The organism is Streptomyces sp. XH2 (assembly GCF_049725035.1).
GTDB lineage: Bacteria > Actinomycetota > Actinomycetes > Streptomycetales > Streptomycetaceae > Streptomyces > Streptomyces roseoverticillatus.
The window spans coordinates 237,628-295,298 of the sequence record NZ_JBMMMZ010000005.1 but is presented as its reverse complement, the minus strand read 5'-3'; the positions used below and the strand labels follow the sequence as shown (position 1 = coordinate 295,298).

Annotated in this window: 45 protein-coding genes and 2 pseudogenes (2 of these 47 only partly in view); 22 read left to right on the top strand and 25 right to left on the bottom strand. The window is 71.1% G+C overall.

The genetic code is table 11. The features are described 5' to 3' along the window. On the top strand, nucleotides 1-84 hold the 3' portion of the coding sequence (locus ACOTKD_RS12490; protein ID WP_424888971.1) for an ATP-grasp domain-containing protein. 1,122 nt of this gene lie to the left of the window's left edge; the window shows 84 of its 1,206 coding nt (coding positions 1,123-1,206); its start codon lies beyond the left edge, outside the window; it ends in the stop codon at nucleotides 82-84. Next, nucleotides 81-1,781, top strand: a complete 1,701-nt coding sequence (locus tag ACOTKD_RS12485; protein ID WP_424888970.1) for an IucA/IucC family protein — start codon at nucleotides 81-83, stop codon at nucleotides 1,779-1,781. Before ACOTKD_RS12490 ends, ACOTKD_RS12485 begins: the two co-directional genes overlap by 4 nt. A gap of 405 nt (nucleotides 1,782-2,186) precedes the next feature. Here the strand turns inward: ACOTKD_RS12485 and ACOTKD_RS12480 are convergent, their stop codons facing one another. Continuing rightward, entirely contained in the window at nucleotides 2,187-2,909 is a 723-nt protein-coding gene (locus ACOTKD_RS12480) for a TetR-like C-terminal domain-containing protein (protein WP_424888969.1), read from the bottom strand. Nucleotides 2,910-3,006: 97 nt separating this feature from the next. On the opposite strand from ACOTKD_RS12480, the gene ACOTKD_RS12475 reads away from it, so the two are divergent. Further along, nucleotides 3,007-3,957 carry an NAD-dependent epimerase/dehydratase family protein gene (locus ACOTKD_RS12475; protein WP_424888968.1) on the top strand — a complete coding sequence of 317 codons (951 nt, stop codon included), beginning with the start codon at nucleotides 3,007-3,009 and terminating at the stop codon, nucleotides 3,955-3,957. Nucleotides 3,958-4,024: 67 nt separating this feature from the next. Here ACOTKD_RS12475 and ACOTKD_RS12470 read toward each other — a convergent pair whose 3' ends face one another. After that, the gene (locus tag ACOTKD_RS12470) at nucleotides 4,025-4,315 is read right to left on the bottom strand and encodes a hypothetical protein (RefSeq protein WP_424888967.1); all 291 of its coding nucleotides are present in this window, start codon (nucleotides 4,313-4,315) and stop codon (nucleotides 4,025-4,027) included. Between the two features lie 634 nt (nucleotides 4,316-4,949). On the opposite strand from ACOTKD_RS12470, the gene ACOTKD_RS12465 reads away from it, so the two are divergent. Beyond that, nucleotides 4,950-5,804 carry an arabinan endo-1,5-alpha-L-arabinosidase gene (locus ACOTKD_RS12465; protein ID WP_424888966.1) on the top strand — a complete coding sequence of 285 codons (855 nt, stop codon included), beginning with the start codon at nucleotides 4,950-4,952 and terminating at the stop codon, nucleotides 5,802-5,804. A gap of 161 nt (nucleotides 5,805-5,965) precedes the next feature. Here ACOTKD_RS12465 and ACOTKD_RS12460 read toward each other — a convergent pair whose 3' ends face one another. Further along, the gene (locus ACOTKD_RS12460) at nucleotides 5,966-7,588 is read right to left on the bottom strand and encodes an ATP-binding cassette domain-containing protein (RefSeq protein WP_424888965.1); all 1,623 of its coding nucleotides are present in this window, start codon (nucleotides 7,586-7,588) and stop codon (nucleotides 5,966-5,968) included. A gap of 1,144 nt (nucleotides 7,589-8,732) precedes the next feature. On the opposite strand from ACOTKD_RS12460, the gene ACOTKD_RS12455 reads away from it, so the two are divergent. The 9 genes from ACOTKD_RS12455 to ACOTKD_RS12415 all read left to right on the top strand — a co-directional run bounded on the left by ACOTKD_RS12455 (nucleotide 8,733) and on the right by ACOTKD_RS12415 (nucleotide 25,820). Then, nucleotides 8,733-15,368 carry an amino acid adenylation domain-containing protein gene (locus ACOTKD_RS12455; protein ID WP_424888964.1) on the top strand — a complete coding sequence of 2,212 codons (6,636 nt, stop codon included), beginning with the start codon at nucleotides 8,733-8,735 and terminating at the stop codon, nucleotides 15,366-15,368. A 44-nt stretch (nucleotides 15,369-15,412) separates the two neighbouring features. Further along, nucleotides 15,413-16,645, top strand: coding sequence for a phosphopantetheine-binding protein (locus ACOTKD_RS12450; RefSeq protein ID WP_424888963.1), 1,233 nt, complete (start codon nucleotides 15,413-15,415; stop codon nucleotides 16,643-16,645). 35 nt (nucleotides 16,646-16,680) lie between these two features. After that, on the top strand, nucleotides 16,681-17,814 hold the full coding sequence (locus ACOTKD_RS12445) for an acyl-CoA dehydrogenase family protein (protein WP_424888962.1): 1,134 nt from the start codon (nucleotides 16,681-16,683) through the stop codon (nucleotides 17,812-17,814). Beyond that, nucleotides 17,807-18,724, top strand: coding sequence for a hypothetical protein (locus ACOTKD_RS12440; RefSeq protein ID WP_424888961.1), 918 nt, complete (start codon nucleotides 17,807-17,809; stop codon nucleotides 18,722-18,724). The genes ACOTKD_RS12445 and ACOTKD_RS12440 overlap by 8 nt, the downstream gene beginning before the upstream one ends. Next, nucleotides 18,721-22,050: an amino acid adenylation domain-containing protein gene (locus tag ACOTKD_RS12435; RefSeq protein ID WP_424888960.1), complete on the top strand. Its 3,330-nt coding sequence runs from the start codon at nucleotides 18,721-18,723 to the stop codon at nucleotides 22,048-22,050. Before ACOTKD_RS12440 ends, ACOTKD_RS12435 begins: the two co-directional genes overlap by 4 nt. Before the next feature lie 144 nt (nucleotides 22,051-22,194). Continuing rightward, nucleotides 22,195-23,469, top strand: coding sequence for an MFS transporter (locus ACOTKD_RS12430; protein ID WP_424888959.1), 1,275 nt, complete (start codon nucleotides 22,195-22,197; stop codon nucleotides 23,467-23,469). Nucleotides 23,470-23,531: 62 nt separating this feature from the next. Next, complete coding sequence (locus tag ACOTKD_RS12425; RefSeq protein ID WP_424888958.1) at nucleotides 23,532-24,815, top strand: ATP-grasp domain-containing protein; 1,284 nt, start codon at nucleotides 23,532-23,534, stop codon at nucleotides 24,813-24,815. 348 nt (nucleotides 24,816-25,163) lie between these two features. Beyond that, a complete protein-coding gene (locus ACOTKD_RS12420; protein ID WP_424888957.1) occupies nucleotides 25,164-25,430 on the top strand; it encodes a GlsB/YeaQ/YmgE family stress response membrane protein in 267 nt (88 codons plus the stop codon). 120 nt (nucleotides 25,431-25,550) lie between these two features. Next, entirely contained in the window at nucleotides 25,551-25,820 is a 270-nt protein-coding gene (locus ACOTKD_RS12415) for a hypothetical protein (protein ID WP_424888956.1), read from the top strand. 429 nt (nucleotides 25,821-26,249) lie between these two features. Here ACOTKD_RS12415 and ACOTKD_RS12410 read toward each other — a convergent pair whose 3' ends face one another. From ACOTKD_RS12410 to ACOTKD_RS12395, 4 genes are all read right to left on the bottom strand, one after another. Further along, complete coding sequence (locus ACOTKD_RS12410) at nucleotides 26,250-26,483, bottom strand: helix-turn-helix domain-containing protein (protein WP_424888955.1); 234 nt, start codon at nucleotides 26,481-26,483, stop codon at nucleotides 26,250-26,252. Further along, nucleotides 26,483-26,974, bottom strand: coding sequence for a DUF2975 domain-containing protein (locus ACOTKD_RS12405; RefSeq protein WP_424888954.1), 492 nt, complete (start codon nucleotides 26,972-26,974; stop codon nucleotides 26,483-26,485). Before ACOTKD_RS12405 ends, ACOTKD_RS12410 begins: the two co-directional genes overlap by 1 nt. Nucleotides 26,975-27,174: 200 nt before the next feature. Continuing rightward, the gene (locus ACOTKD_RS12400) at nucleotides 27,175-28,458 is read right to left on the bottom strand and encodes an MFS transporter (protein ID WP_424888953.1); all 1,284 of its coding nucleotides are present in this window, start codon (nucleotides 28,456-28,458) and stop codon (nucleotides 27,175-27,177) included. Next, entirely contained in the window at nucleotides 28,455-29,873 is a 1,419-nt protein-coding gene (locus ACOTKD_RS12395; protein WP_424888952.1) for an MBL fold metallo-hydrolase, read from the bottom strand. Before ACOTKD_RS12395 ends, ACOTKD_RS12400 begins: the two co-directional genes overlap by 4 nt. Nucleotides 29,874-29,921: 48 nt before the next feature. Between ACOTKD_RS12395 and ACOTKD_RS12390 the strand changes: the two genes are divergently transcribed. The 3 genes and pseudogenes from ACOTKD_RS12390 (at nucleotide 29,922) to ACOTKD_RS12380 (ending at nucleotide 31,431) form a co-directional block, all read left to right on the top strand. Then, entirely contained in the window at nucleotides 29,922-30,599 is a 678-nt protein-coding gene (locus tag ACOTKD_RS12390; RefSeq protein WP_424888951.1) for an ArsR/SmtB family transcription factor, read from the top strand. Further along, a pseudogene (locus ACOTKD_RS12385) lies at nucleotides 30,554-30,886 on the top strand (aminotransferase class V-fold PLP-dependent enzyme); the annotation flags it as partial. The gene ACOTKD_RS12390 and the pseudogene ACOTKD_RS12385, both read left to right, overlap by 46 nt. Nucleotides 30,887-31,020: 134 nt before the next feature. Then, nucleotides 31,021-31,431 (top strand): hypothetical protein, encoded by a 411-nt coding sequence (locus tag ACOTKD_RS12380; RefSeq protein WP_424889123.1) that lies wholly within the window; start codon nucleotides 31,021-31,023, stop codon nucleotides 31,429-31,431. 19 nt (nucleotides 31,432-31,450) lie between these two features. Here ACOTKD_RS12380 and ACOTKD_RS12375 read toward each other — a convergent pair whose 3' ends face one another. From ACOTKD_RS12375 to ACOTKD_RS12340, 8 genes are all read right to left on the bottom strand, one after another. Next, complete coding sequence (locus tag ACOTKD_RS12375) at nucleotides 31,451-32,302, bottom strand: sulfotransferase domain-containing protein (protein WP_424888950.1); 852 nt, start codon at nucleotides 32,300-32,302, stop codon at nucleotides 31,451-31,453. Nucleotides 32,303-32,321: 19 nt separating this feature from the next. Beyond that, complete coding sequence (locus ACOTKD_RS12370; protein ID WP_424888949.1) at nucleotides 32,322-33,251, bottom strand: NAD-dependent epimerase/dehydratase family protein; 930 nt, start codon at nucleotides 33,249-33,251, stop codon at nucleotides 32,322-32,324. Beyond that, a complete protein-coding gene (locus ACOTKD_RS12365) occupies nucleotides 33,251-34,120 on the bottom strand; it encodes an aldo/keto reductase (protein WP_424888948.1) in 870 nt (289 codons plus the stop codon). The genes ACOTKD_RS12370 and ACOTKD_RS12365 overlap by 1 nt, the downstream gene beginning before the upstream one ends. A gap of 34 nt (nucleotides 34,121-34,154) precedes the next feature. Further along, on the bottom strand, nucleotides 34,155-35,351 hold the full coding sequence (locus ACOTKD_RS12360) for a cytochrome P450 (protein ID WP_424888947.1): 1,197 nt from the start codon (nucleotides 35,349-35,351) through the stop codon (nucleotides 34,155-34,157). Between the two features lie 47 nt (nucleotides 35,352-35,398). Then, nucleotides 35,399-36,241: a class I SAM-dependent DNA methyltransferase gene (locus tag ACOTKD_RS12355; protein WP_424888946.1), complete on the bottom strand. Its 843-nt coding sequence runs from the start codon at nucleotides 36,239-36,241 to the stop codon at nucleotides 35,399-35,401. An 89-nt stretch (nucleotides 36,242-36,330) separates the two neighbouring features. Beyond that, the gene (locus ACOTKD_RS12350) at nucleotides 36,331-37,509 is read right to left on the bottom strand and encodes a YcaO-like family protein (RefSeq protein WP_424888945.1); all 1,179 of its coding nucleotides are present in this window, start codon (nucleotides 37,507-37,509) and stop codon (nucleotides 36,331-36,333) included. Next, nucleotides 37,506-38,477, bottom strand: a complete 972-nt coding sequence (locus ACOTKD_RS12345; RefSeq protein ID WP_424888944.1) for an aKG-HExxH-type peptide beta-hydroxylase — start codon at nucleotides 38,475-38,477, stop codon at nucleotides 37,506-37,508. The genes ACOTKD_RS12350 and ACOTKD_RS12345 overlap by 4 nt, the downstream gene beginning before the upstream one ends. Before the next feature lie 87 nt (nucleotides 38,478-38,564). Further along, the gene (locus ACOTKD_RS12340; protein WP_424888943.1) at nucleotides 38,565-38,699 is read right to left on the bottom strand and encodes a hypothetical protein; all 135 of its coding nucleotides are present in this window, start codon (nucleotides 38,697-38,699) and stop codon (nucleotides 38,565-38,567) included. A gap of 109 nt (nucleotides 38,700-38,808) precedes the next feature. Here ACOTKD_RS12340 and ACOTKD_RS12335 point away from each other — a divergent pair, with 109 nt between their 5' ends. Next, the gene (locus ACOTKD_RS12335; RefSeq protein WP_424888942.1) at nucleotides 38,809-39,921 is read left to right on the top strand and encodes a glycosyltransferase family 4 protein; all 1,113 of its coding nucleotides are present in this window, start codon (nucleotides 38,809-38,811) and stop codon (nucleotides 39,919-39,921) included. A gap of 82 nt (nucleotides 39,922-40,003) precedes the next feature. Here ACOTKD_RS12335 and ACOTKD_RS12330 read toward each other — a convergent pair whose 3' ends face one another. After that, nucleotides 40,004-40,609, bottom strand: coding sequence for a sulfotransferase family protein (locus ACOTKD_RS12330; RefSeq protein WP_424888941.1), 606 nt, complete (start codon nucleotides 40,607-40,609; stop codon nucleotides 40,004-40,006). 469 nt (nucleotides 40,610-41,078) lie between these two features. Here ACOTKD_RS12330 and ACOTKD_RS12325 point away from each other — a divergent pair, with 469 nt between their 5' ends. Then, nucleotides 41,079-41,885 (top strand): hypothetical protein, encoded by an 807-nt coding sequence (locus ACOTKD_RS12325; protein ID WP_424888940.1) that lies wholly within the window; start codon nucleotides 41,079-41,081, stop codon nucleotides 41,883-41,885. Nucleotides 41,886-42,116: 231 nt separating this feature from the next. On the opposite strand, the gene ACOTKD_RS12320 is transcribed toward ACOTKD_RS12325, so the two are convergent. From ACOTKD_RS12320 to ACOTKD_RS12300, 5 genes and pseudogenes are all read right to left on the bottom strand, one after another. Further along, complete coding sequence (locus ACOTKD_RS12320) at nucleotides 42,117-42,554, bottom strand: hypothetical protein (protein WP_424888939.1); 438 nt, start codon at nucleotides 42,552-42,554, stop codon at nucleotides 42,117-42,119. 15 nt (nucleotides 42,555-42,569) lie between these two features. Continuing rightward, nucleotides 42,570-42,812 carry a hypothetical protein gene (locus ACOTKD_RS12315; RefSeq protein WP_424888938.1) on the bottom strand — a complete coding sequence of 81 codons (243 nt, stop codon included), beginning with the start codon at nucleotides 42,810-42,812 and terminating at the stop codon, nucleotides 42,570-42,572. A 117-nt stretch (nucleotides 42,813-42,929) separates the two neighbouring features. Next, nucleotides 42,930-43,739: a GNAT family N-acetyltransferase gene (locus tag ACOTKD_RS12310; RefSeq protein WP_424888937.1), complete on the bottom strand. Its 810-nt coding sequence runs from the start codon at nucleotides 43,737-43,739 to the stop codon at nucleotides 42,930-42,932. Between the two features lie 345 nt (nucleotides 43,740-44,084). Next, nucleotides 44,085-44,528: a hypothetical protein gene (locus ACOTKD_RS12305; RefSeq protein ID WP_424888936.1), complete on the bottom strand. Its 444-nt coding sequence runs from the start codon at nucleotides 44,526-44,528 to the stop codon at nucleotides 44,085-44,087. Between the two features lie 311 nt (nucleotides 44,529-44,839). Further along, nucleotides 44,840-45,121 (bottom strand): annotated as a pseudogene (locus ACOTKD_RS12300) (maleylpyruvate isomerase family mycothiol-dependent enzyme); the annotation flags it as partial. A gap of 231 nt (nucleotides 45,122-45,352) precedes the next feature. Between ACOTKD_RS12300 and ACOTKD_RS12295 the strand changes: the two are divergent. Both ACOTKD_RS12295 and ACOTKD_RS12290 read left to right on the top strand, forming a co-directional pair. Further along, nucleotides 45,353-46,543 (top strand): NAD(P)/FAD-dependent oxidoreductase, encoded by a 1,191-nt coding sequence (locus tag ACOTKD_RS12295; protein ID WP_424888935.1) that lies wholly within the window; start codon nucleotides 45,353-45,355, stop codon nucleotides 46,541-46,543. Nucleotides 46,544-46,553: 10 nt separating this feature from the next. Further along, on the top strand, nucleotides 46,554-47,492 hold the full coding sequence (locus ACOTKD_RS12290; RefSeq protein WP_424888934.1) for a sigma-70 family RNA polymerase sigma factor: 939 nt from the start codon (nucleotides 46,554-46,556) through the stop codon (nucleotides 47,490-47,492). A gap of 287 nt (nucleotides 47,493-47,779) precedes the next feature. Here the strand turns inward: ACOTKD_RS12290 and ACOTKD_RS12285 are convergent, their stop codons facing one another. The 3 genes from ACOTKD_RS12285 to ACOTKD_RS12275 all read right to left on the bottom strand — a co-directional run bounded on the left by ACOTKD_RS12285 (nucleotide 47,780) and on the right by ACOTKD_RS12275 (nucleotide 51,442). Beyond that, nucleotides 47,780-49,036, bottom strand: a complete 1,257-nt coding sequence (locus ACOTKD_RS12285; RefSeq protein ID WP_424889122.1) for a protein-glutamine gamma-glutamyltransferase — start codon at nucleotides 49,034-49,036, stop codon at nucleotides 47,780-47,782. 309 nt (nucleotides 49,037-49,345) lie between these two features. Continuing rightward, entirely contained in the window at nucleotides 49,346-49,837 is a 492-nt protein-coding gene (locus ACOTKD_RS12280; RefSeq protein ID WP_424888933.1) for a hypothetical protein, read from the bottom strand. A gap of 1,014 nt (nucleotides 49,838-50,851) precedes the next feature. After that, complete coding sequence (locus tag ACOTKD_RS12275; RefSeq protein WP_424888932.1) at nucleotides 50,852-51,442, bottom strand: TetR/AcrR family transcriptional regulator; 591 nt, start codon at nucleotides 51,440-51,442, stop codon at nucleotides 50,852-50,854. Between the two features lie 70 nt (nucleotides 51,443-51,512). Here ACOTKD_RS12275 and ACOTKD_RS12270 point away from each other — a divergent pair, with 70 nt between their 5' ends. Beyond that, on the top strand, nucleotides 51,513-52,406 hold the full coding sequence (locus ACOTKD_RS12270) for an NADP-dependent oxidoreductase (RefSeq protein ID WP_424888931.1): 894 nt from the start codon (nucleotides 51,513-51,515) through the stop codon (nucleotides 52,404-52,406). 298 nt (nucleotides 52,407-52,704) lie between these two features. On the opposite strand, the gene ACOTKD_RS12265 is transcribed toward ACOTKD_RS12270, so the two are convergent. Then, on the bottom strand, nucleotides 52,705-54,915 hold the full coding sequence (locus ACOTKD_RS12265; protein WP_424888930.1) for a SpoIIE family protein phosphatase: 2,211 nt from the start codon (nucleotides 54,913-54,915) through the stop codon (nucleotides 52,705-52,707). Nucleotides 54,916-55,068: 153 nt separating this feature from the next. Here ACOTKD_RS12265 and ACOTKD_RS12260 point away from each other — a divergent pair, with 153 nt between their 5' ends. Beyond that, nucleotides 55,069-57,671, top strand: partial view of a SpoIIE family protein phosphatase gene (locus ACOTKD_RS12260; protein WP_424888929.1) — the 5' portion only. 79 nt of this gene lie beyond the right edge of the window; 2,603 of the gene's 2,682 nt are visible here — the first part of the coding sequence; its start codon is at nucleotides 55,069-55,071; its stop codon lies beyond the right edge, outside the window.

The following is a 57,671-nucleotide window of genomic DNA, read 5'->3' as shown; positions in this document are numbered from 1 at the left end:
ATACGGGCCACCGGACCCGACCAGGACCGGATCGGACGTGTCGTGGCAGCGTTCCTCGCCGCCCACCGCTGGGAGATCGTGTGACGGCGGAGGAGGACGAGATCCTCGCCCGGGCCCTCGGCGCCCTGCTGCGGGAAGACCCGTATGGCCTGCGCCCCGGGGCGGTCGTCGAGCGACGGCCCGACGGCGACTGGCTCGTCCTTCCCGAGGCGGACGTCCCCGTACGCCCCGACGGCTTCCAGTGCGAGATCCGGGTTCGCCCGGTCCCCGGCCTCGGCGCCGTACTCGACCGGCTGCGCGAGGCCGTGGCCGAGCGGGATCTGCCGGGTTTCGACGCCTTCCGCGCCGAATGCGACCAGGCCGTGGCCACGGCCCGGTTGCAGTGGCGGGAGCGGTCGCGCGTGGTCGCGAGACTGGCCGAGGAGCACGGGCCCGCGGAAGAGTGGACGGGGGTACGGGGTTCCCTCGCATTCGAGGCGCTGGCCGCCTTCCGGGACCATCCGGTCTACCCCACCGGTCGGGTACGCAACGGTCTCGGCGAACGTCAACTCCTCGCATACGCACCGGAATTCCGGCCAGTATTCGGCCTGCGCTGGCTCGTTCTGCCGCGTGACGCGCTGGCTCTCGGACGGCGGGCCCGGCTTCCGCGCTGGTGGCCGACCCCCGCCTCCCTCGACCCGGCCCGGTCCGGCGACGGGTACCTGGCGCTGCCCGTCCACCCGCTCACCGCCGAGGGCCCCCTCGCCGAGGCCGTCACCGCCGCCGGCCTCGGCGGCCGCGCGCGGCTCGCCGAGACGACGTGGCCGGCCGTGGTCCCCACGCTGTCCATGCGGACCGTCGCCGTTGCCGACGACCCCGGCGTCCACATCAAACTTCCCCTGGCCACGTCCACCTTGGGACGACTCAACCGGCGCACCATCAAACCCGGTGTCCTGCCCAACGGCGAGTGCGGGCAGCGACTGGTGGCGGAGATCGCGGCCCGCGAGCCCCGCTTCGCCGACGCCGTGCTGCTCACCGACGAACGCACCCACCTCGGCGCGGGCCACGAACTGCTCGCAGCGCTCGTCCGCCGCTACCCGTCCGGGCTCGGCGACGCCCATGTGGTGCCGGTCGCCGCCCTGCTGGCCACCTGCCCCGACGGCCGTCCCGTCGTCGACGTGCTCGCCGAATGCCACTACGGGGGCTCGGTGGCCGCGCTGCTCGACGCCTATTTCCGGCTGCTGCTGGACTGGCACACCACCCTCTTCTCCTATGGCATCGCGCTGGAATCGCACCAGCAGAACACCTCGATCGTCCTCGACGGCCACGGCGGCCTCCCCCGGATGCGGCTGCTGCTCAAAGACAACGACGGGCCACGCGTGCACCCTGCGCGCCTTGCCGCACGGATCGGCGAGGCGGCAGCCGCCGGCCTGCTGGGCTTCACCGACCCCCGAGTCCTCGTCACCGACGACGGCCCGCCGGCCGACCTGTTCACGACCGTGACCGTTCACCTGTGCGCGGCTGCCCTTGCCTTCGAACTGGCCGAACGCGGCCGGGGCCCGTTGGACACCTGGCTGGGGCTCCTCCGGGACCGGCTCACCGAAGCCGTCGACCGGCTTCCCGCGGGACCGGCCGCGGTGCTGCGCGCCCGGGTGCTCGAGGCACCCCGGCTGCCGATCAAGGCGATGGTCACCGCCGGAACGCTGTTCAGCAAGGACCGCTCGGGCGCTGTGGACATCAACAAGTACTACGTCGACGGGCCCAACTACCTGCTCCCCATCGATTCAGGGCGGCCGGCATGACCACCGCCCCCGGCCCGCCGGTGCACGCCGGCGACATCGTCAGCCACACCCTGCTCAACTGCCTGCTCCACGAGGTCTCCGGGCCCGTGCGCCCGTGCGGGGAGTGAGCCCGTCATGGGGACAGACTCTCTGGTGGAGCTCACCATGGATGCGGGCGAGGACGCCGCGCTCGCGCCAGTGTTGACAGAACCGGATTCGGGGGAGGGGGGCGGTGCTGGTCATCGGCCAGCCGCCGGCCGACAGCCCCCAGCCGTCCTCGTCGGTCGGGGTGCGCCAGGAGGGGGGGTGACGACCGTCATGGCGTCGCCCCACAGATCGCTGATACGTCCCCGCCTGTGGACATGAGTCACGGAACGTGGCCTTCGCCGGCCCGCTGCATGCGACCGGTGTCGGGGCGGAGATGGATCAGGAGAGGCGAAAGGCGCCGGCCAGCGTGTTCATCTGGGCCCTCAGGAGTGTTCGGGCGTGGTGGCCCATGCCCGTGTACTGGCCGGACACTTCCAGGTGCACGATGCCGTGCAGATGGGACCAGGCGAGCACTGGGCCGGCAAGGGCGCAGCCCGCGTTCGGGTCGCCGGGGGTGAGGCCGGCGTATTCGCGCAGCCAGTCGGCGGCCGTTTCGTCCTGGCGTAGCCAGACGGTCATTTCGTCGACGACCGACTGGACGGCATCGGTGGGCCGGCCGGTGGCGAACACCTTCACGAAGGGGCCCATGCCGGCACGGGCGCGGCGCACCGTGTCGGGTGGGGCGGCGTAGCCGGGGACCGGGTTGCCCTGGATCAGCAGGTAACGGTGGGGTTCGGCAGTGGCCCAGTCCAGGCAGGCATCGGCCAGGCGGTGCAGAGCGGCGGTGGGACTGTCGGGCAGGTCGGCGGCCGCGTGCCGGATCGCGCCGGTGATGTCGTCAGGGCCGGGCCGGACAGCCCGATCTCCTTGGCGATGCGTGTGAGGGCCACGGCGGAGCCTCCGCCCTCGGCCAGCTGTGCCAGGGCGATCTCCTTGATCTGGGCGCGGGTCTGCTCCCGGTGGCGATCCCGGGGGCCGGATGCTGCGGCGGCCACGACGTTCCTCCTGCGCTGTTCGGCGTCCCGGGTCCGGAGCACTCCGTAGGCCTTGCCCGGACCGCACCCGAGAGAGTTATAGTCTCTAACAGACGTGATTCATCGTAACGAACGGGCCGTCTCGCGCGGATGACAGCCCGTCCGACGAACTGGAGGACATCCTCATGAACGCCGCAGATTTCCACGTCGTCCTGGGCGCGGGCCCCGCGGGCACCGCCGTGGCCACCGAACTCGCCCGCCGTGGCCACCGAGTCCGTCTCGTCGACCGCTCGGGCACCGGGGAGCCCATCGACGGAGTCGAGCGTCGCAGGGGCGATGTGAGCACCATCGAGGGAGCACTGACGGCGATCGAGGGCGCCGGTGTCGTCTACCACTGTGTGAATGTCGCCTATCACCTGCAGGTCGAGGTGATGCCCGGCATCCAGGACGCGATCCTCGGCGCCGTGGAGGCCACCGGGGCACGCCTCGTCGTCCTTGACACCCTCTACCCCTACGGCGAAACACACGGTCAGGTCATGACCGAGGACACCCCGTGGAACGCGACCGGTGCCAAGGGCAGGATGCGGGCCGCCCTCGACGAGAAGTACCTGGCCGCACACCGTGACGGCCGGGCCCGTGTCGTGCTCGGCCGCTCGGCGGACTTCGTCGGCCCCGGCGTGCTCAACTCCACCCTGGGCGGCGCCGTCTTCCCCGGCGCCCTGACCGGAACCGAGGTGCTGGGCCTGGGCGACATCGACCTGCCCCACAGCTACACCGACATCCGCAACGTCGCCGCCGGCCTGGCCACCCTGGGGGAACGTCCCGACGGCGACGGCCGCGTCTGGCACCTGCCCACCGCCCCCACCCGGACCACCCGCGAGATCTTCCAGCAGATCGAGCGGAAGGCCGGGCGGCCCCTGAAGATCACCATCATGAGCGAGCCGCGCCCCTACGGGCCGTTCGACGAGGTGTTCATGGACTCCTACGCCGAGCTGTTCTACCAGCACACCGAACCGCAGGTGATGGACTCCACGGCGATCCAGGAAACCTTCGGCACCAAGCCGATCGCCTTCGACACGACCCTGGACGACACCCTCGCCTGGTACCGCGCCTTCCTTGCCCGGACCCAGCACTGACCGAGACACCGGCCGCATCCAGGAGTTCGGGCAGATCCAGGGGCCCGGCATTCCGCTCGTCGATCCACTATCCGGCGCGCGTGACGGTGCGGGCCTTCATTCCCGGCTCGGCCCAGTGCGACTCGTTCCGAGAACCTTCGGAGACCAGCGCGGTGCAGGCGCTCACCAGCTGATGGCGCGAGCACTCGCCCCAGGCCGGGGCCTTGATGGGGCCGTCCAGCGGCGGCATCTGGAACCGCTGGGCCCACACGGCGGCAGCCTGCTGCTCCTCGACGCCTTTGGCGGCGAGCCGGCGGGCGAAGGCGGCGCGCTTGTCCGCCGGGCGGTTCGGCAGATCGTGATCCCACGCTGTGTCCACAGCGGTGGGCAATATTCCAGGACTTACGGACCGGCATGGACGAGTCTCCTTGGTGAGGGAGGGACAGGGACAGGGGTGAGTGGCGTGGGCGGGAACGCACCGGTGCCGGCCGCGGCGGCGGACCGCGCCGGGCAGGGCAATCCGGCGCCGGGCACCGGCGAGCACGGCGAGGCAGGCGACGGCCGGCCACGGCTGGGAGCAACGACGCGATACGGACCCCGCCCCGGCCGGGACCGGTCCAGCAGGACGGCACGATCATCGCGGAGGCACCCGGCTCTGCGCCCCGTGACATCCTCTGTGACCTGATCCGGTGAATTCCTGGCGCGAGCCCTGTCGGGGGTTGACGGTATGCGGTGTCCTACCGCGTGAGCAACAAGTTCCGGCCCGTCAGGGATTGGCCGTGTGGTTCTCGACGAACCGGGTGGTCATCCGGAGGACTGTGCTACGAAGCAGAGGAGCGGTGATCACCGTGTTCGGTACCGGGAGAGGTCGTCGCGTACGAGTGCTGGTCGCCGTCGCGGCGCTGGTCATGTCCTTGCTGGCCGCCGCGCGCCCGAGACCGGTCGCAGCCGCGGCGCCGGCCTGGCCCTTGCCAGGAGCGGTCAGCGGGGACACGACTGTGCACGACCCCTCCATGGTGAAGCTCGGAAGTCAGTACCTGGTCGCCTCCACGCACAACCAGGTCGAGCTCCGGGTATCCGACGACCGCGTCAACTTCAGGCGGCTCGGGCCTGCCTTCGGCACCGTCCCGGCCTGGTGGAGCCGGTTCAGCTCCTCCAATGACGTGTGGGCCCCGGACGTGTCGTTCCACAACGGCAAGTACTGGATGTACTACTCGGTGTCCAGTTTCGGTTCCAACAACTCCGGAATCGGACTCGCCACGAGCGCCACGGGTCAACCCGGCACCTGGGTGGACTCCGGAGGGCCCATCCTCACCTCCCCCTACCCGAACTACGACTTCAACGCCATCGACCCCAACCTGCTGGTCGACAAGAACGGCAAGTGGTGGCTTTCGTTCGGGTCGTTCAGACTCGGCATCTACATGATCGCCCTTGACCCCCGGACCGGAAAGCCGTCGACCACGGACACCCGGGTCCGTCACCTGGCACAACGGCTTCACGTCTGGCCCGACCCGGTCGAAGCGCCGTTCGTCTACTACAAGGACGGCTACTACTACCTGTTCGTGTCCTTCGACTACTGCTGTAAGGGCGTCAACAGCAACTACAGCATCCATGTCGGCCGCGCCACCGCACCCGACGGCCCCTACGTCGACCAGGCCGGGCTCAACATGATCGGGGACGGTGGGAGCCTTCTGCTCGGCACACACGACAGCTGGGTGATCGGCCCGGGTGGGCAGTCCGTCGTCCACGACGACGCGGACAATCACGACCTGCTGATCTACCACTACTACGACGGCCGCGACAACGGCACGCCCAAGCTGGGGATCAATTACCTCGGGTGGAACAACGGGTGGCCCTACGTGTACTAGCGGTGGCCTGACAAACCCCTCGAGAGACCTCGGAGGCACTCGGCAGCCGTAGCCGGCCGCAGCCGGCCCACCTCATCGGAAAGGCCGGACTGCTCTGGAGACCGGAGGGTGCGATGGACGCCGACACGTTCGCCGCGCTCGACCGGCGTCCCGGGACTTGGTCAGCGGGCCCGCTCGACCCTGCGCTCGTCCCAGACCGGCTCCGCCGTCTCTCGTACGACCCCGTCCGAGCCGAAGACCAGGTACCGGTCGAAGGACCGGGCGAACCACCGGTCGTGTGTGACGGCGAGGACCGTTCCCTCGTACGCCTCCAATCCCACCTGGAGGGCTTCCGCCGACTCCAGGTCGAGGTTGTCCGTCGGTTCGTCGAGCAGCAGCATCGTGGTGCCGGCGAGCTCCAGGAGCAGGATCTGGAAGCGGGCCTGCTGGCCGCCGGACAGCTTGTCGAAAGGCTGGTCGCCCTGCCGCTCCAGCTCGTACCGCCGCAGCACCGACATCGCTCCGCCCCGGTCCTTGGCGTGCTCCGTCCAGAGGATGTCGACGAGTGGCCGCCCGGCCAGCTCCGGGTGCGCGTGGGTCTGCGCGAAGTGCCCCGGCACGACTCGGGCGCCGAGCTTCCATGCCCCCGTGTGCGCGACGGACTCGTCGCCGGCGAGCAGCCGCAGGAAGTGCGACTTGCCGGAGCCGTTCGAGCCGAGGACGGCGACCCGCTCTCCGTAGAAGACCTCGAGAGAGAACGGCTTCATCAGGCCGGTCAGCTCAAGGTTCTCGCAGGTCACGGCCCGCACGCCGGTGCGTCCGCCGCGCAGCCGCATCCGGATGTCCTGCTCGCGCGGCGGCTCCGGCGGCGGGCCCGCCTCCTCGAACTTCCTCAGCCGGGTCTGCGCCGCGTGGTAACGCGAGGCCATGACATCGCTGCGGGCGGCGTACTGCTGCATGTCCAGGACGAGCCTCTTCAGCTGGGCGTGCTTCTCGTCCCAGCGCCGCTTCAGCTCCTCGAAGCGCGCGAAGCGCTCTCGCCGCGCCTCATGGAAGGTGTCGAAGCCCCCACCATGCACCCACACCTCGGAACCGGCAGGGCTGGGCTCGACCGCGACGATCTTCTGGGCGGCCCGGGAGAGCAGCTCGCGGTCGTGAGAGATGAACAGCACGGTCTTCCGGGTCTCGGCCAGCTGCTCTTCCAGCCAGCGCTTGCCGGGCACGTCCAGGTAGTTGTCGGGCTCATCGAGCAACAACACCTCGTCGGGGCCGCGCAGCAGGGCCTCCAGTACCAGACGCTTCTGTTCACCGCCGCTGAGCGTTCGCACCTCACGCCACTGTGCCTTCTCGTAGGGCGTGCCGAGCGCGGCGGTGGTGCACATGTCCCAGAGGGTCTCGGCCTCGTATCCTCGTACCTCGGCCCAGTCGCTGAGGGCTTGCGCGTACTTGAGCTGCGCGGCCTCGTCGTCGACCGTCATGATCAGGTGCTCGGCCTCGTCGACCGCTTTCGCCGCCTCCCGGATCCGCGGCTGGGCCACGGACGCCAGCAAGTCCCGTACGGTCCTCTCGTCCCGCACCGAACCGACGAACTGCGGCATCACACCCACACCACCGCCGGTCGTCACGGTGCCCGCGTGTGCCTTGAGCTCCCCTGAGATCAGGCGCAACAACGTCGTCTTACCTGCACCGTTCGCACCGACGAGCGCCACAACAGCGCCTTCGCCCACCCGGAACGACGCGTCCCCGAGCAGGACCCGCCCGTCCGGCAGGTAGTACTCCAGGTGCGCAGCCTCCACATGTCCCATGCGGCAGGATTCTCCTTCCTACGATCATGATCGGCAACGTATTTCACGACACTGGGGTTTTCTCGGCGGCGATCACTTCCGAACCCGCCTGCGGAGGAGGATCCGGGGGGAGGGTGGCGGTCGACGCTCGCGTCATGACGATCACCTGTGAGTGACGGGGCGGCTTCGACGACGCCGCGGTCAATGCGCTGCGCACCGAGGGCTTCAACCATCCGACGCCGGACGTCGATCGGCTGACCCGGTGCAACGCCACCGTGGCCGGTCCGGCCTGTACTCCAGTCGCACCTCTTGATCTGACGGGTCGCCGGAACGCTGGTTCCGGCCGAGGCCGGTGAGGCTCGTTCGGCCGTGGCGGCACCCTGTTCCATCGCCTTCTATGATTTGGGTGTTTTTGATCTGTTTGACGCCCCGGACGCTCCAGGAGCTTGATCAAGCTCCAACCGTGCAGATGCCATGATCGCCCGATAAAAACGTTGACAGGAGATCATCTCGGAACTTAACGTCAGTGACGCGCTGCACAGCCGAGGGGGGGCGAGGGGCGGGGGTTTCCAAATCTTCGCTCCGTTCAACGGGGTATTGAGACTGAGAATTCAGGTCTTCTGTCAGAAGTAATCACTGCGCGAAAATAAAGATCCGCGCTCGTCGGCAAGGGCAGTTGTGCGGCCTTGCGTCTTCCGATGGGTCCGGTTCGGCGGGGGAGCAGCAGCGCGGCGACCGGCGAGGCGGGGAAGTGCTGTCAGCGACCCGGCCACGAGTGGCGCGCGTGCACCGCGTCGAGGCCCGCTTTCCCGATTCCCTCCAAGCTGTCCGGATTCCCGGGCCTGGCGCATAGTGGTGCCAGGCACAGGCACAGGCACAGGCATAGACATAGGCACGGGTACGCGCGGCGATCGCTGAACTGGCCCCGAGTCAATGTCGGCCGGCAAACCCACCGCGATGAGGCCAAAATGGTGCGGCCCGATCCGGCGGCCTCTGCGACCAGGGTAACGCGTCGCGGTTTTCGGTACCTACATCCACATCGCTGAATGAATGATGCGCCATCAGAGTCGAGCCTGAAATCGGACGGAAGGTCCCGGGAATGAATTCCTCTGCGCGGAAATCGGCATTCGCGTCGAGCGGCAGCGAATTGGCGACGCAACGCCAAGTGAACGACACGGATACCGCTTTCGATGAACAGCTCACCCTGCCGGGAGCGTTCACTCGCCGAGCCAAGGCCGACCCGGACGCGGTCGCGGTGGTCGGCGACGGTTTTTCGCTGAGCTACGCGGAACTGGACCGGCAGTCCGGTCTGCTCGCCGCCACGCTGCACGCGAACGGCGTCGGGCGTGACGACGTGGTCGGCATTCTGCTGGAGCGGTCTCCGGAAATGCTGGTGGCGATTCTGGCGGTGCTGAAGGCGGGCGGCGCCTACTTGCCGGTCGACCCGGCTTATCCGCAGGCGCGCAAGGAGTTCTTGCTCTCCGACAGCGGAGCACGGCTCGTGCTCACCGGCAAGCAGCACCTCGGGTCTGTGGCCGGGCAGTTCCGCCTGCTCGACGTCGGCGAGCCGGACTCGTTCGGCGCCGAGGAGTTCACCGCGGCCGGGGATTCCCGTGCCCTCGCCTATGTCATCTACACCTCGGGATCGACCGGTACACCGAAGGGCGTCCTGGTCGAGCACCGGTCGGTGGTCAACCGGCTCGCCTGGATGCAACGGGCCTATCCGATCGCCCCGGGCGACGTCATCCTGCAGAAGACGCCGATCTCGTTCGACGTTTCGGTGTGGGAGCTCTTCTGGTGGATGATCGAGGGGGCGACGGTCTGCCTCCTGGCGCCCGGCGCGGAGAAGGACCCGGAATCCCTCGTGGCGGCAGTCGAGCGACACGGCGTGTCCGTCCTGCACTTCGTCCCGTCCATGCTCGGGGCATTCGTCGACTTCGCGGAATCGGCCGGACAGGCCGGGCGGCTGGGCAGCCTGCGCCGGGTGTTCGCGAGCGGCGAGGCGCTGGGAGCGCACCAGGTGCACGCATTCCGCCGGGTGTTCGGCAGCCGTCCGGGCGGCCCGGTTTCGCTGGTCAACCTCTACGGTCCGACCGAGGCGACCGTCGACGTCTCCCACTACGACTGCACGGACATGGGCGACGTGGACCGCGTGCCGATCGGCGTGCCGATCGACAACACGCGGTTCTACGTCGTGGACGAGAACCTGAATGTTCAGCCGCCGGGAACCACCGGCGAACTGTGCGTCGCCGGCGTCCAGCTCGCCCGCGGATACCTGCACCGTCCGGCGCTGACCGCGGAGAAGTTCGTCGACCGGCCTTTCGATGGGGAAGAGCGGATCTACCGCACGGGCGATCTCGCCCGGCAGCTCCCCGGCGGGGAGTTCGAGTACCTGGGGCGGATCGACCACCAGGTGAAGATCCGTGGTTTCCGGATCGAACTGGGAGAGATCGAGCACTGTCTCCGCACGGCCGAGGCGGTGCGGGATGCCGTTGTCGTGGCTCGCGAGGAACCCCGGGGCGGTGCTTCGCTGTGCGGCTACGTGCGGCTCGCCCAGCCGTGCACCGAGGAGGAACTCCTTGAGCACGTCGCCCGGACCCTCCCGGCACACCTGGTCCCCGACCGGGTCGTGGAGGTGGCCGAGTTCCCGCTGCAGCCGAACGGCAAGCTCGACCGCGGAGCACTGCCGGTGCCGCCGGCGCGTGCGAACAGCGAGCACACCGCGCCGCGGAACCCGCGAGAAGCCACGCTGCAGGAGATCTGGAAGTTCGTGCTGGACGCTCCGGAAGCCGGCGTCCACGACAACTTCTTCGCTCTCGGCGGCAATTCCATCCACTTCATCACTGTGCTCGCCAAAGCCAACGCGGCCGGTATCCCGCTGACCTTCCAGCAGCTCTTCCAGCATCCGACGATCGCCGAACTCGCCGAGGTGGTCGGCGAGAGCGACGCCGGAAGTCCCGGGCCCGAGCCGGAACACCAGCCGTTCGCCCTGATCTCGGAAGAGGACCGGGCGGCACTGCCGGCCGACGCCGAGGATGCGTACCCGCTCGCGATGCTGCAAGCCGGGTTGATCTTCCAGAGCAAACTCGCCCGCGGATCGGCGCAGTACCACGACATCTTCAGCTACGACATCCAGGCGTCGTTCGACGCGGAGACCTTCGAACGGGCCGTGCGCGAACTGGTGCGGGACAACCCGATCTTCCGCACCAGCTACCAGCTGTCCGGCTTCAGCGAGGACATCCAGATCGTCCACCGGGAGGGGCCGCTGCCGCTCACCGTCGTCGATCTGCGCGAGTACGACGAGGCCGCACAGCGAGCGTGGCACGAGGAGTGGCTCGGCCGGGAACGCGCCCACAGCTTCGACTGGACCCGGCCCGGGCTGGTCCGCCTGCACGTCCACATCCTGGCCGACGACCGGTACCGGTACAGCATCAGCCTGCACGACTCCGCGGTGGACGGCTGGAGCATCACGCTCGTCCACACCAAGCTCTTCGAGACCTACTACCGGCTGCTGGCCGGCGAGGAAGCCGGTCCCGCGGACGCGGAGAACCACCTGCGGCACCACGTCGCGCTGGAGCGGGAGGCGCTCGCCTCACCGGTCAGCAAACAGTTCTGGCAGGACGTGCTCGCCCAGGGCGCCGCGGAGCCGCTCCCGCGATGGGATGCTCCCGCCGCGCAGGGCGAAGGCGTGCTCATGCATCCGGTGCCGCTGCCCGACGGGCTCTCCGACCAGGTGCGCGAACTGGCCTCGGCCTTGGCCGTGCCGGTCAAGAACGTCCTCATGGCCGTGCACGTCAAGGTGATCGCCGCGCTCACCGGCCAGGACGAGGTGCTGACCGGGTACGAACACAGCGGCCGGCCCGAACGGGAGGGCGCGGACCAGGCGATCGGGATGTTCCTCAACACCCTGCCGTTCCGCACCCGGGTCGCGGGCGGCACCTGGGCCGACCTGGTGCACCGGGTCCGGGACGCCGAGACCGGACTGCTGCCGCACCGGCGCTATCCGATGGCGCAGATGAAGTTCGACGCGAAGGCACCCAGCGGGCCGATGTTCGAGTCGATCTTCAATTTCACCCACTTCTACCCGATGAAGAAACTGAACGACCTGCCGGAATTCGCGCTGCTGGACATCCGCATCGAAACCGAGACGGAGTTTCCGCTGCGAGCGGAGTTCGCACAGGACTACGCCACTGACGACGTCGTGCTCGAACTGCACTACCACGCTGCGGAGTTCTCGACCGGATACATCGACCGGATCAGCGGCTACTACGTCCGCGCGATGCAGCTGATGGTCCAGGACCCGGCGGCGGAGCACCAGGTTTCGCTTCTGTCGGAGGCCGAACGGGACTTCCAGCTGCGGGAGCTGGCCGGTCCGGAACGCGACACGCCGGAGCAGTGCTTCCACCAGTTGTTCGAGGAGCAGGTCCGGGCGACGCCGGAGAGCGTGGCCCTCGTGCACCGCGGCGAGGAACTGAGCTATGCGGCGCTCAACCGGCGGGCGAACCGGGTCGCGCACGCGTTGCTGGAGAACGGATTGACGCCCGAGGAGGTCGTAGCGGTCGCCACGCCGCGGGACCTGGACTGGGCAGTGGCGGTCATCGGCGTGCTCAAGGCGGGCGGCGTCTACCTGCCGGTCGATCCGGGATATCCCGCCGAGCGCATCGCGACCATGGTGCGGCAGAGCGGGTGCCGGCAGGTGCTGACCACCGCGGACGCGGGGCGGTCCGTGCAGGAAGCGGTGGAGGAAACCGGAGCGTCGACCCTTCTCGTGGAGGCGGTTCCGGCCGGCGCCGAGCACGACCCGGAGACGGAGGTGAAGGGCGGGCACGCGGCCTACGTCTACTTCACTTCCGGTTCGACCGGGCTGCCGAAGGGCGCCGTGTGCGAGCACGCCGGCATGGTGAATCACCTCTTCGCCAAGATCGACGACATGGAAATCGACGAGCACAGTGTCGTTTTGCAGAGCGCTTCGCAATGTTTCGACATCTCGCTGTGGCAGCTCGTCGCCGCGCTGGTGGTCGGCGGCCGGACCGTGATCGCCGAGCAGGAGGCGGTGACCGACGTCGCCCTCTTCACCGAGCTCCTGCACCAGCAGCAGGTGTCCGTGCTCCAAGCGGTGCCCTCGTACCTCGATGTCCTGCTGGCGCACCTCGCCGCGCACCCCCGGCCGCTGGAGCGGCTGCGCCGGATCTCGGTGACCGGCGAGGCGGTGAAGAAGAGCCTGCTGGAGCGGTGGTTCGCCCGGTTCCCGGCAGTGCCCGTCGTCAATGCGTACGGCCTCACCGAGACCTCGGACGACTTCACCCACGAGGTGCTGCACGCCCCGCCGGTCACCGACCACGTGCCGGTGGGACGGCCGGTGCGCAACATGTCCGTCTACGTCCTCGGGGCGGACGGGCTTCCCGTCCCGCTCGGCAGCCGCGGCGAGATCGTGTGCTCCGGGGTCGGCACGGGACGCGGCTACATCAACGATCCCGGCCGCACCGAGCTGTCCTTCGCCGCCGACCCGCTGGCGCCGGGGAGACGGATCTACCGCACCGGGGACTTCGGCCGCTGGACGCCCAGCGGCACACTGGAATTCCTGGGCCGCAAGGACGCCCAGGTGAAGGTCCGCGGCATGCGCGTCGAGATCGGCGAGATCGAGGCGGCGCTGCTCGCCTTCCCGGGGCTTCGTGACGCAGCCGTGGTGGTCAGCCAGGGCGGCGATCAGGCGGGCAAACTGGTGGGCTTCCTCGTCGCGGACGAACCGCTGGACCCGGCCGGAGTGGCGGCGTTCCTCGGCCGGTCGCTGCCGGCGTACATGATCCCCACTCAGCTGGAGCAGCTCGCCGCGCTCCCCGTCACCGCGAACGGGAAGGTGGACACCGCGGCGCTCCGGCTGACCGCCGGCCGGCTCGGCTCCGACGCCCGCCCGGCATTCGCCGCTCCGGCTTCGGCCACCGAGAAGGCCCTCGCCGAGACATGGGAGGGCGTGCTCGGCCTGGAACCCGGCACGGTCGGCCGCGACGACCACTTCTTCGAGCTCGGCGGCCATTCCCTGACGGCGATGCGGGTGATGGTCCGGGTCTTCGAGCGGTTCCGGACCGACATCCCGCTGCGGACGCTGTTCGAATCGCCGACGGTGGCCGGTCTCGCGGAGGCGATCGAGCAGGCGATCGCCACCGAGGGGCCGGCCGCGGAAGGTGCCATCGCGCGGGCCGAGCGACCGGAGCGGATACCGCTGTCCTTCGCCCAGCAGCGCATGTGGTTCATGAACCAGCTGGTCCCCGGCAGTCCGTTCTTCAACATCGGCGAGAGCGTTCGCCTCACCGGTCGTCTCGACGTACCCACGTTGCAGACCGCGCTGGACGAAGTCGTTCAGCGGCACGAAGTGCTGCGCACCCGCTATCCGAGCGTGGACGGCGAACCGCATCAGGAAGTCGCCGAGACGGTTTCCGTTCCGCTGGAAACCATGCCCTGCCAGGACGAGCAGGGGGCCCGCGCCTTCATCGCCGAGCAGGTCGGCCGCCCGTTCGAGCTCGCCACGGGGCCGGTGCTGCGAGCCGGCCTCGTCCGGCTGGCCGATGACGACCACATCCTGTGGATCTGCGTCCATCACATCGCGTTCGACGGCTGGTCCATCCCGGTTCTGTTCCGGGAGATCTCCGCGATCTACACACAGCTCGCGAACGGACAGCGGGCGGGTCTCGACCCGTTGCCGGTGCAGTACGCGGATTTCGCCATCTGGCACCGGGACTGGTTCGACGGCGCGGTCCGCGACCGTCAGCTGGACTACTGGCGCAAGCAGCTGACCGGCGCCCCGCAGGCGCTGAGCCTGCCCGCTGACCTGCCGCGGCCGAAGCGGCTGAGCCAGTCCGGCGCGGCGCTGGAGCTGGAGCTCGGCCCGGAGGTCTCCGACGGCCTGCGGGAGCTGGCCCGCAGCGAGGGCTGCACGCCATACATGGTGCTGCTCTCGCTCTTCGGAATCCTGCTGAGCCGCAACGGATCCGGCGAGGACATCCCGGTGGCGACCCCGATCGCGGGCCGCACCCGGTACGAGACCGAGAAGATGATCGGCCTCTTCTTCAACACGCTGGTCCTGCGGCTCGACCTGTCCGGCGCGCCGACCTTCCGGGAAGTGCTGCGCCGGACCCGGAAGACCGCACTGGACGCCTACGAGCACCAGGACCTGCCGTTCGACCAGCTGGTGGAGGCCCTGCGCCCGGCACGGGACCTGAGCCGGAACCCATTGGCCCAGGTGATGTTCCAGCTGCTGAACACCGGGCGGGAGGACGACGACCTCGCGCTGCCGGGGGTGTCCGTCGCCGAGTTCGACGGTGTTCCCACGACCACGCACGTCGACCTGGAGTGGTACTTGCGAGAAGAACCCGACACCTTCGCCGGCACGATCGTCTACTCCACCGATCTCTTCGAACGGGAGACGATCGCCCGTCTGCTCGCCGAATACCGGCTGCTGGCGGCGGAGGCGGTGCGGGCACCGGACAGCGATCTCCACACCGTCGAGCCGGCTGACCCGGGTGCCGCGGCACAGCCGGGCGGAGCGCCGCCGCACGACGAAACGGCCGAGGGGATCAGGCGGATCTGGGCCGCTGTGCTGGAACGCGACGACATCTCGTTCGACGACGACTTCTTCGAACTGGGCGGCAAGTCATTGCTGGCCACCCGGCTCGTCGCGCGCATCAGCGCCGCCTTCGGGGTCGACCTGCCGCTGGACGAGCTGTTCGAACGGTCGACCATCGCCGGGCTCGCGGAGGCCGTGGCCGAGCTGCAGAAGGCCGGCGGAAAGGCCGCTCCGCAGTGAAGCCCGCCGCCCTGACACCCGACGACTCACGACAAGGAGGAGACATGCGCGACCGCGAGGGCACAGCCGACGAAGGACTCCTCGCTCGTCTCCGCGCCGGACTGTCCTACACGGGCACCACCGAGTACGGGAGCTGCATCCAGCAGGCGACCACCAACGTTCTGGAAGCGCAGGGGCTGCGGGGCGCCGCCGACCTGATCGGGACGAGCTGGGGCTTCGGCTACCAGGCGGGCGACGTCCGGCTGCGCGCCGGCGAGCGCTGGCTGCCCGCGGCGGCGCGGCTGTCCGGGCTGGACATCACCCGGCTGCGGCCCGGTTCCGCCGAGGCGGCGTCCGACCTCGAACAGGCCGCGCTGGCGGACGGGGTGCCGGCGGTGGTAGCCGTCGACTCGTACGACATCCCGTCGCCGTACCAGGGAACGACCCACCTGATGCACGCGCTGATCCTGGTCGGCGCCGACGCGGACACGGTCACGGTTCTCGACCCGATGAACCGGCCCGAACCGGCCCGCATGAACCGTGCCGCGTATCGGCATTCCCGCGGCAGTGCAGTGGTGGCGGGGTACGACCTGATCGTCTCGCGGGGCAGCGTGGACCGCCCGGTCTCCGCGGTCGACGCGGTCGGCGAACTGTACGCCGACGCGGTGGCCCGGCACGAAGCCGACCTGGACGAGTTCGACCGCTTCATCCGGGACGTCGAGGCCGGCCGGGTCGCGCCCGACGTGGCGGACGTGGCCGCGGAACGCACCTACGCGCATCGGCTGCTGGCGGCCGCCGGCCGGGAACGGCCGGAACTGAAGACGTCGGCGGCCGCCATGGACACCTTGGCGCGGCGCTGGTATTTCGCGCACACCATCGCCATGGAAGGCGGCGCCGGGGCATCGGGACGCATGCCCAAGATTCTCCGCGCACTGAGAGAACGGGAGATCCAAGTGCTGGACGAGTTCGCCGATACGGTGCGGGCGGCCGATCTTGCGCCCGCGGGCGCCGCCGAGGTGCCGCCGGGGCTGAGCGCATCGATCCGTTCCGTGCTCGAAAGCCAGACCTCGATCGCGGTCGAGGGGCTCGGGCCGGACGACAACCTGTGGTCCGCGGGACTCACCTCCCTCGAATCCGTCCGGGCGATGATGGCCATTGAGGACGAACTCCGGCTGGAATTCCCGCCGTCGCTGCTCAGCCGCGCCACCTTCGAGTCACTTTCCAGCATCGAGCGGGCGGTGGTCGCGGTGCTCACCGGATCCGCCGACGACGTGTCCAGCAACGGAGGAACCCGATGACCGGTTCGTCAGCAGTCCGGGCGGGACGGGACGAGATGCTCGCCGCCGCGGTCGAGACGGCTCGCACCACGCTCGCGGTCCACGCGGACGAGGTCGACAAGAACGCCGTGTTCCCCGCGGAGTCCATCGCGGCATTGGCGCACACCGGATTGCTGAGCGCCGCGCTGCCGCAGCGGTTCGGCGGAGCCGGCCTGAGCGCCGCGGACCTCGCCGAGGTCGGCCGGGCCCTGGGCCGTGGGTGCGGTTCGACCGCGATGATCTGGGCCATGCACCAGGTCCAGGTCGCCTGCGTCGCCAAGCATGCGACCGGCTCCACGACGCTGGAAGGACTGCTTGCCGTCCTGGCCGCCGGGGACGGGCTGATCGCCTCCGTCACCACCGAGCTCGGAGTCGGCGGCAACCTGCGGGAAAGCCGCACCGCCTGCGTCGCGCAGGGGGACCGGGTGAATGTCGTCAAGGAAACCCCCACGGTCTCCTACTCGCAGATGGCCGACGCCTTCCTCATCACCGCCCGCCGCCACCCGGATGCCGCCCCTGGCGAACAGGTGCTGGTTCTGGCCGGCAAGGACGACGCCACGCTGGAAAACGTCGGCGAATGGAACACCATGGGCATGCGCGGCACTCGCAGCCCGGGGTGCCGGATCACCATCGACGTGCCGGAGACCCAGGTGCTCCCGGTGCCGTTCGCCGAGATCGCGGCGCGGACCATGGTGCCGCTGTCCCACATCCTGTGGAGCGCGGTGTGGATCGGGATCGCCGAGGAAGCCGCCGGACGCGCCGTCCGGATGCTGCGCCGCAGCCGGCGCAACCAAGGACCGGATCGCGGCCCCGACCTGCGGATGGCCGCGATCGGGGAGCGGCTCGGCCTGCTCGACGGCCTGCTCAAGCTGGTCGCCGACGGATACGACCGGCTCGCGGCGGACCCTGCCGGCGAGCCCAGCGCCGATTTCGCTATCGAGATCAACAACCTCAAGCTGGCCGCATCGGTCGAAACGGTGAAGGTGACCGAGACCGCGCTGGAGATCTGCGGGATGGCCGGCTACCAGGAGCACACGAGCCTTTCGGTGTCCCGGATGCTTCGCGACCTGTACTCGGCCCGGCTGATGATCTCCAACAGCCGGCTGCTGGAAACCAATGCAACCTCGATGCTGATGAGGCGTTATGGCTGAGCTCTCCGCCCCTGTCGCGTTCGATCCGGCGCACCTCTCCCTCGACAGCTCCGTGCCGGGGCTGGCGCTTCTCGACGGGACGCACGAGGCGCTGATCGACGCCCTGCACGTGTCGATCGGCCGGTTCGCGGCCGCCGAGCCGGCGCACCGGATCGGGGTGCCGCAGGTGATCTCCCGGGCGCTGCTGGAGCGTCTCGGTTACGTGGAATCGTTCCCGCAGCTGCTCGGCACGGTCTTCACCTATGAAGGCGACGACCGGCAGTGGCGCGAGATCGTGCCGGCGCTGCGCCGCGGCGAGCCGTGGACGCAGCGGCACGCACTCGCCGACGTGGCGCTGCTTCCTGCGGTGTGCTACCACCTCTACCCGCAGCTCTCGGGCGCCGAACTGACCGGGCCCGCGGTCTTCGACCTGACCGGCCAGTGCTACCGCCACGAGCGCACCGCCGAACCGGGCCGGCTGCGTGCCTTCCGGATGCGCGAACTGATCCGCATCGACGCCCCGGACGCCACGGTGGCCTGGCGCGACGGCTGGACCGAACGGGCCCGCGACTGGCTCGGGTCGCTCGGCCTCACCGCGTCGATCGTGCCTGCCAGCGATCCGTTCTTCGGCTCGGCCGAGCGGCTGATGGGTTCCATGCAGCGTGCCGAGCAGCTGAAGTGGGAGCTGGTGGTGGAGGTCGCCGACGGGCTGTCCCAGGCGGTGGTGTCCTGCAACTACCACAAGGACCATTTCTCTGCGGAGTTCGGGTTCCGGATGAGCGGGGCCGAGGCGCACACCTCGTGCACCGCTTTCGGACTGGAGCGGATCGCGCTCGCGGTCCTGCACCGGCACGGTCACGACCGCCGGAACTGGCCTGCCGAGCTGGCCGGTGCAGCGGCGCCGGTGCCCGGGGCCGACGGCCGCCCGTGACCGCTCCCGCCGAGGATTGTGGAGATCCCATGTTCAAGGTCGTGAAGAACGCCGAGGCGGTCCACTCCCTGTGGCCGCAGGCAAAACCCGTGCCGGAGGGCTGGCAGGACACCGGCGTGCGGGGCAGCGAGCAGGACTGCCTCGCCGACATCGCCGCGCGCTGGGACGGACCGGCCGGCGCCGTGCCGCAGCACGGTCCGGCGACCTGCCTGCACGAGCGTTTCGAGGAGCGGGCGCGGGAGGACGGCGACGCGGTCGCCCTGGTCGACGGTTCGCGAACGGTCACCTACCGGGAGCTCAACCGTGCCGCCAACCGGCTGGCACACCGGCTGCGGAACTCCGGCGTGGGGCCGGAGAGCCTGGTCGGGGTGTGCGCGCGGCGCGGCGCCGAGCTCGTGGTCGCACTGCTGGCGGTCCTCAAGGCGGGCGGCGGCTACCTGCCGCTGGACCCGGACTATCCCGAGGAACGGCTGCGGTACATCGTCGAGGACGCGGACTGCCGGATCGTCGTCGGCCCCGAAGCGCTGCGCGGCACGGTCGAGGCACCCGAGTGGGTGGCGCTGGACGACGCGAGCCTCACCGCGCTGCCCGAGGACAACCTCGAGTCCGGGGTCGGTCCGGGCAACGTCGCCTACGTCATCTACACGTCCGGGTCGACCGGAGCGCCCAAGGGCGTGCTGGTCAGCCACGCCAACGTCACCCGGCTTTTCGAGGCGACAGAAGAAGAATTCGGCTTCTCCCGGGACGACGTCTGGACGCTCTTCCACTCGTTCGCTTTCGACTTCTCCGTATGGGAACTGTGGGGCGCTCTGCTCCACGGCGGACGGCTCGTCGTCGTCTCGTACCCGACCAGCCGGGATCCGGAGGCGTTTCTGCGCCTGCTGCGCAGCGAAGGCGTCACCGTGCTCAACCAGACACCCTCGGCGTTCCGGCAGTTGTCCCGCGCCGCGGAACGCGCGGGCTGGCCGGCGCTGGCCTTGCGTTGGGTGGTGTTCGGCGGCGAACGGCTCGAACTGGCCGGCCTCGGTGCCTGGTGGGCGCACTACGGCGACGTCTCGCCGCAGCTGGTCAACATGTACGGCATCACCGAGACCACCGTGCATGTGACGCTGCGTCCGCTCGCGAAGGCGGATCTGGACCGCACGGTCAGCCCGATCGGCCGCCCGTTGGCCGACCTGTCGCTCTACGTGCTGGATGAGAATCTGGACCCGGTGCCGCCGGGCGCCCGGGGAGAACTCTTCGTCGGCGGCGCCGGGGTGTCGCGCGGCTACCGGGGACGGCCGGAGCTGACCGCCCAGCGCTTCCTGCCCGATCCGTTCGGCCCGCCCGGTGCCCGGATGTACCGCACCGGGGATGTCGGCTCGGCGGCGGACGACGCCGAGTACCTCTTCCACGGCCGGGCCGACGACCAGGTCCAGCTGCATGGGTTCCGCATCGAGCCGGGGGAGGTCGAGGCAACCGTCCTCCGGCACGGCGAGGTGCGCGATTGCGCTGTCGCCGTCGTCGAACGCGCCGGCGGCGAGCCGGTGCTGGCCTGCTACTGGAGCCCGGCCCCGGACGCCCGGGTCACCTCGGCCGGACTCCGTGCCGCGGTTGCCGGTCAGCTGCCGGCGCACATGGTGCCGTCGGCGTTCGTCCGGCTGGACGCGTTGCCGATGACCGCCAACGGCAAGCTCGACACCGCGCGGTTGCCCGGACTCCAGGACGCCGAGCGGACCGGCGAAGAGGACTTGGCCGCACCGCGCACCGAAACCGAGCACGCGCTCGCTCTGGTGTGGCAGGAGGTGCTGGATCTCGACGTGGTCGGCGTGAACGACAATTTCTTCACGATCGGCGGCGATTCCATCACGGCGCTGCCGTTGGTGCAGAAGGCCGAAGAGGCGGGCGTGCCGTTCGCGATCGGAGACCTGTTCGCCTACCCGACCATCGCGGAACTCGCCGAACGGGTGGCGACCGGAGCCGGTGGCCCGGCCCCGGCTGCCGCCCGAGAAGAACCTGCTCTGTTGCCGGACAGCTACCTGAGCACCTTGCCGCCGGAGGTGGAAGCGGCGTATCCGGCATCGGCGCTCCAGGGCGGCATCATCCTGCACAGCATGATGAGCGGCGATTCCACCTTGTACCACGACCTCGGCAGCGTCCGGGTGCGCGGTCCGCTCGACCCCGGTGCGCTGGCCCGGACTTGGCGGCGGCTGACCGGCCGGCACGAACTCCTGCGCTCGGCTTTCGACCTGACCGGCCACCGGGTCCCGGTTTACCAGGTGCACCGCTCCGTGGACGTGCCGGTGGAGATCCTCGACGCGCACCACCAGGATCCCGCCGGGGCCGTACGTGATTGGTGGCGCACGCAATGGAAACGCGGCTTCGATCTCGCCGCGGCCCCGCTCGTGCGCTGCCACGTCCACGATTTCGGGGACGGCTCGTTCCGGCTCTCCGTCTCGGCGCACCACTCCATTCTCGACGGATGGAGCTTCTCCGTCCTGCTCAGCGAACTGCTCACGACCTACGACAACGAACTCGGCGGCACCCCGGCGGCGGACGCGCCCGCACTGCCCTTCCGGGAATTCGTCGCGCTGGAGCAGCAAGCGACTGCGTCGGAGCCTGCCAAGCAGTATTGGCAGCAGGTGCTCAAAGGCGCGGAGCCGCTTTCGTTCAGCCCGGCGGCCGCGACGGCTCCGGCCGGCGAACCGCTGCCCGACCCCGACGTCACGATCGTTCTGGAAAGCGGCCTCACCGACCGGATCGAGGAGCTCGCGGCCTCGGTCGGAACCTCGGTCAAGAGCGTCTACCTGGCGGCGCACCTGGCCGCGCTGCAGCGGCTCACCGGCCGCGAGGACGTGGTGACCGGCCTGGTCGCCAGCGGCCGTCCTGAGCGGGCCGACGCCCAGCACAGCATCGGGGTGTTCCTGAACAGCGTCCCCGTCCGGTCCGACCTGGCGGGGCAAACCTGGCGCACCCTGGTCCGGGAAGTCTCCGAGGCGGAGCGGGACCTGATGCCCCACCGGCGGTTCCCACTGGTCGAGATCCAGCGGGCGACCGGGCAGGAGCCGTTCGCGGTCCTGTTCAATTTCACCTCCATGCATGTCTTGGACCTGCAGGACCGGCTGTCCCGGATCGCGGCGTCCGATTGGTGGTTCTCCGACCACAACAATCTCGCGGTCAACGTCGAGGTCGACCGCGATCCGGAATCGGGCCGATGGCAACTGAGCGTCCGCGTCGACCGGCGGCGGGTCAGTCCGGACATCGCGGGCCGGCTGGCGGAACTGATGAACCAGGCGCTGGGGGAATGCGTCGACAGCCCGGATTCCCCGCTTTCCCGGGAGGGCTGACGGGGACCCCGGAAAGGCTCCCCGGAAGGGGATGCGGTCGTGAGGAACGGCCCGGCGGCCGGCGCGCCGCCGGAGCCCGGCCAGCTGTGTCGTTTTTTCGGGTGCAACCCGAGTGAACCCTGATGAGAGAAGGATTGCCGCCCCATGTCCACCACGCCTGACGAGAATGCGAAGAGGGGCACCGGACCTCATCCGTTGCGGCTGCGCGACTTCCGTCTGCTTTTCATCGGCCGCACCCTGTCGGCCCTGTCGGAGGCGCTGGTGCCCGCGGCGCTGGCCATCGCCGTCGTGCTCACCACCGGTTCCGCGACCGCCATGGGCATCACACTGGCTTGCGCGACGGTGCCCCGCGTGGCGCTGATGCCGCTGGGCGGCGTCCTCGCCGACCGGTTCCAGGCGCGGCGGATGGCGATGAGCGCGGACCTCCTGCGGGTCTTCACCCAGATCTTCGTGGGCATCGAGCTGCTCAGCACGTCACCGGTGCTGTGGCACATCTGCGTCTCGCAGTTCCTCTACGGCGTGGCTTCGGCGTTCTCGATGCCGGCCAGGTCGCCGCTGGTGGTCGGGACGGTGCCGGAATGGGCCCGGCAGCGCGCCAACGCGGCGATGGGCTTCACCAAGGGCGCGGCGTGGGTGCTGGGGCCCGCGCTGGCCGGTTCCCTGATCTACCTGGTCGGCAGCGGCTGGGTGTTCGTCGTGGACGGCATGGCCTTCGCGATCAGCGCCGGGCTGCTCGCGATCACCACCGTGCGCCATGTGCCGGCCCCTCCCCAGACCATACGGAAGGACCTGGCCACCGGCTGGCACGAGGTCGCCGGCCGGCGCTGGCTCTGGACCAGCCTCGTCGCCCATTCGGTGTGGAACTTCTGCGCCGGGATCCTGATGACGCTCGGACCGGTGATCGCGATCCTGCACCTCGGCGGCGAGAGCACCTGGATCTGGATCCTGCAGACGGGCGGGATCGGCCTGCTGGCCGGTTCGCTGCTGGCGAGCCGCATCCGGATGCGCCGCACCGTGATGTGGGCGAACCTCGCCCTGGCGACCTACGCGATCCCGTTGCTGCTCCTCGCGGCGCACGCCCCGGTGGCGTTGATCATCGCCGGCTACGGAGTGGCCCAGGCGGCACTCGGGTTCCTGAACCCCACATGGGACACCGCGCTGCAGGAGCACGTGCCCGCGGACCGGCTGGCGCGGGTCGACTCCTACGACTGGCTGTTCTCGCTCGCCGCGCAGCCGCTCGGCTACGCGGTGGCCCCGTTGCTCGCCGCGTGGTGGAGCCCGTCGGTACCGCTGACCGGGGCCGCGGTCCTGGTCCTCGTGGTGTGTCTGGTCGCGGGCACGACACCGTCGGTCCGCGGCCTGATCTCCGGAGCGCCGGCCGAAGAGAGCGAACCGACGCCGGACGCGGTGAGCGGCTGACGGGTTCGACCGCACGCCGCGGCTGTATTCGCATTACCTGGGCATCGAAGGGGGATTGTGGGATGGCGTCACCAGCACGGCTTGTCGTCGTATGCGGCCGCAGCGCCGCATCGGTCGGGGAATTGGTCGGCGGGCTGCAACCGCTGGGCGAGTTGATCTTTCTCCTCGACACGTCTCCGTACAACGATCCGTTGCGCGCCTTGCTGGCCAAGGTCGGCACGGTGCTGGACGTGGCGCCGACGGCCGCGGCGACCGCGGAGCTGCTGCGGCCGCTGCGGCCGGATGGCATCGTCACGTTCAGCGAGAGCCTGCTCCCGCTGACCGCGAGCCTCGCGGCCGCGCTGGAACTGCCGTTCCATAGCCCGGATGTCGTCGCCTTGCTGACAGACAAACACGAGCAACGGCGACGTCTCCGGGAGCGCGGGGCGGACACCGTACGCACCCACCTGCTGACCTCGTCGTCCGAATGGTCGGCGGCGGTGCGGGAAGTCGGCCTTCCGGCGGTCCTCAAACCCGTGCGCAGCGAAGGCAGCCGGAACACGCACGCAGTGTCCGAGGATGCCGAGGGCAAGGCGCTCGTGCACGACCTGCTCGACAGCGGCCGCGAACGCGCGCTGGTGCTGGAGGAATTCCTCATCGGACGGGGGAGCGGGGCTTACGCGGGGTACGTGTCGGTCGAGTCCTTGGCGTCCCGAGGCGTGGTCACGCATCTCGCGGTGACCGGCAAATACCCCATGATGGCCCCGTTCCGGGAAACCGGACAGTTCTGGCCGTCCGTGCTGAACCCCGCCGAGGAAAAGGACGTGCTCGACCTGGCCTCCCGCGCCGCCGATGCGCTGGGGGTGCGGACCGGGCTGCTGCACACGGAAATCATCCTGACCGCCGACGGCCCGCACATCATCGAGGTCAACGGCAGGCTGGGCGGGCTCGTCAACGACCTCGCCGTCCGGGCGGCCGGGGTCAGCCTGGTGCGGCTGGCCGGCCAGGTCGCGCTCGGCGAGCACGTCGTGCCCGAGCCCGTCAAACCCCGGGAAGTGTTCTACCAATTCACCCACCTCGCCCCGCTCGAGCGGGTCCGGTTCGTCAAAGCCGACGGGCACGGCGTCATCCGCAGGCTGCCCGGGGTCGACACGCACCGGCCACTGGTCCAGGCGGGCGACTGGCTCGACGGGGGGACCGGGTGGACGATGCTGGACCTGCTCACCGGCCGGGCGGCGTCGCACGGCGAAATGAGCGCACTGATCGACCGGGCGCTGGACACGGTCGAGTTCACCTTCGCGACGCCCGGCGGGGACATCGAAACCCTTTCCGGCCGCGCCTGCTCGCCGTGGGCCGCTCCTTCGTGACCGCGAGCACCGATCCACCGGCCTGAAGCTCTGCCACCCACCGCCTGCCGCCCGCGCCATCCGCCGAATCCGGATGCGGCCTCCCTCGCTGTTGCCGGCACGCCGGGCCTCTGCCCGGCGGCATCACGTCATCGCCCGCCTCCAGGCTGGATGAGGGTCGTCGCCGTCCCATACTTTAGTATTTGCGCAACCCAAGAACTGTATTGCGTGGTCGGCAGGCGGTGGGTGGTGAGCGCACGCGCGAAGTGGGCCCGGTCGGTGAAACCGCCGCACCAGGTCAGGCGTGGTCAAGAAGCGCCCGGGACCCCGAGCCGCTTGCCGGGACAACGAAGGGAAGGACCCGTCACCATGGGCATCATCGGCTGGATCGTGCTGGGACTGCTGGCCGGAGCGATCGCGAAGATCCTGCTCCCCGGTCGTGACCCCGGCGGCTTGATCGGCACCACGCTCATCGGCATCGCAGGCGCTTTCATCGGCGGCTGGCTCTCGACGAAATTCCTGCACAAGCCGATCAGCAACCACTTTTTCGACGCCGCCACATGGGGAGCGGCCATCGGCGGCTCACTGGTGCTGCTGATCGTGTACCGCATCCTCTTCGGCAACTCACGGGACTGAGGCCCCGTCGGTCCGGTTCGAAGACTCCCGCGGAACTCGCCCCGACACCAGTTCGGAGATACTGGTTGCTTCCACTTCACCCCTCACCCGCAGGGGACACGCAGAGAGGTTGACTGCACGATGACGTCTTCGGCCCGCGCTCCGCAGCGCGCCGTCACACCTGGGCAGCTCGTCGCGCTCGGACTACTGCTCGCGGCCATCGCCGCCCTGGCGAGATGGCACGACGGCTCGCTGTTCTGGGCCGGCTCACTCGTGGGCGTGGCCGGCGTCGCCGGATACTTCGTGCAATTCGACACGCCCCGCGGGTTTCTGCAGTGGCTGCTCGCGGCACTGGGCCTGTGCATGGCCTTCATGTTTGCCGTGCAGCTCCTCGTCGGCGCCCTCACCTGACACCTCAACGAGGGCTCACCGGCGAAGGCGGGTCAGCTCTGCCTCCAGATCGTCCAGGGCCGACCGGGCGGCACTGATCCGCTCACGCAGCTGACGGGCGTCATCATGTTCTCCGCCCGGCCGGCGATCGAACTGCTGCCCGTGCCGGGCCTGCTGCGGCCGTCGCCGAGGCGGGGAGAAGGCCGTGCCGATCTGTTCGGGCCACGCGCTGTCATCAAGGCCTGCAGCCGGTCGTCGGCGTCAGCGCGCCGACCGGTGGCCCACCGCCCGGTCCGACGCTCCGCCGTCGATGCGGCTCAGCAGCCGACGCACCATCGCCTCTGCCGGCGGCACCGATTCGGGACGGCGGATCGGGTCGTATGCCGAGACGCTCCAGGACGGACGGCGGGGCGCAAGCGGGATCGGCGGTGACGCGTCGGCAGGCACGGTTCATTCGCCCGAGGTGTCCTCGGCGGTGTCCTCGGCCTCCCAGCGAAGCAGGTCGCCCGGCTGGCACTCGAGCACCTCGCAGAGCGCGGCGAGCGTGGTGAAGCGCACTGCCTTGGCGCGGCCGTTCTTGAGCACCGCCAGGTTGGCGGGCGTGATCCCTATGCGGTCTGCGAGCTCGCCCACGGACATCTTCCGCTTGGCCAGCATCACGTCGATGCCGACAGCGATCGGCATCAGATCACCTCGTCCAACTCGGCCTGCATCTGCGCCGCTTCGGCGTCGCGGGCGACGGCCTGGGCGAGCAGCATCCGCAGCACGAGCACGATGAGCGCGACTCCCAGGATGGCCACGCCGATCCCGCCCATGATGAGGGTGACGCCCGGATCGTCCCGCTGGCCGGGCGCGTTCAGGGCCGTGACCGCGAACCACATGAGAGCAGCCGCAACGATCGCACCGATGATCACGTCCACGTACCGGAAGGCGGCGTGGGAGAACACGGTTCCGCGTCGCACCATCGTTACCAGTCGCCATACACAGACCAGGGTGACCTGGGCCGCCCCTATTCCCAGGATCGTGATCACGCGCAGCGGGGTCAGCGGGAGTGACCCGTCCTCCGGGTCATTCCCGCTGACCAGCGCCCACGCCATCAATGCCTGTACGAACACGGTGCCGGTGAGCACCACCACGAGCACGGCACGTAGCGCGCGCACTGTCAGCTGTCCCATGATCCATCCTTCTATCGAGCTACGATGGAAATCTATCGAATCTCGATAGGTGGGGCAAGGGGGGACCGGAGAGCGGGCGGCGGTTTCGCAGCAGGGACGCTGTACTTCGCGGCCGAGGCCGGGGGCCCGTGCCTTCGAGGAGGGGGAGTTTGCCGGGGCGGGTGGAGCCTGCCCCGGCAGGTGCCGCGGCGGCAGGTGGTTCAGTGGGTGCCGGGCCGGTGCTCGGTGATCCACCGGGCGGCGAGGAGTCCGGAGGCGGCGGTGAGGACGGCGGCGGCGACCACGGTGGCGTTGAGGCCGAGCCGATCGGCGAGGGCGCCGGCGACGAGGGCGCCGGCGGCGTAGCCGGTGTCCCGCCAGAACCGGTACGTCCCCAGCGCGTTGGCCCGCCATGCGGGGTGGGCGTGGTCGGAGATGGACGCGATGAGGGCCGGGTAGACCATGGCCGTGCCCAGGCCGAGGGCGACGGCGGACAGGATGCCCGCGAGCAGGGGCCGGTCGAGCAGGGCGAGGGCGAGGACGAAGCCGGCGGCCTGGACGAGCATCCCGTGGACGATGAGCGGCTTGCGGCCGATGCGGTCGGCGAGGTGGCCGGTGGGAATCTGCCCGAGGCCCCACAGGATGGGGTAGAGGCCCTTGATGAGGCCGACGGCGGCCAGGCCGAGGCCGTGGTCGGTGAAGAGCAGGGGGAAGACGCCCCAGGTGAGGCCGTCGTTGAGGTTGTTGATCAGCCCGGCCTGGCTGGCGCCGCGCAGGGAGCGGTCGTACCAGGAGGTGCGGGCGAAGGCGGCCTTCAGGCCGGTGTTCTCGCCCGTCGGGAGCGGCGTGGTGTGGTGGGCCAGTTCCAGTGCGACGTGGGCGGCGGTGTCGCGGACGACGAGGGACAGCGCCAGTCCGGCGACGACGAAGACGACGCCGATGAGCTCGGGGACGGGGCGCAGGCCGTAGCTGGTGGCGAGGTAGCCGGTGAGCAGGGCGGTGACGCCGACGGCCGTGTAGCCGGCGGCTTCGTTCAGGCCGGTGGCCAGGCCGCGTCGGCCGGGGCCGACCAGGTCGATCTTCATGTTGACGGTCATCGACCAGGTCAGGCCCTGGTTGAGGCCGAGCAGGACGTTGGCGGCGACGATCCATCCCCACGAGGGCGCCCAGGCCAGGGCGAAGGGGACGGGGGTGCCGATCAGCCAGCCGGTGACCAGCAGGTGCTTGCGACGGAACCGGGCGGTCAGCGCACCCGCGGCGAGGTTGGTGAGGGCCTTGGTGAGGCCGAAGGCGATGATGAAGGAGAAGACGGCCAGGTCGCTGGTCAGGCCGAACGTCGTGGAGCCGACGAGCGGGACGGTGGTGCGTTCCAGGCCGACCAGGCCGCCGACGCAGACGTTGACGACGACCAGCAGGGTGAACTGCAGCCGGTTCTCCCGCAGGCCGAGCCGCACGGGTCGCCCGGCGGCGTTGGCCGGGGTGGTGGCGGTGGGGGTGGTGTTCACGGGCGGGTGTTCGCCGTGCCCCGGGCGAGCTCCTGGCCGTGGGCGGCGGCGTAGTCGGCCGGTCCGCCGTCGAGGACGGCGACATCGGTGCGGCCGGCGCGCTCCAGGAGGCCGGCGGCGGTCATGGCGCGCTCGCCGTGCCCGCACGCCACGACCGGGCCGGCCGGGGCGTCGGCGGCGGATTCGTCCAGGGCGCCGAGCTCGATGTGCACGGCGCCGGGGACGTGCCCGGCAACGAACTCGGATTCCTGCCGGACGTCGAGGTAGGGGCGGCCGGCGGCGCGGTCGGCGGTGACGAACGCGGTGGTGGTCCGGGGGTTGCCGGCGGCGAGCCAGGCGGCCATCCCGCCCGCGAGGCGGCCGGCGAGGCGCTCGTAACCGATCTTGTACGCCTGCCAGACGATCTCGCGCAGGTCCTGGTCCTCGCCGGTGACGAAGGCCAGGGGCGCGGTGTCGGGCAGGAGCCAGCCCAGCCAGGTGGCGAACTGGCCGCGCAGCGCGATGGACAGGGAGCCGGGGATGTGGCCGGCGGCGTAGTCGGCGGCCGGGCGGACGTCGACGACATGGCCGCCGTCGGCCACCAGGGCTCGCACCTGCTGAGCGGTCAGCGCGGGCAGCACGGGATCCGCGGTCAGCACCGCGGGCCCGCGGCGGTTGAGCTCGCCGAGGCGGTCGAAGTACGCGGGGTAGCTGCCCAGGCTCGTGATCAGCTGTGACACGAAGGCGTCCTCGTCCGGCGCGGCCAGCAGCGGGTTGGCCTGCTTCTGCGCGCCGATGGTGGTGGTCCGCTCGGTGCCGGGCGGGGCGGAGCAGAAGGAGCCGGCGCCGTGGGTGGGCCACACCGCGGTGCCGTCGGGCAGTGCGGTCAGCCGGCGCAGGGACCGGTACTGGGCGCGGGCGAGTTCCTCGGTGCGGTCGGCGCCGAGGAGGTCGGTGCGGGCGGCGGAGTTCACGATCAGCGACCCGCCGGTGAACACCCCGAGCTCCCGGGCACCGTCCAGCAGCAGGAACGACAGGTGCTCGTCGGTGTGTCCCGGGGTCGCCAGGGCCCGTAGCACCAGCCCGCCCAGGTCGACCTCGTCGCCGTCCGCCAGGCCCCGGTGGGCGAAGGCGCGCCTCCCGGCCGCCGAGGCCAGGATCGTGGCGCCGGTGTCGTGGCCGAGCTGGACGGCTCCGGAGAGGAAGTCGGCGTGCAGGTGCGTGTCCGCGGCGAACGCGATGCGCAGCCCCCGCCGCTCGGCCGCCGCACGCAAGGCGCGCAGGTCACGGCAGGCGTCCATGGCCAGGGCGCGTCCGTCACCGAGGTCGAGCAGGTAGGCGCTGTTGCCCAGTCCTTCGTCGACGAGCGGGATGAGGTGATCGTCCGCGAAGCTCACGACGTCCTCCAGCCTCTCGGGAGCGGGGTGTGTGGTCACGACCCGCTCGACTCACTTACAATAATCCATGGATTTATGGAGGATGTCTTGCCGGAGAACACGAAGCCCCGGACGAAGGCCCGGCTGTACGACGCGTTCGCGGCCAGCGGCAAGGCGCTGGCCAGCGGAAAGCGCCTGGAGCTGCTGGACCTGCTGGCCCAGGGCGAGCGCACCGTCGACGCGCTCGCGAAGGCCGCCGGGCTGAACCTGACCACCGCGTCCGCGCACCTGCAGACCCTCAAGCAGGCCGGTTTCGTCGCCACCCGCCGCGAGGGCGTGCGCATCCACTACCGCCTCGCCGGCGACGACGTCGCCCAGCTCTTCGCGCTGCTGCGCAAGGTCGCCGAGACCCACCAGGCCGCCGTGCCCGCCGCCCGTGACGCCTACCTCGGCGAGGACGCCGCCGCCGAGCTCAGCCGGGAAGACCTGCGGGTCCGCATCGCCGCCGGGGACGTCGTCGTGCTCGACGTCCGGCCGGCCGAGGAGTACCGGGCCGGGCACATCCCCGGCGCCATCTCCATCCCCGTCGAGGAGCTCGCCGACCGGATCGGCGAACTGCCCGGGGACATGGAGATCGTCGTCTACTGCCGCGGCGAATACTGCGTCCTGGCCTACGACGCCGTACGGCTGCTGACCGACCGCGGGCGGCGGGCGATCCGTCTCCACGACGGCATGCTCGAATGGCGCCTGTCGGAGCTGCCCGTCGACGCCTCGGACCTGACGTGACGGGACCGGGCGACGACCTCCCGCCGCACCCGGTACTGGCCGGCGGACCGGTCTACCTGGACTACAACGCCACCACCCCGGTCGACCCGCGCGTCGCCGCGGCGATGCTGCCGCACCTGACCGGCTTCTTCGGCAACCCCTCCAGCAGCCACCCCTACGCCGACGCGCCGCGGCGGGCGCTCGCCGAGGCCCGCGCCCAGGTCGCCGGCCTGATCGGCGCCCGGCCCGGCGAGGTCGTCCTCACCTCCTCCGGCTCCGAGGCCGACCTGCTCGCGCTGCGCGGCGCGGTCCTGGCCTCCGGCCGCCCGCGCCCGCACGTGATCACCCAGGCGACCGAGCACCCTGGCCGTCCTGGAAACCTGCCGTGCCCTGAGGCGGCTGCACGGCACGCGGGCGGCGGGCAGGCACCGAGAACACCGCCCTGGCCGTCGCGCTCGGCACCGCCGCGCAGCTCGCGGCCGACGAGCTCGCCGCCGGTGCCCCGGCCCGTCTCGCGGCCCTGCGCGACGACCTGCACCAGCGGCCGGCGGTGGCTTTGCCGGGCCGGGTCCGCCTGAACGGGCCGGACGGGCTCCGGCTGCCGAACACGCTCAACGTCAGCGTGGACGGGGCCCTGGGACACGAACTCCTCGCCGCCGCCGACCGGATCGCGGCCTTGATCGGCTCCGCCTGCCACAGCGGTACGCACACCCCCTCTCCCGTGCTGACCGCCATGGGCCTGGAGCCGGCCCGCGCGCTCGGGGCACTGCGGCTGTCGCTGGGCCGCCGGACCACGCCGGAGGACATCGAGACCGCGGCGACCGCCCTCATCCGGGCGGCCGCCGCGCGGTGACGGCGCAGCCGGCCGGCCATCAGGACATCCTCCGGTCGAGGCGGTGGGGTGCGGCGTCCGCCGCGAAGGCCGCGGGCTGCCATGGTGGCGCGAGGATCCGGCGCGTGGCGTCGTTCACGTAGTCGATCTGTTCGGGTGTGAGGTAGTCGCGGTATCCGCCGATGACGCCGCGGCGGGTCTTGTAGGAGTCGGGGTTCCCGGGAACGGCGGGTCGGAGCTTGTCCGTGTTCAAGGTGTTGGAGAGTTCCATGGCGCGCATGGCTTTGAAGTCCGCGAAGTCGACCGCGGCGCGGAGCGTGTCCCGGCTTGCCGGAGGCAGTCCGCAGAAGTCGAGCACGCGTGCGAGCTCTCCGGCGGTGTCGGCGGCCAGCTGCTCGTAGGAGGTGAGGAGGAACGAGGCGGGTACGTCCTGCCGGGCGTGCCAGATGTCCCAGAAGGCCAGGCAGGTCCTGACACTGCCTTCGTCCTCGGTCAGGAAGTCCCCGATCTCCCCGGTGTACGGGCGGAAATCGCGGTGGAGCACCTGGAAGTAGCGGGACACGGCGGTGTCCCGGATGTCGCGGACCAGGAGGACCACCTTGCGGTCACGGTAGAAGCCCTTGTTCCAGGACAGCCCTGCCGGGGTGCGCCAGGGGACGCGGTCGTCGTGCCAGAAGACGATGCGCGGGACGGTGGAGTCCACCGTGCTGAACCCGGTCAGTGCCAGGTCCCGGCACACGTCCATGGGGATTCCGTACGCCGTGGAGACGGCTTTGGCCATGAGCAACCGCAGCCAGGTGCGGCCGCATTTGGGGAACGAGAGGACGTAGACGTCGCCTTGGGCGTCGGCGGGCGTCACGGGCTCCTCGGGGGAGGGCGGGGAGAACACCACGGTGGTCCTTTCCTGTCGCTCATGGCCGGGGGTGTTCCTGTGCCATGGCCAGGATCCCTTGGTGCAGTGTGGTGCGGGGCCGGTAGCCGAGTTCCCGGGTGGCGACGGTGATGTCGGCGCTGGTGTGGAGCGCGTCCCCGGGGCCTGCCGGCAGGGGCAGGATCTCCACGGGTCCCACGATGTTCTCGACCGTGGAGATGGCCTGTTTCATCGAGACGGGGGAGCCGCCGCCGAGGTTGGCGATCCCGGTGAACGCGGAGCGGGCCGCCTCGCGCATGGCGGTGACGGCGTCGTGGACGTAGGTGAAGTCGCGGGTCTGTTCCCCGTCGCCGTAGAGGGGGAACGGGGCGCCGCTCGATGCGGCGTGCAGGAGGCGGGTGAAGGCCATGTCCGGCCGCTGGCGGGGTCCGTAGACGGTGAACAGCCGCAAGGACACGGCCGGTACGCCGAAGGTCTTCCGGTAGAGCTCGCACAGGTGCTCGCCGGCCAGCTTGGTGATCCCGTAGGGGGAGACGGGCCGGGGCAGGGCCGTCTCGGCCGTGGGGCAGGTCCGCGCGTTGCCGTAGACGGAGGAGCTGGAGGAGTAGACGAACTTGCCCACCGGGCGCTGCCGTACGGCTTCCAGCAGGACCTGGGTGGCGAGCACGTTGCGGGCCGTGTACAGCGGGAACTCCGCTCCCCAGGACGGCCGCACACCGGGCTGGCCGGCGAGGTGGTAGACGGCGTCCGCGCCGTCGACGAGTCGGGCGAGGTCCGCTGTCAGCAGGTCGGCGCGGTGGAGGGAGAAGCCCGGGGAGCCGGTGAGGGTGCGGAGATTGCGTTCCTTGCGGGCCGGGTCGTAGAAGTCGGTGAAGGAGTCGATGCCCGTGACGGTGTCGCCGCAGGCCAGCAGGTGCGCGCACAGGTGGGAACCGATGAAGCCGGCCGCCCCGGTGACCAGCGCCCGCACTACGGCTGCCCGCCCAGGACCCCGGAAGCCGCGGAGAGGGCGCTGCCGCCGTCGGCGCCGGCGGGGCAGGCCGCCGCTATGCGGGCGATGTCCTCGCCGGTGAGGGCGATGCCGGCCGCGGCGGCGTTCTCGGCGGCCCGGGAGGGCGTGGCGGTCTTGGGGATGGCGAAGGTGTGCGGGTCGCGGACGAGGAAGGCGAGGGCGATCTGGTGCCGGGTGGCGCCGTGGGCCCCGGCGATCGCGTCGAGGACGGCGGCGGCCCGTGGGGAGGGCGGGAAGGAGCCCAGGCCGAAGGGGCTGTAGCCGACCATGGCGGTGCCGTGGGCCCGGCAGGCGGGAGCGACGCGGAGTTCGGCGGAGCGGTCGCCGAGGTGGTGCAGGACCTGGTTGCAGGCGATCTCACCCGGCTCGGTACGGGCGAACAGCTCGGCGAGGTGGCGTTCGTGGAAGTTGCTGACGCCGTAGTGGAGGATCTTCCCCGCCCGGTGGAGCGCGCGCAGCCCGGTGAGGGTCTCCTCCAGGGGGTGGCCGTCGGGCCAGTGCAGCAGGTAGAGGTCCAGGTGGTCGGTGCCGAGGCGGCGCAGGCTGCGCTCGCACGCGGCCACGGTGCCGCGCGCGTCGGCGTTGGCGGGCCGGACCTTGGAGGTGAGGAAGACCTCGTGCCGCCGGTGGCGCACGGCCTCGCCGACGAGGCGCTCCACCTCGCCTTCCGCGTAGGACTCGGCGGTGTCGATGTGCGTCATCCCGGCGTCGATGCCGGTGTTGAGGGCACGGACGGCGGTGCGGCGCTCGGCGTGTTCCAGCTGCCAGGTGCCCTGTCCGATCACGGACAGGGCGGTGCCGGACGGACCGATGGGGCGGGTACGCATCAGCTCTGACCTCCGCTTCCGGGGGTGCGCGGGCTCACCAGGCGACGGGCAGGGTGCGGGGTGCCCGGGTCTTGAGGCCCGTCTTCCACAGCGGTGGTGCCGCGGCGCGCAGGGTGGGGAAGCGGCGGACGAGCCCGGCCAGGGCCTCCTGCAGCTGCACGCGCGCGAGGTGGGACCCGACGCAGTGGTGGACGCCGTGCCCGAAGGCCAGGTGGGGATTGCGGACGCGGCCGAGGTCAAGGCGCCCGGGATCCTCGAACGCGGCCTCGTCGTGGTTCGCCGAGGAGTTGACGGCCATCACCGCATCGCCCGCGCGCAGGGTGACACCACCGAGGTCGATGTCCTCGGTGACGACGCGCAGGTTCGCCTGCACGTTGGTCTGGGCGTAGCGCAGGAGCTCCTCGACGGCCAGGGCGATCCGGTCCGGGGATTCCCGCAGGTACTGGTAGCGGCCCGGTTCCTCGAGCAGGAGGTGGAGCATTCCGGCCAGGCGGTCGGCCGTGGTGCCGTAGCCGCCGGCGAACAGCACCAGCGCGAAGGCGACCAGTTCGCCGTGGGTGAGCCGGTCACCGTCGTCGTGGGCGCGGATCAGCAGGCTCAGCAGGTCGTCGGCGGGGTGGCTCCGCTTGGTGCCGATGAGCGCGGCGAGGTAGCCGGTCATCTCGTCGACGGCCGCGGTGACGGCGGAGTCCGGGACGGCGGTGAGGTTACGCAGCGCGTCGCACCACGCTTCCAGCCGCCGGCCGTCCTGCCGCGGCGCACCGAGCAGGTCGCACAGGACCGTCAGCGGGAGCGGGCGGGTGAACAGGGCGACGAGGTCGGCCGGGTGGCCGTGCGCGGCGACCTCGTCGAGGAGGTCGTCCACCAGCCGCGCCACGCCGTGGCGCAGGGTCTCGACGCGGCGGGCGGTGAAGGCCGGGGCGACGATCCTGCGCAGCCGCGTGTGTTCCGGGGGGTCGGCGGCCAGGACCGAGTCGGGCAGTGTCGTCACCCCGGCCATGCGCGGACCCGGCCCCCGGGTGGCACGGGAGCGGCTGAAGCGGGGGTCCGCGAGCACGGTGCGTACATCCGCGTAGCGGGTCACCAGCCAGGCGGGGTCGCCGCTGGGGAGGCGGATCCGGGCGCAGGGGCGGGTGCGGCGCAGCGCGGCGAATTCCGGGAGGGGGCCGAGCCCGTCGTGGTGCGGGAGGGGGAAGACGGTGTCGGCGGTAAGGGGGTCCGCGTCCGGCATGGGCACTCCTGGACCGTGTCGGGTGGTGAGGGGGAGGGGAGTGGGTGTCAGTGGTGTGCGTAGACGGAGACGTGATAGGTGCTGGTCCTGGTGAACGGCCCGTCCTCCCAGGCGCCTTGGCGCCGTACGAGCCGGAGACCGGCGCGCTCCGCCAGGAGGTCGAGCTCTCCGGGCGACACGTAGTGGAACCGGACCCGGAGGTGATGCGTCCGGTCGGCCTCGTGGACGAGGTAGTGGGAGTGGTAGGTCTGGGTGGACGGGTCGATCAGGCGGTGGCAGAGGATGAGGTGGTCGTCGGTCGCCGAGACGGTCTCGGGCACGCCGGACGCCGCGGCGACGGCGAGCGCCTCGGGCACGTGCGCGTCGACGGCGAACACTCCGCCGGGCGTCAGGCGGGCCGCGACCGCATCCAGGCAGCGCTGTTTGGCCTCCCGGTCCGGGAGTTCGAGGAAGGTGCCGCCGGCGGCATACACCAGGGAGAACCGTCCCGGGACCGGGACGTCCGCGAAGTCCCCCTGGGTGACGGAGATCCGGTCGCCGCCCGGTTTCGCACGCAGTTGCCGGATCATCGCGCCGGAGCGTTCGATGCCGTGGACGCCGAGGCCGCGCCCGGCCAGGGGCAGGGCGACTCTGCCGGTGCCGATGCCCAGTTCGAGGACCGGTCCCGCGCCGGCGAGCCGGGCGAGGGTGTTCACCGTCGCGCCGGTGACGCCGGGTTTGGAGAACCAGCGGTCATAGTCGGCGGCGCTCCGGTCGGCGTACCCGGGCCGTTCGGCGTCCTCGGAACCCGCCGGCCCCGCGGGCCCGCGTTCCGGCTCCTTCCCGCCGGTGTGCCCGGGGCCGGGGAGCGGCGTCGCTGCTGGGGAGGTGAGGTCCTGGTGTGGGGGCATGGGTGCGGTCTCCTCGGCCCGGGGCCGGTGCGGGCGCCCGTCCGAGCGGTCCGGGCCGTGCGCCGGCGGGCCCGTCGGTGAGCGGGGTGTCAGCCGAAGGGGTGCGGGCCGCGTGGTGCCGGCGGGCCGCGTTCGTCGTCCGGGCCCGCCGGCAGCGGGCGGGCCCCGGGGGCCACCACCCGCATCACGCTCACGCCCAGGGCGGTGGCCGGCCCGCAGGTCGTCTCCACGAGGACGAGTTCCCGGCCGGTGTGGGCGGACAGCGCGTCGAGACCGCCGCGGACCGGCCCGGCCGGCGGGTGGCCGCTTCCCGCCTCCGGCGTGGTCGTGGTCCTGCTCCACAGGGTCAGGCTGTCCTGCAGGTGGTAGGCCCGGAGCGCGTGGCGGACCGCCGAGTCCGGCGCGGTGCGGCCCTGCCAGCGGGACCAGGTGTCGCGGCCCACCGGTGAGTGGACGCTCCAGCGCACCATCAGGGCTTCGTAGGCGGCCTTCTCCACGAGGGCGGCGAGGTCCCCGTCGTCGGGCCCGCACCGGGCGCCGAACGTCTGCCCCGTGAGGCCGGGCGCGTGCAGGCAGACGGCCACGCACCGGGTGCCCGCGGGGGCGGGGACGTCGAGGACGGTGGCCCGTACGCCCAGTCCGTCCAGGAGTGCAGGGAGAGGGGCGGGGAGGACGGGCGCCGGCAGGGGAACGGGGGCCGGGGAGAGTCCGTACCAGCTTCTGCGGAGGAGGTCGCGTTCGAGGACCTCCCAAGCGGCGTGATCCGCCGCGGCCTCCGCGTGCGGGTGCGAGGCGACGCCGGTGGAACCGGCGCCGGGTCCGGGGTCGCACCCGGCCGGGGCCCGGTGGTGGAGGTGGACGGCGCCGGCCGGCACATGGACGTCGGCGCCGCCGGGAACCACGCGGCCCAGGACCCACAGCCGCCGGGCGTCACGGGCCTCGGCCGCACTCCCGCGGGTCAGTGCGGCGGGGTCGAGGGCCGGCACTCCCCGCCGGCTCAGTTCGCGGTGGCTCGCCACCACGGCGGTTGCGGCCTCGGCGGCGCGGCCCGCGAGGATGTTGCCGACGCGTTCGAGCAGTTCGCCGCGCGCGCTGGTGACGACCTGGTCCCTGTCGTGGCCGGCCGCACTGCCGATGACGACGGGCCGCCCGCCCGCCGCGCAGACCGGGTCGAACTGCGGTGACCGGGCGGCGACGCGTGCGAAGACGACGTCGGGTGACGCGGGGTAGGGGCTGAAGACCTGCGGTTTCCACGGGGGCGCGGTCACCGGGCGCTCTCCCGGGCCACGGTGGCGGCCTCCTCCAGGACGGCCAGCCCGTGATCGGTGAGCGCGTCCCGGTGATCCGCCAGGGTGCGCACGCCTTCGGTGGCGGAGCGCGCGAGCCGGGCGTGGCGTGAGCGTACGGCTGCCGTCCCGGGGGCTCCCATGTCCGTGTCGAGCAGGCGCCGGTACAGCAGGACGCTCCGGGCCAGGACGACGACCTGCTGGAACAGCCCCGTCAGCGGCCGGGCGTCGACACGCAGCGGAGTCGTGACCAGCTGCGCATCGCCCCGTGCGGGGCGCAGGAAGGGCTGCGCCGCCACGGATGCCGCGTTGCACCGGGTGTGCGCGCCCTCGTGGACGAGAGCCTCCGCCAGGCGGACCGGTCCGGGCAGGGCGTCGGCCCCCGGGCCCAGGCGGTCACGCCGGACGAACACGGCACCGTGCACCGTGAAGTCGGTGAACCCGTCGATCGCCGGGCCGTCCAGCAGGGCGATCTGGGCCAGGATGCCGCCCAGCTCCGCGTGTGCTTCGGGCCAGACGGCCGCGAGCAGCGCAACCGTCTCGCGGAGCGTCCCGACCTCGCGGTCGTGCCAGGCGACCACGGTGGATTCCGGCGGTGTTCCGGCGTCACCGTCCCGGCGGGGAAGGGAGTTGCGGGCCCGGGCGACGCTCCGCTCCAGGTGCGGGCCCGGTGCGGCGGTTTCGACCGGCCAGGGGAGCGCGGACGGCGGTGCGGCGGCGATGCCGGCACGGGCCCGGCCGAGCATCCGGCCGAGCCGCGCGAGCCGTTCCCCGCCGGGCGCGTCCGTGCGCAGTGCCGCTTGGGCGAGGTGAGCGAGCTCGGTCACCGCGGGGTGCCCCGCCTCCGCCGCGGTCACCGTCAGCCCGGCCCGGGCCAGGCTCGACCGGGTCATGCGGGCCAGTACCGTCCGTTCCTCGGCGCTCTGACGCGCGTCGGGTGCGATACGCACGGGCATGTACCTCCGGGTACCCGGCAGAGAAAGGGGGCAGCGGACGGCAAGGAACCGGTCCGCCGCCCTGAAGCAAGCGGACCGGTCTCAGCGGCTCGGGATGTCGACCATCAAGGCCAGCTCGGGCAGTTCCTCGTCCGGGACCTGCTCGATGTCGGTGTCGTTCATCGCGATCTCCCTTCGAATGCCGACCTCACCACCATCGGGTACCTCTGAATCCACCGTAAGCAGGTAGCCGACCTGACACAAGGAGTAGTCGCGCCATCAAGGGCAACTCCTTTACGACTACGTCCCCTTGACGCCCCGGCACCCGGTGCGGTCGCATGCCGGCATGCGGATCGCGTACTTGCACAGCGGGAGCATTCCCTCGGTCTTCGCCAACGGCGTCCACATCATGCGCATGTGTGACGCCTTCAGCGCGGCCGGGCACGAGGTCACCCTGTACGCCACCCCCGGATCCCACCCCGCCGACGACCCGTACGCCTACTACGGGGTGCGCCACCGCTTCCCGGTGCGCAGGGTCCCCTGCCCGGACTACACCCCGGCGGGTTACTGGAAGCGCGCCGAAGCCGTACGGGACCTGCTGATCCGCGACGGCGTCCCCGACCTGCTCTTCGGGCGCGACCCCTACAGCCTCTCGGTGGCCGCGGACCTGGCCCCGTTCGTCTACGAGGTCCACCAGCTGCGCGGCGACCTGGCACCGGCCGGGATGGAGCGCGACCTGCTCGCGCAGCCGCGGCTCGCGCGCGTCGTCGTCATCACCCACGCCCTGGCACGGGACCTCCAGGCCGCCTACCCCGGACTGGGAACCCTGCCCCTCCTCGTCGCGCCCGACTGCGCCGACCCGGTCGATCCCGCCACGACCACGGCCCGGCCGGCACTGCCCGGACGCCCGGACGTGCCGCGGATCGGGTACGTCGGACACCTCTACGACGGGCGCGGCATCGACCTCATCATCGACCTCGCCCGGCGGCTGCCCGGCTTCGACTTCCACCTGGTCGGCGGAACCCCCGAGTACCGGGCCCGCTGGGAGGAGGCCTGCGGCCTGTCCAACGTGCACTTCCACGGCCACCGGCCACCGGCCGAACTCCCCGCCTACTACCCCCACTTCGACGTCGTCCTCGCCCCGCACCAGCGCGAGGTGTACACCTGGGGCAACCTCTTCGAGATCGGCCGCTGGACCTCGCCCATGAAAATCTTCGAGTACATGGCCCACGGCCGGCCCATCATCGCCTCCGACCTCCCTGTCCTCCGCGAAGTCCTGCAAGACGGCGTCAACTGCCTGTTGTGCCCACCGGAAGACACCGACGCCTGGGTCGCCGCACTGAACGGGCTGGTCGCCGACGGGGCGCTGCGCCGGGCGCTCGGCGACGAGGCCCGCCGGCAGGTCCTGGACCGCTACACCTGGCGCCGCCGCGCCGACGTCGTCCTCGCCGGACTCTGACGCCGGACTCTGACGCCGGGGTGCCGCGAGTGCCCGCCCCTCCCGGACAGTGGTGGGCCGTCACCTTCCGCGTCGAGAACGCTCACCGGCGCTGTTCGCTCCGGTCGTTGTGATGGGGGAAGGGTTCGTCCGGGACGGGAAGGCCGAGGAAGGGGGCGAGGCGTTCGTAGCCCTGGCCGCCGGCGACGTCGAGGACGAGCAGATCGCGGTCCCGTCCGGAGAAGTAGCGCAGTACCTCGGCGGTGTGCCGCCGGGCGACCCGCAGGAACCGTTCCCGGTGGAAGGCGCGAGCGCCGTAGACCGCGGACCGCAGGAAGCGCTGAAGGTCAGGGTAGTGCTCTCCGAGCGCCGCCTTGTTCCCGGCGGGCCGCTCCCAGTGCCGGCGGCAGGAACGCAGCCAGCTCTCCTCCTCGCGGACCGTGAGGACGAACTTCGCTGCCGGCCACAGCAGATCCAGTTCCTGGTAGTAGGGCACGACCGTGATGTCGGTGATGCCGTCGTACCGGTCGAGCAGCCCGAAACGCGCCGTGCCGGCCAGCAGCGTCGCATAGGTGGACGCATCGGCCGGATAGTGGGCGGTGTCGAAGCCCAGGGTGCGCAGAGCCGCGGTGAGGGAGAGGGTCCCGGTCCGGGACAGGCCGATACCGAAGACCTTCGGCTTCACGGAGGGCGGCATGCTGAGGCTCATGAACGCTACCGTGCCGGACGGCCAAAGGTTGTCAACAGCGCCCGGACGGCGTTTTTGACGCGCTCCGGACGGACCGGATCGCGGCGTACGAGGCCAGGGCGGCCAAGGGCGCTGCCGTCACCGCGCCCCCGTCCACTTCATCGCGTAGTGCGCGGCCCGGACCGGCCCGGTGTCCGGGTGCGGGTCCTGGTCCGCGTGTGCCGCGGCTCACGCTTGTCCGGTTCCCGTCTGTCCGCGCGGGCGCGGCAACCCTAGCGTCGTCCGCGCCATCGCAGAGCAGCACCTCACAAGGCACCCCCACCGGAACGGACCACCCATACCGGACCGGAAGGACATCCGTATGCTCACGCGCAGACACAGACGCTCGATACCGGTCTTCCTTGCGGCACTCTTCCTCCTCCTGGGCGTCACAACTCTGGTCCCTGCCACGGCAGCACCCCGGTATGCCGAAGTCACCTCAGCACCCGCCGTGCAGACGTGGTCCGGCTGGGAGTCGCTCGGCGGCGGACTGACGTCCGCGCCCGCGGTGTCGTCGTGGAACAACGGCCGCCTGGACACGTTCGTCCGCGGTGGCGACAACGCCCTCTGGCACAAGTGGTACGAGAACGGCTGGTCCAACTGGGAATCCCTCGGCGGCGGACTCACCTCGGCGCCGGCGGCGGTCTCCTGGGGACCGGGGCGCATCGACGTGTTCGTGCGCGGTGGCGACAACGCCATGTGGCACAAGTGGTATGACGGCCGCTGGTCCGACTGGGAATCCCTGGGCGGCTACCTGACCTCGGCACCGGCGGTCTCGTCGTGGAACGGCGGCCGTCTGGACACCTTCGTCCGTGGCGGGGACAACGCCATGTATCACAAGTGGTTCGACGGCGGTCGCTGGTCGGACTGGGAGTCTCTCGGTGGCGGACTCACCTCGGCGCCGGCGGCGGTGTCCTGGGGCCACGGGCGCATCGACACCTTCGTGCGCGGTGGCGACAACGCCATGTGGCACAAGTGGTTCGACGGTGGTCGCTGGTCGGACTGGGAATCGCTCGGCGGCTACCTGACCTCGGACCCCGCTGTGGCGTCCTGGGACTCCGGTCGTCTGGACACTTTCGTCCGTGGTGGGGACAACGCCATGTGGCACAAGTGGTTCAACGGCGGTCGCTGGTCGGACTGGGAGTCTCTCGGTGGCGGACTCACCTCGGCGCCGGCGGCGGTGTCCTGGGGCCACGGGCGCATCGACACCTTCGTGCGTGGTGGCGACAACGCTATGTGGCACAAGTGGTGGTCCTGAGCTGACTGTTGTCCGCCGCGACCGTTGCGGTCACGGCGGGCAACGTCGTGTCAGGCGTGCTCGGTGTCCCGCCGCCCTGCGGCCGCACCTTCAATTCCACCCCGTGTACCTCGCCTCACCGCGTAGGACACGGCCTGAGGCCCGCACGTCACACTCTGCCGACAGGGTGTCAGCTGTCCCGTGCGGCTGCCGTGAGGTCGGCGGCGGAGCGGTAGGCAGTTGGCGCGGTCGTCAGGGCTCGGGCCAGGACGAGCGCTCGCCGCTCGGCCGCGGCGCGGTGGACGGGATCGGTGATGGTGGTGAAGTCGTCGGGTGGGCGAAGCCGACGACCCGGCGGATGATCTCGGCACCGCAGAACCCGAGCGTCTCGGTGGAGGACCAAGGAGGCCGGGGCAGGGACAGGTGCTCCCGCAAGACCTGTTCGGCGCAGCCGAGAGCGCCGGGTATCGAACCGGGGTCCGGGGTCCGGCAGTCACTGACGACGTGCAGGGATCCTCCGGGCGCGGGAGCACGCATGCGGGCCGCGACCTCCTCCGTGGCCCGGCCGGTCCGCCATAGATGCCAGGCCGCCGCGTACGGCGGGCGCCCCCAGTCCTGCCAGCAGGCTGCCACCGGCGGGCGCGCCCGCACCCGGTGCATGTGGCACAACTGCCCGTGGGCGTAGGCCACGGCCGCGGCCGTGGCCTACGGGGCCGCGCCGAACATGGCCGTGCCGCCGGGCACGTCGTACGACGGGCCCGAGGCGAAGCGGTCCCAGTACGCCGCGGACCGACCGCTGGGATAGGCGGCCAGCAACAGCCGGGAAGCCCCTCCGGGCGCATACCACAGTTGCCGCAGGGGAAGATCGGTGGTGCTGCGCCCGGTCTCCACGCCGCACGCACGCCACCACGGCTCGTCGTAGGCCAGGAACGGTTTTGCGGCGCGCACCGGCCGGACCGCTTCCAGATCGTCGCGCCAGAAGGGGCCGAAGACTCCGGGGCCGGCTCAGTCCTTGCAAGTGGTGTCCGGGCCGGTCGGGGGCGCTGAGTCACGCCTCGGTGGTGGTCATTGTGAGGACCACCAGGTCGACGAGGTGACGGCGGTGAAGCCCAGCGACTCGTACAGCGGTCGTCCGAGCCGTGAGGCGGTGAGTGTCACCGGAAGGTTCGCCATGGGCGCGAGCGAGCCGAGCATGACGGCCCGCCCGGCGCCGCGGGAACGGTGCGCCGACGGCGTGCCGACCCAGTAGTGACTGCCGAACCCGTCGTGGACGACGGTGACGCCGGCTCCGACCATCTCGCCGTCGAGGACGGCGAGATGGACGTTCACGCCTGGTTGTTCGGTCAGTGCCGCGGGGAACATCTCGCCGGGACGGTAGGGGGTGAATCTGGTCAGCTCGAAGCCCTCGATCACGATCCGCTCGGCAGCCCGCAACTCGTGCGTCCGCTGGGCTCGGATCACCTCCATCGCGGGTGCGGGGACAGGGCCGGGCGGGCGCACCATGACCGGCATCTGCCAGTTGCGCATGTCCAGGCCCAGGTGACTCAGGTCGGTGGAACTGAACGGATCCTCGGCATCCACCGGACCGGTCGATCGGCCGGCCAGCTCGGTCAGCTCGGCGAGCTCGTGCGCGTCGGGGTCGGGTTCCTGAAGCAGGATGCGTGTCCCGGCGCGCTCGCCGCCGAGCACGGCGAGGAAACTGCGTCGGCGGATCACCTCGTGGCCACGGGAGTCTCCGGTTGCGGCCCAGAACGCGGCGGAGTTGCGGGCCTGGCGTATCGCCGCGTCGTCGAAGGCCGCGGGGCGATCCGGATCCTCCTGCCCGCTTCGGTCCTCGACACGAGCGCCGGAGGTGGTCTGCCAAGTGTTGGCCACGGGATGGCTCCTGTTCAGTCACTGTGCGGTGATCCAGGCGAAGGGGCAGGCAGGGCCCGGGTGGAAGTCGACCCGGATCTTCGTCATGCCTCCGGCCTGACGACGTAATGTCTCTGATAGCCGGGCCGATCTCAACCGAGATAGCTGAGCCGTTCGTCTTCTGCGGTCGTAGCCGGTGGTGGAGTCTGCGGCAGCCGTGGAGCCGGGAGGCGCTGCGCTCGGCGGTCCAGCGGTCCAGCGGTCCAGCGGTGCCGTACTGGCTGATCACCCAGGGACACGCTCGGTGTTCCCCGTCCAGGACGCCGGGCCGGCGAAGGCGGTGAGGCAGATGGCCTTCCGGTGGCCTTACTTGTCCATGTTCAGCCCGATCGCCACCATCGCGCCGAGTACCACGATGACGAGGCCGACGACCCAGGCCAGGCAGCCGGCGGTCGTCTTCACCGTCTTTCGTGCTTCCGCGCGGCGGCCCAGTTCCTCCGGTGTCACGGCAGGCCCGAAGGCCCGCCACAGCGCGCGTACGGACCAGAAGGGGCTCATGACGATTCCGTAGACCAGCAGGCAGAGGTAGTAGAGCAGCTCCAGGAACTGAGCGACGAACGCAACGGCCGCCAACAAGGGCAGCAGCAGGATGCCGACCAGCAGACCCTTGTCGTCGAGGACCCTGTCGAGCCGCGGCTTGGGTATGCGACGCCGAGGCCGGCGCAGACCAGTACCCCCACCAATGGCTGAAGATACGTCCGCCGATGGTGCGGTGGCTGGTGGTGCTGGGTACACGTGCTGCTGATCCATAGCGGGCGAGCCTACCGGGCCGTCCGCTCCGCTCATTGACCACCGGAAGGATGCCGGGCCCCCGCACCGCGACCGTCAGGCCACCCGGGCGAGACGGAGGCTGCCGAGCGGAGTCCGAGCGCCGCACACGGGGACTCCGGTGGCGACGAGAGCGGATGAGAGGGACGACCGCGACCGCGACGCCTCAGCCGCGGCCGCCTTCGCACAGCCGCCATGCGGTCTCCGGGTTCAGGCGAACGACCGCGGCGGGACGTGCGACGCCCGGCTCGGCGAGCGACCAGCGGTCCCCGGTGGCCGTCACGTTCCAGATTGCGGTGGATGAACGCCTCCAGCGTCTCGCCCGGCGCGAAGGAGGGCCCTCCCCGGTGCCCGTCGCGGTCCCGGGCGAGCGCCCGTAGAAGTCGCCCAGGAGGTGCGCGGCGAGATCTCGCGCCGTCCAGCCCGGCACTGCCCCTTGCTCCAGTCCGCGGGCGCCAGGCCACGCGGCGTGGCCATCAGCGCGGCATGCTCAGGGGCGAACAGAGGGCGGGGCGGGCGTCGATCGGAGCACCGAGCCGGGAGTGGCTCGGCGCGGCATCGAACTCGGGGTTCATGGCTCCAGCCTGCCAACCCGAGGCCCCGATAGCCACCGGACGTCCCATTCGGGTCGATCGTGCCGTACTCCGGCTCGGGTGGCCCCACCGGCCCTGCGCATGACCGACCCGGGCCCGCTCCCACAAGACAGGGCACGCCTCAACGCGGTGACCCACATCACAGTCGGCCCCTGTCAGCAATCGGGGCGTCATCTCGTTCAAGCGGCACGCGAACGAGACAGGAGCAACGCCATGAAGCACCGCATCGTCGTACTCGGCGCCGGATACGCCGGGGCCTTCGCCGCCGGAAATCTGGCCCGCCGGCTTTCCCCTGCCGACACCGAGATCACCGTCGTCAACGCCGTGCCCGACTTTGTCGAGCGGATGCGGCTCCACCAGCTGGCGATCGGCCAGGACCTCGCGTTCCGCAAGCTCGCCGACGTGTTCGCGGGCACCGGCGTGCGGCTGCGCCTGGCCCGCGTCACCGGCCTCGACCCCGAGCGCAGGACCGTCGCCGTGACCGCCGAGGACGGCGACGGCGAGCTCGCCTACGACACGCTTCTCTACGCGCTCGGCAGCTCCGTAGCCCACCACGGTGTCCCCGGCGCGGCCGAGTACGCCTTCGACGTGACCGGACTGTCCTCGGCGTTGCGTCTGCGCGAGCGCCTGGCCGGCCTGGGTGAGGGCGGCACCGTCCTGGTCGTGGGGGAGGGACTGACCGGCATCGAGGCCGCCACCGAGTTCGCCGAGTCCCGGCCCGACCTCTCGGTCGCGCTCGCCGCCCGCGGCGAGCTGGGCGCCCGGCTCTCCCCGAAGGCCCGCCGTCACCTGCGCCGGGCCTTCGACCGGCTCGGCATCACCGTCCACGAGCACACCGGCATCGAAGCTGTGGAGCCGACACGGGCGATCGCCGCCGGCGGCAGGCCCGTCCCCGCCGACGTGACCGTGTGGTCGGCAGGGTTCGCCGTGCACCCCATCGCGGCCGCCGGCGGCCTGGAGGTCGCCGAGACCGGCCAGATTGTCGTCGACCGCACCATGCGCTCGGTCTCGCACCCGGACGTCTACGCCGCCGGTGACTGCGTCTACGCGATCGGTGAGAACGGCCGGCCACTGCCGATGTCCTGCGCCTCTGCCGGTTTCACCAACATGCAGGCGACCGCCGCGATCATCGCGCGCCTGACGGATAGTGAGGTCCCGGCCACCGGACTGAAGTACTACGGCAACCACATCAGCCTCGGGCGGCGGGACGCCATCTTCCAGATGGTGGACGGGGACGTCCGGTCGAAGTCCTGGTACCTGGGCGGCCGGACCGCGGCGCGACTCAAGTCGGGCGTGCTCAAGGGAGCCGGGTGGAGCATCGCCCACCCGACCTTCGGCATGCCGAAGCGCAAGCGCCGCCTGACCACGACGCCCGACCGGGCCGGTGTGAAGGCCGCCGCATAGGCTGCTCCGCATGGACAGCGCAGCCATCGAACGGTTCGAGGCCGGCCGGAACCGGCTGGCCTCGCTCGCGTACCGTCTGCTCGGTTCGGCGGCCGACGCCGAGGACGCCGTGCAGGACGCGTTCCTGCGCTGGCAGGCCGCGGACCGGGAACGCATCGAGGTGCCGGAGGCCTGGCTGACCAAGGTCGTCACCCATCTCTGCCTCGACCGGCTCCGCTCGGCGCAGGCACGCTACGAGCGCGCTGCCGGAGACCGGCTGCCCGAGCCGCTCCTCGAGGGCGACCCCATGCTCGGCCCCGCCGACACCTTCGAGCAGCGCGAATCGGTGTCCTTGGCCGTACTGACCCTCATGGAGCGCCTCTCGCCGGTGGAGCGGGCCGCTTACGTCCTGCGCGAGGCCTTCTCGTACCCGCACGCCGAGATCGCCGGGATCCTCGACATCACCGAGTCCGCGAGCCAGCAGCATGTCCACCGTGCCCGGCGCCGGGTCGCCGCCGAGCGCCGCGGCGGCGACGAGGTGGACCCCGCGTCCGCGCGCCGGATCGTCGAGGAGTTCCTCGCGGCCGCCGTGTCGGGGCGCACCGAACGGCTGGTGGCGATGCTCACCGCCGACGTGATCGCGGTCTCGGACGGCGCCGGACTGGCCAGGCGGCTGCTGCGGTACAGGACGCGCGAGCGCGTCGCCTCCTACGTGCGGGCCGGCTTCAAGCCCACTCCGGCGAAGCGGCGGCTGGCCGGCGGCTCCCCGGCGCTCCACATCGCGCTGGTCAACGGCTCCCCGGCCGTCGTCGCCGTGGTCGACGACCGGGTCGTGGGCGCCGTGGCGTTCGAAGTCAGCGACGGCAAGGTTGCCTCCCTGCGCGGCATCGCCGCCGCGGACCGGCTCGCGCGCCTCAACGAGACCTGGCGGCAGCACGAACCCGACGCGCCGGTCATCAGCGCATGGTGACCAGAGCCGCCGGAATCCAGTGCCCCGAGCCGGAGCGAGGACGGCACGCTTCCGGCCGCCCGGGCCGCCCGGCGGCACGGGCGGGCCGCTGCACATCGTCTTCTCCGAGGGGCCGGGCCGGTACGCGGTCGGGTTCCCCATGGGCTCCGGGGACGTGGGGTACGTCCGGGGCGGCTCCCTGAACCTGAACGAACGGGCGCCGTTCGGGCGCTGCTCGACGCGGTGCCGGCCCGCGGGCGGCAGTCACGCAGGAGGGCCGGGTGCCCCGGACCTCCTGCGCGGTTCTGTTACGGCCAGCCCTGCTTCACCTTGGCGGGGGCCGTGTTCCAGCTCTTGGGGATGAACGTGATCATGTAGGTTCCGCGGTCGAAGTCCGCGTACCCGGCTGACCAGTTCCGGAACCTGCTCTCGTATACGTGCATGGGGCCCAGACCGCTGTTGGGCGCGTGATAGTGGTCGCCGTGGGTCCATACCGTCTTGTCGGCGTCCGCTTCTGTCTGAGCCCCGAACCAGCCGTAGTCGAAGTTGACCCAGCTTTCGCCGCGGTTGACGGGACTGCGCGGAATGCTTCTGTCCCTCGACATGTCGACCAGCCCGGTGCCCCGGTCGGGGCGGAAGGCTTCCGGATCGCCGTACTTCCTCTTGTCGGAGGGGCCCCGCTGGTCCTGTCCGCTCCAGAAGTGCTTGGAGTAGATCACCGCCTTCATCTTGGACGGGTCGTAGTTGCCTCCGTCTCTTTCCTTGAAAGACGGCGTGTTCCTCAGTGCCGAGTAGAAGTTCGAGCGGCCGTCCTCGTGGAGCAGAGCATCATTGTTGTTCGTGAGCTCCTTCTTGAGGTTGTCGAGGTACGCCGCTTCGTCGTGGGAGTTTTCCAGGGCCCTGTTCATGATGGACGCCACGTCACGCGCCCGCTTGAAGCCCTTTTCCTCGTCGAAGCTGTCCTTGGCGATGCGGCCCTCGAACTCCGCCCGCGTTTCACCGGGGCGGGGGCCGGTGTTTTTGAGGTCGTTCTTGTACTTGTTCTCGTCGAAGAACGAGAACGCCAATTTGTTCGTCGGGTAGGGGCCCGAATTGACCCAGGTCACGCCGACGCAACCGTAGGACAGCTTTTCCCGCTGCTCTTCGGTCATTTGCTGCGGCTTGCCGTCGCGGTGGCTGTAGACCTGCTGCCACTTGCGTATGTAGTTGTTGATGACCGTAGTGGCCCGGCCTCCGGAGGCCCGGTACGCGTCGGGCATCCTGTCGAGCGGCTCGGCCGGAGGGGTTTCCCTGTCGTCGACGAAGTCGGGGGCGCGGAAGGACGGGCCGGCGCTCGGAGATAATTCCGCCGGAGGCGTGCCGGGTTGCCCGAGGGTCAGAGCGCTTTCGTTGAGTGCGTTGATGTTCTTGACGTCGTCCGCCGTCAGGCCGTGCGTTTCGGCGTAGGACCCCTTCTCTTCCTTGTCCCCGCTGCCGGCGGCCTGGCTGACCGACGGCATGAGTCCGGCGGTGCACATGACTGCACCCACGGTGGCGTAGGCGAGCACTCTGCGACGTTTGTACATGAAAATCGACAACTCCTTTTGGTGAGATCTCGTGAAACGAGGGCGTGCGAGAGCCCGGCGCAAGGGAGGGGGTTTTGCGGCGAGCTGCCGCTCAGGGACTTGGCCGCGCCGCGCCTTCCTGCCGTCGCCGCGCCGACGGCAGGAAGGCTGCCGCCGAGAGGCGGACGGAGATGCGGGAAATGCGGGAGACGGCGGTGGCGGCGCGCTCGTCGCCGGTCATGACCGCGGCGGCCACCGGACGGGTCGGCGCGACTCGGTCATCCGCCCGGTGCGGGCTAGTCGCCCGGGTCCGGCGGGGCTGGTGGCTCGCTACATCAGCGTCGTCGCCGAGGCGACGACGCGGGCCCGGTCCGGGTGGCCGGGGTCGCCGTAGCGGACCTCGACGCGGGGGTGGGAGCGCATGAACTCGGTGTCGACCAGGCGGACCTGACGGGGGTGGTCGACCGTGCGCACGGCGATGTCCGTGTCGAGGAAGAAGCTGAACTCACCCGTGGCCGGGGCGTAGACGAAGAACTTGCCGCCCTCGAACTTCCGCTGCGCGGCGTCGTCCGTCAGGACCAGGGACCAGAAGCCCACACAGTGGCCCGCGGGGCACATGAACCGGAAGTCGGCCCGCAGGCCGTCCAGTTCCATCCAGCGGAAGGGGTTGTCGTCGCCCGCGTTGATCGTGGCGGGGGACGCGGGGGTCGCCGGGGCGGTCGTGGCCGGGGTGGCCGCCTGGGCTCCCTGGGCGAGGGGCAGAGCCAGGGCCGCGGTCACGGCGACGGTGGCGAGGGCGCGGAGAGCGGTTCTGCGTATCACTTCTCGGCTCCTGGATGAGTGATCAGGTCGATACGAGCAGTGATCATGTCTCCGTGTTAACTTCCCTGCAACATCACGGCTTTGAAATCAGCCAATCTGCCACTAAGGCGGTATCTGGCCACGCGCCTGATCCGGCGCGGCGTGGGGGATGCGATGTTGTTCGGGAACTCCACGGTGCGGTCGGTGCGGTCGATGACGTCGTTGCCGACCGGGATGAGGAGTCCCGTACAGCGGTGGTCATCCAGCTGCAGGAGGCTCGGCAAGCCTGCAGCGGTGGGGTCGCGACACCGGTTCGGTCAAAACGTGCATGACAGAACCTCTCGACCCGTGCGGCCGGATTCCGTTCGGGTTCGCCGACGGGTGTGTGCCTTGTTGCTGTCCGGAGCGGGCGGGGCCGTGCGGGTGCCGCGACGGGGGCAGAGCGTGTGGCGGTGTGGGCAGCGGGGGGCCTTTCCCCTGGGGCAGTTCGAAGGTGAGGCTCTGCAGGAAGGCCGCCGGGGCGTTCGTGGACAGACGGAGGGCCCGGCTCGGCGCTCGTGGGCCGTGTGTCCGCCCGAGGTGGTTGAGGTGGGAAGAGGGCCGTTGGGTTGCGGGGGGGGGTGAAGGTGTCGAACCGTACGCCGAGACAAGGGCGACGGGTGCCCCCCCACGTGATGGAGCGCCCGTCGATAGCGTGTTTCCAGTCCGCGTCGGGCCGTGGCCGAGTCGCCTCGGCGATGGTGGCCGCGGTGATGCCGGTGGACGTGCCGCGGCCCCGGCGTTTCCGGTGGCCGGAGAGTCCGGCAGGGTGCAGGCCGCCTCCGTCGGTGTGGAGGCCGGGGCCGTGGGCGGGCCACAGCAGGTCACTGACCGGTGTTTCGTAGGCCGCGATGGTCGACTTGATGTCGCCTTCGGCATCGTGGTCGAAGAGGGCGCACAGCAGGTCCTCTGCCGGAGCCTCGGCGATGTCGGCTTCGTGCGTCGCCGAGGCGCCCGACGCGCTCCTCGTGCCCTTGGCCGCGGCCGACCGCGACCCTAGCGATCGCTCGCAGAAGGGCAGGCGACCTCCCAGGCCGCCTCGATCATCCGGAAGATCTCGTCCACCGCGGCCTGCGGATCGGGCGCCTCGCGGGCCAGCGAATAGGCGTCGATCACGAACCGCGCGATCGTCCGGCAGGCCGTCGTGGTCAGTGACAAGCCGGGATCGGCGGCGATGGCCGTTGCCAGTGACTCCGCGTGGCGCAGCCGCATCGACTCCTCGTACTCCCGCAGGGCGGGCGACCCGTCGATCAGGTGCCAGATCGGGGCGGCGCTGTCCGCCGTGCAATGTCGCACCAGGGCCTGGATCTCGCCGCGCAGCGCGGGGATGAGCGGGTCGTGCGGCGCCCGGTCGGCGACCGCCTGCGTGAGGCGTTGCTCGAAGGTGTCGTCCTGCTCGAACACCAGGGCCTCTTTCGAGGCGAAGTGGGAGAAGAGCGTGGTGACGGCCACGTCGGCCTCGGCGGCCACGTCGCGGATGCCCACCGCGTCGTATCCGCGTTCCAGGAAGAGCCGCAGGGCGGTGTCGGCGATCTTCTGGCGGGTCGCGGCCTTCTTGCGCTCACGACGTCCGGGCTGCGCGGTCATGGATTGACGCTATCAGATGCGAAAGCGCAACCGTTGTTAAACACTAACCGTTAGGGTTATGGTCCGCCGTATGAAGAGAGTGAGCTTCGCCGAGTTCGGCGGTCCGGACGTTCTGCACCTCACAGACGCCGAGGAGCCCCACGCGGGACCCGGCCAGATACGCGTCGCCGTGCGGGCGGCGGGTGTGAACCCCGTCGACTGGAGGATCCGTGAAGGTCAGTTCCGGAAGGTCCGTCCGATCGAGTTGCCCGCCGGAGTCGGGCAGGACGCCGCCGGGGTGGTGGACGAAGTGGGCGCGGGCGTCGAAGGGGTCGAGGTCGGCGACCACGTGTTCGGGCGAGGATCGAGCACCTATGCCGAGTACGCCGTGCTGTCGGCCTGGGCCCGTATGCCCGAGGGGCTGGCGTTCGAGGAGGCGGCCGGGTACCCCTCCGTGGTGGAGACCGCGCTGCGCATCCTCCGTCAGGTCGGCGTGCAGCCCGGGCAGACGCTGCTGGTCAGCGGCGCTTCCGGCGGCGTCGGTTCGGCGGTGCTGCAGATCGCCCGCGACCGCGGCATCACGGTGACCGGCACGGCCGGGGCCGCGAACCAGGACTATCTGCGCGGCCTGGGTGCCCACGCCACGACGTACGGCGAGGGCTGGGTCGAGCGGGTGCGGCGGCTCGGCCCCGTCGACGCGGCTCTCGATCTGGCCGGCTCGGGCGTGATCCGCGAGCTCGTCGAGCTGACCGGCGACCCGCAGAAGGTGGTCTCCATCGCCGATCTCGCCGCGCCGGAGCTCGGTGCCCGTTTCTCCGGTGTGACCGGGAACGTGCCGGAAGCCCTCGCCGAGGCCGCCGGCCTCATCTCGCGGGGGAAGCTCCGCATCCCGGTCGGGAAGTCGTACACGCTCGCCGAGGCCGCGGCGGCACACATCGACAGCCGTGCGGGTCACACGCGCGGGCGCCGGGTCATCGTCGTCTGAGCCGTTCCCCGCACAGAGGCTGCGCAGTTCCACGGCCCGGCCGGCGGCGCCGCGGCCACCGCCGCAGCGCTCACGACCCCGCGTCCTCGGAGGTGATCGACTTCTTCACCTGAGCCGAGTGAGCCGAATACGGCCTACTGACATGGCGGTTGGCGCCAGGGGAGCTGAGTTCGCGTCGCCCGAAACAGCCGTTCTGCTCGCCGGACGAGAAGCCGCCCGTGGGTACGAACCGGCGTTCCGCACCGAACGCGCGAGCCGGTCGAGCTGACCGGGACGCCGGCGTCGACGGAAGCCGTGGTCAGGTGGCGGTGAGGACCAGAACCGCTTGGTCGTCGTGCGTGGCATCAGCCGCGAAGGCGGCGACCGCGGTGGAGATCGACCCGAGGAGCATCTCGGCCGTAGGAGAGGAGGTGCGGAGTGCGCCGAGGGCGTCGGCCAGGCGGTCCTCCCCGAAGAGTTCGCCGCCGGCGGAACGGGCCTCGGTGATGCCGTCGGTCACCAGGACCAGGCTGTCGGCCGGGTACAGGTCGACGCCGCACGGGGACGCGTCGGGGTCGGGGCCGACGCCCAGGAGCAGGCCGGGGTGGGCGACTTCTTCGACCGTGCCGTCGGCCCGGCGCACGAGTGGGGGCACATGGCCGGCTCGGATCAGGTTCAGCGCCAGGTGCGATGCGGTGTGCCGCAGTTCGCCGTAGACGAGTGAGACGAAGCATTCCGCGCCCACCGCCTCGCCGGCCGCCCGGTCCGTCAGAGCGGCGTTGATGGCGGTGACCACGGCCGCCGGGTCGCTGAGGAGACGGGCGGCGGCGCGTGCGCTGCGGCGGACGATGCCGGTGGTGGTGGCCGCGCGAGCGCCGCGCCCGCATACGTCGCCGATCATGAGCGCCCAGCGGTCGCCGGGGAGCGGGAAGACGTCGTAGAAGTCGCCACCGACGTCGAGCCCTTCGCCGGCAGGGTGGTAGGCGGCCGCCAGAGTGGCGCCGGGGACCGCGGGCAGCTCGGGAGGCAGCAGGCCGGCCTGCAGGTCGCGGGCGAGTCCGGCCCGTTCGGTGAACTGGCGGGCATTGTCGGCGCTGGAAGCGGTCCGGCGGGCGAGCTCCTCGGCCAGGGCGACGACGTGGCCGTCCAGGGGCCGATCGGTGGCCAGCAGAGTCAGTGCGCCGAAGGTGCGGCCGTGGGTGGCCAGCGGCACGCAGACGTAACCGCTGACGCCGAGGTGTGCGGACGGGCCGCCCGGACGGGAGCCGATCCGACCGGTCCGGGTGGTGCCGGAGGCGAGCACACGGGCAACCACCTTGTCGATCTCGCTGCTCAGTCCGGGCGAGGCGAGGAGGCCCTCCTCGGCGCGGGTGGCGGCGGCGACGGCGATCCGCCGGACCCGGTCGCGCTCGACCACGTGGACGGCGCACAGCGGAGCCAGGGCCGGCACGGTCAGCTGAGCCATGCGCTCGAGGCAGTCGGCATAGTCCGGCCGGCGCGCGATGGCGGTACTGGCTTCCAGGACGAAGGCCAAGTCCTCACGAGCCGCCTTCTCCCGCTCCTGGGCGGCGTGGCTCGCCTCCACCGCGCGGTGGCGCTCGATCGCCAGGGCGGCGATGCGGGTGAAGGCTGCGCTGAGGGCCAGGTCCTGATCGTCGGGCGCCCTGGGAGTGCGGTGGTAGATCGCAAAAGTGCCCAGCACCCGGCCGTCCGAGCCACGGATCGGAGTGGACCAGCACGCCGCGACCCCGGCCCGCTTCGCCAGGTCGCGGTAGCCCTCCCACAGGGGGTCGGTGGCGATGTCGCTGACGATCACCGGTGCCTGCCGGTGGGCGGCCGTGCCGCACGAGCCGACTCCGTCGCCGATGGCGATCCCGTCGATCGCGTCGTTGTAGAAGCCGGGCAGGCGCGGGGCCGTGCCGTGGCGCAGGTGACGGCCGTCGGGATCGAGGAGCAGCACCGAGACGATCATGTCCGGAGAGAGCTCCTCGATCGCCTTCGCCATGCCGGTCAGGATCTCGCTCAGCGGGGCGTCACGCGCGATCTGCTCCAGCAGGACGCGCTGCTCGGCGGCCAGGAGCTGCGCGTGGTGGTACGCGGTGGTCTCCACCGCGATCACCGTCACCCCGTTGACCCGGCCGGCCGCATCCCGGCGGGGCTCGTAGGTGATGTCGTAGAACTCCTCTCGCCGGGCCCTTCGCCCACCGAGTACGAGGTGCCCGCCTCGGTTCCGGTACACGGTGCCGGTGCGGTACACCTCGTCGAGCCGGTCGAGGACACCCTGCCGGGCCAGTTCCGGGACCAGCTCCGCGACCGGTACGCCGGTGGTCGTGCGGCCGCCCGTGAAGGCGTCGAAGAACGCCGGACTCGCCGCCTCCAGTACATGTTCCGGGCCGCTCAGCGCAGCGAAGACCGCCGGAGCCTGTCCGAACAGGTCCGCGTACTCCTCGTTCCGCTCCGTGCGCTCCTCGCTCCGCCCGTGCACGAGCGTGGGACGTGCGGTGGCGAGGCGATCAGACTGTGCCGGCATGACAGGGAAACCCTCTTCCGCGTCCTCACCCGCGCCGTACCTCCACTCTGACACACCCCGGGACGCCATCGTCTGGCGGACCTGATCGACCACGGGGAAAATGGTGATCATGAGGTCTCTCGGGGGCGCGAGCTCTCCAGGCGAGATGCGGAGATGAATGCAGGGGTGAAGCTCTTCGGTGGTCCGGTCTTCGGCGGCCCGGCCGCGCCCGCCGCGCCCCTCGCGCCCGGCCCCGGCGCGGGCGAGAAGGGGCTCAAGGCCGGTGCCCTGGGACTGTTCTCCTCCGTCGCCATGGGCCTGTCCTCCACCGCTCCTGCGTACAGCCTGGCGGCGACGCTCGGCCTGATCGTCGCGGGGGTCGGCCTCCAGGCTCCGATCGTGACGATGCTGGCCTTCGTCCCGATGCTGCTGATCGCGTACGCCTACCGGGAGCTCAACGCGAGCGACGCCGACTGCGGGACCACCTTCACCTGGGCCTCCCGCGCCTTCGGCCCGCGCATCGGCTGGATGGGCGGCTGGGGCATCATCGTCGCCGACGTCATCGCCATGGCGAACCTCGCGGAGATCGCCGGCATCTACGGCTTCCGGCTGCTGGGGTTCGACGCGCTCGCCGAGGACCGGCTGTGGACCACCGTCGCGGGGGTCACCTGGATCGCCGTGATGACCGCGGTCTGCTACGTGGGCATCGAGGTGTCGGCGGCCCTCCAGCGCTGGCTGGTGTGCGCCGAGGTGGTGGTGCTGCTCCTGTTCGCGGTGACCGCCCTGGTCAGGGTCTACACCGACGGTCCGCCGACGGCGATCCACGTCTCCGCCTCCTGGTTCAACCCCCTCCACGTGCCGTCGGCCAAGGAGCTGACCGCGGGCCTCCTCGCCGCGGTCTTCATCTACTGGGGCTGGGACACCGCCGTCGCGGTCAACGAGGAGACCGCCGACAGCAGGCACACCCCCGGACGGGCGGCGGTCGTCTCCACCGTGCTCCTGCTGGGCATCTACGCCCTGGTGGCGACGTCGGCGCAGGCGTTCGCCGGGATCGGCGCCGAGGGCACCGGTCTGGGCAACACGGCCCACTCCGGGGACGTGCTCTCCGGCCTGGGCGGTGCCGTCTTCGGCACCACGGGCCCCGGCTGGTTCCTCACCGAGCTGCTCATCTTCACGGTGCTGACCTCGGCGGTCGCGTCCACCCAGACCACCATCCTGCCGCTGGCCCGCACCGTCTTCTCCATGGCGGCCCACAAGGCCGTCCCCTCGCGCTTCGCCCGGGTGCACCGCAGGTTCCTCACCCCGACCTGGTCGACCGTCGGCATGGGCCTGGTCTCCATCGGCTTCCTCGTCCTGCTGACCGTGATCAGCCACGATGTGCTGGCCGACTCCATCAGTGCGGTCGGCCTCGCGATCGCCTTCTACTACGGCCTCACCGGCTTCGCCTGCGTCTGGTGCTACCGCGGGCGGCTCACGCGCAGCCCTCGGGACCTGCTGTTCAAGGGGGTGCTTCCGGGGCTGGGCGGGCTCCTGATGCTCAGCCTCTTCTGCTACGCCGCCTTCGTCGTCTACGCCGCCCCGGACTACGGCTCGACCTCCTTCGACCTGCCGCTCCTCGGACGGACCGGCGGGGTGAGCGTCGTCGGCCTGGGCGCCCTGCTCGTCGGTGTCGTCCTGATGCTGGTCATCACGCGGGAACACACCGCCGCCCTCAAACTGCAACGCGGTCTGCTGCCCCACCACCTGCCGTCGCTGACCGGGGTCGAGGCGGCCAGCCGCTACGTGCCCGCCGACAGCCGCTCCGGGGTGGGCGGCGACTGGTTCGACGTCATCCCGCTGTCGAGCTCACGGGTCGGCCTGGTGGTCGGGGACGTGCGCGGCCACGGGCTGCGCGCCGCCGCCACCATGGGCCGGCTGCGCACGAGCGTACGGGTCCTCGCCCGGCTCGACCTCGCCCCGGACGAACTGCTCGCGCGCCTCGACGACGTGGTCGGGCAGACCGCCGAGGAGTCCGCCGCCGAGGAGCGGGCGCACGGCCGCGGCGGGAGCGCACCGGGGGACGACGGCGACGAGGCCCTGGGCGTCACCTGCCTGTACGCCGTCTACGACCCGGTGTCCGGACGGTGCAGCATGGCGCGCGCGGGCCACTCGCCGCCCGCCGTCGTCGACCCCGCCGGCGGCGCCGTCAGCCGTCCCGGCCTCCCGGAAGGCCCGCCCCTGGGCCTGGGCAGCGCGCCCTTCCAGAGCGTGGAGCTCCAGCTGCCCGCCGGCAGCCTCCTCGCCTTGTTCACCGACGGTCTCGTCCAGGCCCCGGACCACGACACCGAGACGGGGCTCGGCCTGCTCAGCGACGTCCTCACCGAGTGCCGGCGCCCCTTGGAAGAGCTCTGCGACCGCACCGTGGCCGAGCTGCTGCCCGGCCCGGTGGACGACGACGCGGCCCTGCTCCTGGTCCGCACCCGGATGCTCGGCGAGCACCAGGTGGCGGTCTGGGAGCTGGACGCCGACGCCGAGAGCGTCGCGCGGGCCCGGTCCGTCACCAGCGGGCAGCTGGGCGAGTGGGGGCTCGAAGACCTGTCGTTCACGACCGAGCTGATCGTCAGCGAGCTGGTCACCAACGCCGTCCGCTACGCCTCCGGCGGGCCGGTCCACGTCCGGCTGATCCGCGACCGCAGCCTCGTCTGCGAGGTCGCCGACACCGGCCACACCTCGCCGCACCTGCGGCACGCCGCCTCCGACGACGAGGGGGGCCGGGGCCTGTTCATCGTCGCCCAGCT

What these genes read in the sequence shown, in the direction of transcription:
- ACOTKD_RS12475 (WP_424888968.1), top strand. Translation starts at nt 3,007, where the DNA reads ATGAACGCCGCAGATTTCCACGTCGTCCTGGGCGCGGGCCCCGCGGGC.
- ACOTKD_RS12465 (WP_424888966.1), top strand. Translation starts at nt 4,950, where the DNA reads ATGGTGAAGCTCGGAAGTCAGTACCTGGTCGCCTCCACGCACAACCAG.
- ACOTKD_RS12460 (WP_424888965.1), bottom strand. Translation starts at nt 7,588, where the DNA reads ATGGGACATGTGGAGGCTGCGCACCTGGAGTACTACCTGCCGGACGGG.
- ACOTKD_RS12450 (WP_424888963.1), top strand. Translation starts at nt 15,413, where the DNA reads ATGCGCGACCGCGAGGGCACAGCCGACGAAGGACTCCTCGCTCGTCTC.
- ACOTKD_RS12445 (WP_424888962.1), top strand. Translation starts at nt 16,681, where the DNA reads ATGCTCGCCGCCGCGGTCGAGACGGCTCGCACCACGCTCGCGGTCCAC.
- ACOTKD_RS12440 (WP_424888961.1), top strand. Translation starts at nt 17,807, where the DNA reads ATGGCTGAGCTCTCCGCCCCTGTCGCGTTCGATCCGGCGCACCTCTCC.
- ACOTKD_RS12430 (WP_424888959.1), top strand. Translation starts at nt 22,195, where the DNA reads ATGTCCACCACGCCTGACGAGAATGCGAAGAGGGGCACCGGACCTCAT.
- ACOTKD_RS12425 (WP_424888958.1), top strand. Translation starts at nt 23,532, where the DNA reads ATGGCGTCACCAGCACGGCTTGTCGTCGTATGCGGCCGCAGCGCCGCA.
- ACOTKD_RS12420 (WP_424888957.1), top strand. Translation starts at nt 25,164, where the DNA reads ATGGGCATCATCGGCTGGATCGTGCTGGGACTGCTGGCCGGAGCGATC.
- ACOTKD_RS12415 (WP_424888956.1), top strand. Translation starts at nt 25,551, where the DNA reads ATGACGTCTTCGGCCCGCGCTCCGCAGCGCGCCGTCACACCTGGGCAG.
- ACOTKD_RS12410 (WP_424888955.1), bottom strand. Translation starts at nt 26,483, where the DNA reads ATGCCGATCGCTGTCGGCATCGACGTGATGCTGGCCAAGCGGAAGATG.
- ACOTKD_RS12405 (WP_424888954.1), bottom strand. Translation starts at nt 26,974, where the DNA reads ATGGGACAGCTGACAGTGCGCGCGCTACGTGCCGTGCTCGTGGTGGTG.
- ACOTKD_RS12365 (WP_424888948.1), bottom strand. Translation starts at nt 34,120, where the DNA reads ATGCGTACCCGCCCCATCGGTCCGTCCGGCACCGCCCTGTCCGTGATC.
- ACOTKD_RS12360 (WP_424888947.1), bottom strand. Translation starts at nt 35,351, where the DNA reads ATGCCGGACGCGGACCCCCTTACCGCCGACACCGTCTTCCCCCTCCCG.
- ACOTKD_RS12355 (WP_424888946.1), bottom strand. Translation starts at nt 36,241, where the DNA reads ATGCCCCCACACCAGGACCTCACCTCCCCAGCAGCGACGCCGCTCCCC.
- ACOTKD_RS12335 (WP_424888942.1), top strand. Translation starts at nt 38,809, where the DNA reads ATGCGGATCGCGTACTTGCACAGCGGGAGCATTCCCTCGGTCTTCGCC.
- ACOTKD_RS12330 (WP_424888941.1), bottom strand. Translation starts at nt 40,609, where the DNA reads ATGAGCCTCAGCATGCCGCCCTCCGTGAAGCCGAAGGTCTTCGGTATC.
- ACOTKD_RS12305 (WP_424888936.1), bottom strand. Translation starts at nt 44,528, where the DNA reads ATGGATCAGCAGCACGTGTACCCAGCACCACCAGCCACCGCACCATCG.
- ACOTKD_RS12295 (WP_424888935.1), top strand. Translation starts at nt 45,353, where the DNA reads ATGAAGCACCGCATCGTCGTACTCGGCGCCGGATACGCCGGGGCCTTC.
- ACOTKD_RS12290 (WP_424888934.1), top strand. Translation starts at nt 46,554, where the DNA reads ATGGACAGCGCAGCCATCGAACGGTTCGAGGCCGGCCGGAACCGGCTG.
- ACOTKD_RS12285 (WP_424889122.1), bottom strand. Translation starts at nt 49,036, where the DNA reads ATGTACAAACGTCGCAGAGTGCTCGCCTACGCCACCGTGGGTGCAGTC.
- ACOTKD_RS12275 (WP_424888932.1), bottom strand. Translation starts at nt 51,442, where the DNA reads ATGACCGCGCAGCCCGGACGTCGTGAGCGCAAGAAGGCCGCGACCCGC.
- ACOTKD_RS12270 (WP_424888931.1), top strand. Translation starts at nt 51,513, where the DNA reads ATGAAGAGAGTGAGCTTCGCCGAGTTCGGCGGTCCGGACGTTCTGCAC.
- ACOTKD_RS12265 (WP_424888930.1), bottom strand. Translation starts at nt 54,915, where the DNA reads ATGCCGGCACAGTCTGATCGCCTCGCCACCGCACGTCCCACGCTCGTG.